Source organism: Phenylobacterium sp. (genome assembly GCF_030680185.1).
In the GTDB taxonomy this organism is placed as follows: domain Bacteria; phylum Pseudomonadota; class Alphaproteobacteria; order Caulobacterales; family Caulobacteraceae; genus Phenylobacterium.
Genome location: NZ_JAUXVZ010000029.1, coordinates 54,827 through 105,763 on the forward strand (window position 1 = coordinate 54,827; position 50,937 = coordinate 105,763).

Annotated in this window: 72 protein-coding genes and 2 tRNA genes (2 of these 74 only partly in view); 18 read left to right on the forward strand and 56 right to left on the reverse strand. The window is 68.3% G+C overall.

What is annotated here, in order from left to right:
• The 14 genes from Q8L83_RS05290 to murA form a co-directional block, all read right to left on the reverse strand.
• Nucleotides 1–302 carry the beginning of an energy transducer TonB gene (locus Q8L83_RS05290; protein WP_305285185.1) on the reverse strand. The gene continues 403 nt to the left of window position 1, outside the view, so 302 of the gene's 705 nt are visible here — the first part of the coding sequence; its start codon is at nt 300–302; its stop codon lies off the left edge, out of view.
• A 12-nt stretch (nt 303–314) separates the two neighbouring features.
• Nucleotides 315–746, reverse strand: a complete 432-nt coding sequence (locus tag Q8L83_RS05295) for a biopolymer transporter ExbD (protein ID WP_305285187.1) — start codon at nt 744–746, stop codon at nt 315–317.
• Nucleotides 747–751: 5 nt separating this feature from the next.
• Nucleotides 752–1,651: a MotA/TolQ/ExbB proton channel family protein gene (locus tag Q8L83_RS05300; RefSeq protein ID WP_305285188.1), complete on the reverse strand. Its 900-nt coding sequence runs from the start codon at nt 1,649–1,651 to the stop codon at nt 752–754.
• A gap of 802 nt (nt 1,652–2,453) precedes the next feature.
• Nucleotides 2,454–2,529 (reverse strand) — tRNA-Phe (locus Q8L83_RS05305).
• 81 nt (nt 2,530–2,610) lie between these two features.
• Nucleotides 2,611–2,790 carry a DNA gyrase inhibitor YacG gene (locus Q8L83_RS05310; RefSeq protein ID WP_305285189.1) on the reverse strand — a complete coding sequence of 60 codons (180 nt, stop codon included), beginning with the start codon at nt 2,788–2,790 and terminating at the stop codon, nt 2,611–2,613.
• Nucleotides 2,787–3,827, reverse strand: a complete 1,041-nt coding sequence (locus Q8L83_RS05315; protein ID WP_305285190.1) for a ribonuclease E/G — start codon at nt 3,825–3,827, stop codon at nt 2,787–2,789. The genes Q8L83_RS05310 and Q8L83_RS05315 overlap by 4 nt, the downstream gene beginning before the upstream one ends.
• Nucleotides 3,824–4,441, reverse strand: coding sequence for a nucleoside triphosphate pyrophosphatase (locus Q8L83_RS05320; RefSeq protein WP_370868357.1), 618 nt, complete (start codon nt 4,439–4,441; stop codon nt 3,824–3,826). The genes Q8L83_RS05315 and Q8L83_RS05320 overlap by 4 nt, the downstream gene beginning before the upstream one ends.
• A gap of 2 nt (nt 4,442–4,443) precedes the next feature.
• Nucleotides 4,444–4,662 (reverse strand): translation initiation factor IF-1, encoded by a 219-nt coding sequence (gene infA / locus Q8L83_RS05325; RefSeq protein ID WP_304711939.1) that lies wholly within the window; start codon nt 4,660–4,662, stop codon nt 4,444–4,446.
• Between the two features lie 114 nt (nt 4,663–4,776).
• Complete coding sequence (locus tag Q8L83_RS05330; protein WP_305285191.1) at nt 4,777–5,235, reverse strand: low molecular weight phosphatase family protein; 459 nt, start codon at nt 5,233–5,235, stop codon at nt 4,777–4,779.
• A gap of 7 nt (nt 5,236–5,242) precedes the next feature.
• Entirely contained in the window at nt 5,243–5,722 is a 480-nt protein-coding gene (locus Q8L83_RS05335; protein ID WP_305285192.1) for a UPF0262 family protein, read from the reverse strand.
• Between the two features lie 257 nt (nt 5,723–5,979).
• Nucleotides 5,980–6,609 (reverse strand): SH3 domain-containing protein, encoded by a 630-nt coding sequence (locus tag Q8L83_RS05340; protein ID WP_305285194.1) that lies wholly within the window; start codon nt 6,607–6,609, stop codon nt 5,980–5,982.
• Nucleotides 6,610–6,716: 107 nt separating this feature from the next.
• Nucleotides 6,717–8,015: a histidinol dehydrogenase gene (gene hisD / locus Q8L83_RS05345; RefSeq protein WP_305285195.1), complete on the reverse strand. Its 1,299-nt coding sequence runs from the start codon at nt 8,013–8,015 to the stop codon at nt 6,717–6,719.
• 72 nt (nt 8,016–8,087) lie between these two features.
• Complete coding sequence (locus Q8L83_RS05350; protein WP_305285196.1) at nt 8,088–8,522, reverse strand: DUF2948 family protein; 435 nt, start codon at nt 8,520–8,522, stop codon at nt 8,088–8,090.
• Nucleotides 8,515–9,819, reverse strand: coding sequence for a UDP-N-acetylglucosamine 1-carboxyvinyltransferase (murA, locus tag Q8L83_RS05355; protein ID WP_305285197.1), 1,305 nt, complete (start codon nt 9,817–9,819; stop codon nt 8,515–8,517). The genes Q8L83_RS05350 and murA overlap by 8 nt, the downstream gene beginning before the upstream one ends.
• Nucleotides 9,820–10,163: 344 nt before the next feature.
• Between murA and Q8L83_RS05360 the strand changes: the two genes are divergently transcribed.
• A tRNA-Thr gene (locus tag Q8L83_RS05360) sits at nt 10,164–10,238 on the forward strand.
• Between the two features lie 94 nt (nt 10,239–10,332).
• On the opposite strand, the gene Q8L83_RS05365 is transcribed toward Q8L83_RS05360, so the two are convergent.
• The 3 genes from Q8L83_RS05365 to Q8L83_RS05375 form a co-directional block, all read right to left on the reverse strand.
• On the reverse strand, nt 10,333–10,599 hold the full coding sequence (locus Q8L83_RS05365; protein WP_370868358.1) for a helix-turn-helix domain-containing protein: 267 nt from the start codon (nt 10,597–10,599) through the stop codon (nt 10,333–10,335).
• Between the two features lie 3 nt (nt 10,600–10,602).
• Nucleotides 10,603–10,986 (reverse strand): hypothetical protein, encoded by a 384-nt coding sequence (locus Q8L83_RS05370; RefSeq protein ID WP_305285198.1) that lies wholly within the window; start codon nt 10,984–10,986, stop codon nt 10,603–10,605.
• Nucleotides 10,987–11,207: 221 nt separating this feature from the next.
• On the reverse strand, nt 11,208–11,759 hold the full coding sequence (locus Q8L83_RS05375) for a response regulator (protein ID WP_305285199.1): 552 nt from the start codon (nt 11,757–11,759) through the stop codon (nt 11,208–11,210).
• 175 nt (nt 11,760–11,934) lie between these two features.
• On the opposite strand from Q8L83_RS05375, the gene Q8L83_RS05380 reads away from it, so the two are divergent.
• Genes Q8L83_RS05380 through Q8L83_RS05390 form a run of 3 tightly spaced genes read left to right on the forward strand, consistent with a single transcriptional unit; the run spans nt 11,935 to nt 16,273 of the window.
• A complete protein-coding gene (locus Q8L83_RS05380; RefSeq protein WP_305285200.1) occupies nt 11,935–12,648 on the forward strand; it encodes a response regulator transcription factor in 714 nt (237 codons plus the stop codon).
• The gene (locus tag Q8L83_RS05385; RefSeq protein WP_305285201.1) at nt 12,645–13,979 is read left to right on the forward strand and encodes a FecR domain-containing protein; all 1,335 of its coding nucleotides are present in this window, start codon (nt 12,645–12,647) and stop codon (nt 13,977–13,979) included. Before Q8L83_RS05380 ends, Q8L83_RS05385 begins: the two co-directional genes overlap by 4 nt.
• A complete protein-coding gene (locus Q8L83_RS05390; RefSeq protein ID WP_305285202.1) occupies nt 13,976–16,273 on the forward strand; it encodes a CHASE2 domain-containing protein in 2,298 nt (765 codons plus the stop codon). Before Q8L83_RS05385 ends, Q8L83_RS05390 begins: the two co-directional genes overlap by 4 nt.
• Here Q8L83_RS05390 and Q8L83_RS05395 read toward each other — a convergent pair.
• The gene (locus Q8L83_RS05395; RefSeq protein ID WP_305285203.1) at nt 16,260–16,754 is read right to left on the reverse strand and encodes a hypothetical protein; all 495 of its coding nucleotides are present in this window, start codon (nt 16,752–16,754) and stop codon (nt 16,260–16,262) included. The genes Q8L83_RS05390 and Q8L83_RS05395 overlap by 14 nt on opposite strands.
• 122 nt (nt 16,755–16,876) lie before the next feature.
• On the opposite strand from Q8L83_RS05395, the gene Q8L83_RS05400 reads away from it, so the two are divergent.
• Nucleotides 16,877–17,413, forward strand: coding sequence for a DUF2239 family protein (locus tag Q8L83_RS05400; protein ID WP_305285205.1), 537 nt, complete (start codon nt 16,877–16,879; stop codon nt 17,411–17,413).
• On the opposite strand, the gene Q8L83_RS05405 is transcribed toward Q8L83_RS05400, so the two are convergent.
• Genes Q8L83_RS05405 through Q8L83_RS05440 form a run of 8 tightly spaced genes read right to left on the reverse strand, consistent with a single transcriptional unit; the run spans nt 17,410 to nt 22,097 of the window.
• Nucleotides 17,410–17,535 (reverse strand): hypothetical protein, encoded by a 126-nt coding sequence (locus tag Q8L83_RS05405; protein WP_305285207.1) that lies wholly within the window; start codon nt 17,533–17,535, stop codon nt 17,410–17,412. The genes Q8L83_RS05400 and Q8L83_RS05405 overlap by 4 nt on opposite strands.
• Before the next feature lie 46 nt (nt 17,536–17,581).
• On the reverse strand, nt 17,582–17,959 hold the full coding sequence (locus Q8L83_RS05410) for a hypothetical protein (RefSeq protein WP_305285209.1): 378 nt from the start codon (nt 17,957–17,959) through the stop codon (nt 17,582–17,584).
• A complete protein-coding gene (locus tag Q8L83_RS05415; RefSeq protein WP_305285210.1) occupies nt 17,956–18,390 on the reverse strand; it encodes a D-Ala-D-Ala carboxypeptidase family metallohydrolase in 435 nt (144 codons plus the stop codon). Before Q8L83_RS05415 ends, Q8L83_RS05410 begins: the two co-directional genes overlap by 4 nt.
• 36 nt (nt 18,391–18,426) lie before the next feature.
• The gene (locus tag Q8L83_RS05420; RefSeq protein WP_305285212.1) at nt 18,427–18,675 is read right to left on the reverse strand and encodes a hypothetical protein; all 249 of its coding nucleotides are present in this window, start codon (nt 18,673–18,675) and stop codon (nt 18,427–18,429) included.
• On the reverse strand, nt 18,672–19,019 hold the full coding sequence (locus Q8L83_RS05425) for a hypothetical protein (protein ID WP_305285215.1): 348 nt from the start codon (nt 19,017–19,019) through the stop codon (nt 18,672–18,674). Before Q8L83_RS05425 ends, Q8L83_RS05420 begins: the two co-directional genes overlap by 4 nt.
• Nucleotides 19,019–19,966, reverse strand: coding sequence for a hypothetical protein (locus Q8L83_RS05430; protein ID WP_305285217.1), 948 nt, complete (start codon nt 19,964–19,966; stop codon nt 19,019–19,021). Before Q8L83_RS05430 ends, Q8L83_RS05425 begins: the two co-directional genes overlap by 1 nt.
• Complete coding sequence (locus tag Q8L83_RS05435) at nt 19,966–20,322, reverse strand: hypothetical protein (protein ID WP_305285219.1); 357 nt, start codon at nt 20,320–20,322, stop codon at nt 19,966–19,968. The genes Q8L83_RS05430 and Q8L83_RS05435 overlap by 1 nt, the downstream gene beginning before the upstream one ends.
• Nucleotides 20,319–22,097 (reverse strand): hypothetical protein, encoded by a 1,779-nt coding sequence (locus tag Q8L83_RS05440; RefSeq protein ID WP_305285221.1) that lies wholly within the window; start codon nt 22,095–22,097, stop codon nt 20,319–20,321. The genes Q8L83_RS05435 and Q8L83_RS05440 overlap by 4 nt, the downstream gene beginning before the upstream one ends.
• 28 nt (nt 22,098–22,125) lie before the next feature.
• On the opposite strand from Q8L83_RS05440, the gene Q8L83_RS05445 reads away from it, so the two are divergent.
• On the forward strand, nt 22,126–22,755 hold the full coding sequence (locus Q8L83_RS05445; RefSeq protein ID WP_305285224.1) for an alpha/beta fold hydrolase: 630 nt from the start codon (nt 22,126–22,128) through the stop codon (nt 22,753–22,755).
• A 672-nt stretch (nt 22,756–23,427) separates the two neighbouring features.
• Here the strand turns inward: Q8L83_RS05445 and Q8L83_RS05450 are convergent.
• The 6 genes from Q8L83_RS05450 to Q8L83_RS05475 form a co-directional block, all read right to left on the reverse strand.
• Complete coding sequence (locus Q8L83_RS05450; protein ID WP_305285226.1) at nt 23,428–23,856, reverse strand: hypothetical protein; 429 nt, start codon at nt 23,854–23,856, stop codon at nt 23,428–23,430.
• Between the two features lie 9 nt (nt 23,857–23,865).
• Nucleotides 23,866–24,471, reverse strand: coding sequence for a hypothetical protein (locus Q8L83_RS05455; protein ID WP_305285229.1), 606 nt, complete (start codon nt 24,469–24,471; stop codon nt 23,866–23,868).
• Nucleotides 24,471–24,710 (reverse strand): hypothetical protein, encoded by a 240-nt coding sequence (locus Q8L83_RS05460; protein ID WP_305285231.1) that lies wholly within the window; start codon nt 24,708–24,710, stop codon nt 24,471–24,473. The genes Q8L83_RS05455 and Q8L83_RS05460 overlap by 1 nt, the downstream gene beginning before the upstream one ends.
• Entirely contained in the window at nt 24,704–25,327 is a 624-nt protein-coding gene (locus tag Q8L83_RS05465; RefSeq protein WP_305285233.1) for a hypothetical protein, read from the reverse strand. The genes Q8L83_RS05460 and Q8L83_RS05465 overlap by 7 nt, the downstream gene beginning before the upstream one ends.
• A gap of 94 nt (nt 25,328–25,421) precedes the next feature.
• Nucleotides 25,422–26,618, reverse strand: a complete 1,197-nt coding sequence (locus Q8L83_RS05470) for a P22 phage major capsid protein family protein (RefSeq protein ID WP_305285235.1) — start codon at nt 26,616–26,618, stop codon at nt 25,422–25,424.
• Between the two features lie 158 nt (nt 26,619–26,776).
• Nucleotides 26,777–27,118, reverse strand: a complete 342-nt coding sequence (locus Q8L83_RS05475) for a hypothetical protein (RefSeq protein WP_305285237.1) — start codon at nt 27,116–27,118, stop codon at nt 26,777–26,779.
• A 90-nt stretch (nt 27,119–27,208) separates the two neighbouring features.
• Here Q8L83_RS05475 and Q8L83_RS05480 point away from each other — a divergent pair, with 90 nt between their 5' ends.
• A complete protein-coding gene (locus tag Q8L83_RS05480; protein WP_305285239.1) occupies nt 27,209–27,619 on the forward strand; it encodes a hypothetical protein in 411 nt (136 codons plus the stop codon).
• A gap of 70 nt (nt 27,620–27,689) precedes the next feature.
• On the opposite strand, the gene Q8L83_RS05485 is transcribed toward Q8L83_RS05480, so the two are convergent.
• From Q8L83_RS05485 to Q8L83_RS05540, 12 genes are all read right to left on the reverse strand, one after another.
• Nucleotides 27,690–28,508, reverse strand: coding sequence for a hypothetical protein (locus Q8L83_RS05485; protein ID WP_305285241.1), 819 nt, complete (start codon nt 28,506–28,508; stop codon nt 27,690–27,692).
• A gap of 63 nt (nt 28,509–28,571) precedes the next feature.
• Entirely contained in the window at nt 28,572–28,790 is a 219-nt protein-coding gene (locus Q8L83_RS05490; RefSeq protein ID WP_305285243.1) for a hypothetical protein, read from the reverse strand.
• Nucleotides 28,781–29,548, reverse strand: a complete 768-nt coding sequence (locus Q8L83_RS05495; RefSeq protein ID WP_305285244.1) for a hypothetical protein — start codon at nt 29,546–29,548, stop codon at nt 28,781–28,783. The genes Q8L83_RS05490 and Q8L83_RS05495 overlap by 10 nt, the downstream gene beginning before the upstream one ends.
• A gap of 26 nt (nt 29,549–29,574) precedes the next feature.
• Complete coding sequence (locus Q8L83_RS05500; RefSeq protein ID WP_305285247.1) at nt 29,575–29,889, reverse strand: hypothetical protein; 315 nt, start codon at nt 29,887–29,889, stop codon at nt 29,575–29,577.
• A 31-nt stretch (nt 29,890–29,920) separates the two neighbouring features.
• Nucleotides 29,921–31,822: a portal protein gene (locus Q8L83_RS05505; RefSeq protein ID WP_305285249.1), complete on the reverse strand. Its 1,902-nt coding sequence runs from the start codon at nt 31,820–31,822 to the stop codon at nt 29,921–29,923.
• A gap of 75 nt (nt 31,823–31,897) precedes the next feature.
• The gene (locus tag Q8L83_RS05510; protein ID WP_305285250.1) at nt 31,898–32,470 is read right to left on the reverse strand and encodes a hypothetical protein; all 573 of its coding nucleotides are present in this window, start codon (nt 32,468–32,470) and stop codon (nt 31,898–31,900) included.
• Complete coding sequence (locus Q8L83_RS05515) at nt 32,467–32,973, reverse strand: hypothetical protein (protein ID WP_305285252.1); 507 nt, start codon at nt 32,971–32,973, stop codon at nt 32,467–32,469. The genes Q8L83_RS05510 and Q8L83_RS05515 overlap by 4 nt, the downstream gene beginning before the upstream one ends.
• A gap of 73 nt (nt 32,974–33,046) precedes the next feature.
• The gene (locus tag Q8L83_RS05520; RefSeq protein WP_305285254.1) at nt 33,047–33,616 is read right to left on the reverse strand and encodes a hypothetical protein; all 570 of its coding nucleotides are present in this window, start codon (nt 33,614–33,616) and stop codon (nt 33,047–33,049) included.
• On the reverse strand, nt 33,613–34,122 hold the full coding sequence (locus tag Q8L83_RS05525) for a hypothetical protein (protein ID WP_305285257.1): 510 nt from the start codon (nt 34,120–34,122) through the stop codon (nt 33,613–33,615). Before Q8L83_RS05525 ends, Q8L83_RS05520 begins: the two co-directional genes overlap by 4 nt.
• A 100-nt stretch (nt 34,123–34,222) precedes the next feature.
• Entirely contained in the window at nt 34,223–35,017 is a 795-nt protein-coding gene (locus Q8L83_RS05530) for a hypothetical protein (RefSeq protein WP_305285259.1), read from the reverse strand.
• 40 nt (nt 35,018–35,057) lie between these two features.
• Nucleotides 35,058–36,395, reverse strand: a complete 1,338-nt coding sequence (locus Q8L83_RS05535; protein ID WP_305285261.1) for a hypothetical protein — start codon at nt 36,393–36,395, stop codon at nt 35,058–35,060.
• A complete protein-coding gene (locus tag Q8L83_RS05540; protein ID WP_305285264.1) occupies nt 36,392–36,628 on the reverse strand; it encodes a hypothetical protein in 237 nt (78 codons plus the stop codon). Before Q8L83_RS05540 ends, Q8L83_RS05535 begins: the two co-directional genes overlap by 4 nt.
• 455 nt (nt 36,629–37,083) lie before the next feature.
• On the opposite strand from Q8L83_RS05540, the gene Q8L83_RS05545 reads away from it, so the two are divergent.
• Nucleotides 37,084–37,482, forward strand: coding sequence for a host attachment protein (locus Q8L83_RS05545; RefSeq protein ID WP_305285267.1), 399 nt, complete (start codon nt 37,084–37,086; stop codon nt 37,480–37,482).
• A 66-nt stretch (nt 37,483–37,548) separates the two neighbouring features.
• Here Q8L83_RS05545 and Q8L83_RS05550 read toward each other — a convergent pair whose 3' ends face one another.
• Both Q8L83_RS05550 and Q8L83_RS05555 read right to left on the reverse strand, forming a co-directional pair.
• Nucleotides 37,549–38,001: a GFA family protein gene (locus tag Q8L83_RS05550; RefSeq protein ID WP_305285269.1), complete on the reverse strand. Its 453-nt coding sequence runs from the start codon at nt 37,999–38,001 to the stop codon at nt 37,549–37,551.
• Nucleotides 38,002–38,067: 66 nt separating this feature from the next.
• Nucleotides 38,068–38,829, reverse strand: coding sequence for a Stf0 family sulfotransferase (locus Q8L83_RS05555; protein ID WP_305285271.1), 762 nt, complete (start codon nt 38,827–38,829; stop codon nt 38,068–38,070).
• Nucleotides 38,830–38,885: 56 nt separating this feature from the next.
• Here Q8L83_RS05555 and Q8L83_RS05560 point away from each other — a divergent pair, with 56 nt between their 5' ends.
• The 3 genes from Q8L83_RS05560 to Q8L83_RS05570 all read left to right on the forward strand — a co-directional run bounded on the left by Q8L83_RS05560 (nt 38,886) and on the right by Q8L83_RS05570 (nt 40,682).
• Nucleotides 38,886–39,572, forward strand: coding sequence for an isochorismatase family cysteine hydrolase (locus Q8L83_RS05560; RefSeq protein WP_305285273.1), 687 nt, complete (start codon nt 38,886–38,888; stop codon nt 39,570–39,572).
• The gene (locus tag Q8L83_RS05565; RefSeq protein WP_305285275.1) at nt 39,565–40,041 is read left to right on the forward strand and encodes a lasso peptide biosynthesis protein; all 477 of its coding nucleotides are present in this window, start codon (nt 39,565–39,567) and stop codon (nt 40,039–40,041) included. Before Q8L83_RS05560 ends, Q8L83_RS05565 begins: the two co-directional genes overlap by 8 nt.
• Before the next feature lie 116 nt (nt 40,042–40,157).
• Entirely contained in the window at nt 40,158–40,682 is a 525-nt protein-coding gene (locus Q8L83_RS05570; protein WP_305285277.1) for a GNAT family N-acetyltransferase, read from the forward strand.
• A 44-nt stretch (nt 40,683–40,726) separates the two neighbouring features.
• Here Q8L83_RS05570 and Q8L83_RS05575 read toward each other — a convergent pair whose 3' ends face one another.
• The 5 genes from Q8L83_RS05575 to Q8L83_RS05595 are packed head-to-tail and all read right to left on the reverse strand — an operon-like array spanning nt 40,727 to nt 42,456.
• Nucleotides 40,727–40,969 carry a type II toxin-antitoxin system RelE/ParE family toxin gene (locus tag Q8L83_RS05575; RefSeq protein WP_305285279.1) on the reverse strand — a complete coding sequence of 81 codons (243 nt, stop codon included), beginning with the start codon at nt 40,967–40,969 and terminating at the stop codon, nt 40,727–40,729.
• A gap of 25 nt (nt 40,970–40,994) precedes the next feature.
• Nucleotides 40,995–41,300, reverse strand: coding sequence for a type II toxin-antitoxin system RelB/DinJ family antitoxin (locus Q8L83_RS05580; protein ID WP_305285280.1), 306 nt, complete (start codon nt 41,298–41,300; stop codon nt 40,995–40,997).
• A 51-nt stretch (nt 41,301–41,351) separates the two neighbouring features.
• Nucleotides 41,352–41,939, reverse strand: coding sequence for a hypothetical protein (locus Q8L83_RS05585; RefSeq protein WP_305285282.1), 588 nt, complete (start codon nt 41,937–41,939; stop codon nt 41,352–41,354).
• Nucleotides 41,936–42,133, reverse strand: a complete 198-nt coding sequence (locus Q8L83_RS05590; protein ID WP_300574762.1) for a hypothetical protein — start codon at nt 42,131–42,133, stop codon at nt 41,936–41,938. Before Q8L83_RS05590 ends, Q8L83_RS05585 begins: the two co-directional genes overlap by 4 nt.
• Nucleotides 42,130–42,456, reverse strand: coding sequence for a hypothetical protein (locus Q8L83_RS05595; RefSeq protein WP_305285284.1), 327 nt, complete (start codon nt 42,454–42,456; stop codon nt 42,130–42,132). Before Q8L83_RS05595 ends, Q8L83_RS05590 begins: the two co-directional genes overlap by 4 nt.
• A gap of 87 nt (nt 42,457–42,543) precedes the next feature.
• Between Q8L83_RS05595 and Q8L83_RS05600 the strand changes: the two genes are divergently transcribed.
• From Q8L83_RS05600 to Q8L83_RS05630, 7 genes are all read left to right on the forward strand, one after another.
• Entirely contained in the window at nt 42,544–43,188 is a 645-nt protein-coding gene (locus Q8L83_RS05600; RefSeq protein WP_305285285.1) for a S24 family peptidase, read from the forward strand.
• 48 nt (nt 43,189–43,236) lie between these two features.
• Entirely contained in the window at nt 43,237–43,656 is a 420-nt protein-coding gene (locus tag Q8L83_RS05605; RefSeq protein ID WP_305285286.1) for a hypothetical protein, read from the forward strand.
• Nucleotides 43,657–43,713: 57 nt separating this feature from the next.
• The gene (locus Q8L83_RS05610) at nt 43,714–44,547 is read left to right on the forward strand and encodes a phytanoyl-CoA dioxygenase family protein (RefSeq protein ID WP_305285287.1); all 834 of its coding nucleotides are present in this window, start codon (nt 43,714–43,716) and stop codon (nt 44,545–44,547) included.
• 78 nt (nt 44,548–44,625) lie between these two features.
• Entirely contained in the window at nt 44,626–45,261 is a 636-nt protein-coding gene (locus Q8L83_RS05615; protein WP_305285288.1) for a glutathione S-transferase family protein, read from the forward strand.
• A gap of 107 nt (nt 45,262–45,368) precedes the next feature.
• Entirely contained in the window at nt 45,369–45,812 is a 444-nt protein-coding gene (locus Q8L83_RS05620) for a MarR family winged helix-turn-helix transcriptional regulator (RefSeq protein ID WP_305285289.1), read from the forward strand.
• Nucleotides 45,809–47,266, forward strand: a complete 1,458-nt coding sequence (locus Q8L83_RS05625; RefSeq protein ID WP_305285290.1) for an MFS transporter — start codon at nt 45,809–45,811, stop codon at nt 47,264–47,266. Before Q8L83_RS05620 ends, Q8L83_RS05625 begins: the two co-directional genes overlap by 4 nt.
• Before the next feature lie 59 nt (nt 47,267–47,325).
• The gene (locus Q8L83_RS05630; RefSeq protein ID WP_305285292.1) at nt 47,326–47,847 is read left to right on the forward strand and encodes a hypothetical protein; all 522 of its coding nucleotides are present in this window, start codon (nt 47,326–47,328) and stop codon (nt 47,845–47,847) included.
• A gap of 12 nt (nt 47,848–47,859) precedes the next feature.
• On the opposite strand, the gene Q8L83_RS05635 is transcribed toward Q8L83_RS05630, so the two are convergent.
• The 5 genes in view from Q8L83_RS05635 to Q8L83_RS05655 are tightly spaced (at most 41 nt apart) and all read right to left on the reverse strand, a layout consistent with a single transcriptional unit that may run on beyond the window.
• Nucleotides 47,860–48,639: an acyl-CoA thioesterase domain-containing protein gene (locus Q8L83_RS05635; RefSeq protein ID WP_305285293.1), complete on the reverse strand. Its 780-nt coding sequence runs from the start codon at nt 48,637–48,639 to the stop codon at nt 47,860–47,862.
• Nucleotides 48,640–48,680: 41 nt separating this feature from the next.
• Nucleotides 48,681–49,094 carry a Na+/H+ antiporter subunit G gene (locus Q8L83_RS05640; protein WP_305285295.1) on the reverse strand — a complete coding sequence of 138 codons (414 nt, stop codon included), beginning with the start codon at nt 49,092–49,094 and terminating at the stop codon, nt 48,681–48,683.
• Between the two features lie 5 nt (nt 49,095–49,099).
• A complete protein-coding gene (locus Q8L83_RS05645; RefSeq protein ID WP_305285296.1) occupies nt 49,100–49,369 on the reverse strand; it encodes a K+/H+ antiporter subunit F in 270 nt (89 codons plus the stop codon).
• Nucleotides 49,366–49,857 carry a Na+/H+ antiporter subunit E gene (locus Q8L83_RS05650; RefSeq protein ID WP_305285297.1) on the reverse strand — a complete coding sequence of 164 codons (492 nt, stop codon included), beginning with the start codon at nt 49,855–49,857 and terminating at the stop codon, nt 49,366–49,368. Before Q8L83_RS05650 ends, Q8L83_RS05645 begins: the two co-directional genes overlap by 4 nt.
• Nucleotides 49,854–50,937 carry the 3' portion of a monovalent cation/H+ antiporter subunit D gene (locus Q8L83_RS05655; protein WP_305285299.1) on the reverse strand. It continues 443 nt past the right edge of the window, so the window shows 1,084 of its 1,527 coding nt (coding positions 444–1,527); the start codon falls outside the window, past its right edge; the stop codon is at nt 49,854–49,856. Before Q8L83_RS05655 ends, Q8L83_RS05650 begins: the two co-directional genes overlap by 4 nt.

Genomic DNA, 50,937 nt, shown 5'->3' on the forward strand with positions numbered 1-50,937 from the left:
GGCGGCGCGACCGGCGGACGCGGTTGCAGCTTCGGCGGCGGCGGCGGCGGCGTGTTCGTCGGCGGCGGCGGGGGCGGCGGAGGCGGCGGCGGCGGGGCGGGCTTGATGATCGCCACGTCCGTCACATCCTCTGAGTACTCCCGGTACTCCGGTTCGAACTTGGTCTTGTAGAGATAAAGACCCAAGGCCACGTGCACTACGATCGAAACGATGACCGCAATGATGATGCCCTTGTTCCGCTTAGGCGCCGGAGCGTCGAAGGGACTGTGATGAATGTGAGTCGTGTCACTGGTGTCAGACATGCCTCACCTCCCTCAATTGTCTTCTTCGCCGATGAGCGCCACGCTGTAGAACCCATTGTCCTGCAGCATGTTCATCACACCCATGAAGTCACCGTACATGGTGTCCCTATCGGCGCGGATGAAGATGCGCTCTCGTTCCGGGTTCCGCTGCCCAATGTTCGACCGAAGATCGTCGCCCAGGGCAGCCAGATCGGTGGCGAAGTCACCGATATAGATGGACCCGTTTGACTGGATCGAAATGTAGACCGGTTTGGGCGGGTTCGCGGATGGCTCGGCGACGGCTGGCGGAAGAGCGACCTGGACCGTCACACTGGCCAGCGGCGCCGCCACCATGAAGATGATCAGGAGAACCAGCATGACGTCCACAAAGGGCGTCACATTGATTTCGCTGTTCTGCTCCGTTTCGTACCTGCCACCCCCAGACCCTGAGAGTTTAGCGGCCATTGGGATTAGGCCCCCTTGTCGAGCTGCCGGGAAATCGCGTTCAGAAGTTCAGCGACATACCCTTCCGAACGGGCGCCGTAAGCGGAGATGCGCGTCTGGAAGTAGTTGTAGAAGATAACCGACGGGATAGCGGCGAAGAGGCCCATGCCGGTAGCGAGCAGGGCTTCGGCGATACCGGGCGCAACGACGGCCAGGTTGGTCGTGTTGGTGTTCGCGATACCGATGAACGAGTACATGATCCCGTAGACGGTGCCGAACAGACCGATGAACGGACCGTTGGAGCCGACCGAGGCCAGGAACTGCATGCCGCCCGAGAGGCGCTTGGCCAGAGAGGCTTGCACGCCGCTCACCGCGGCGATCGCGCGGCCGATGGTGGTTTCGCGGTGTTCGCCGGTGATGTTCAGGCCCGCTTGACGCGAAACCTCAACTTCTTGAACGGCGGCCGCAGCCATGTCGGCCAGCGGATTGCCTTCGAACTCGTCGGACATGGCGACGCGGCCGATGTCGTTGATGTTCTTGGCGCCCCGGAAGGCTTCCAGGAAGCGGTTGGATTGACGCTCCAGGCCGGCAAACTCGAAGAGCTTGGTGAGCAGCAGGGTCCAGGAGAAGATCGAAGCCAGGGCCAGGCCGATCAGAACGGCCTTACCGACCGGCTGAGCGTCCAGGAACATGGTCATGATGGTCAGTTCGCCGTGACCACCAACATCAGTCGAGACTTCTTCCGCCGGCGCTTCGGCTGCCGGAGCAGCATCGGCGGGAGCGGTTTCGGCGGCCGGATCGGCAGGAGCCTCGGCGGCGGCCGGATCTGCGGGAGCGGCGTCCTGAGCGAACGCCGGCGCACCCATCACCAGCGCAGCGGCGCCAATGAGAGCGATGAAGGGGATCTTCCGTTTATTATCGAGCATCTGTCGCCAGTTCCTAATGGTCTAGCACGTTTGGACCGAGGGTCGTCACGCGAGAGCGTCTCCACCCTAGTTGAATAAGCCTGGCCCCGAGACGACTTTCGCCGCACCGGAACCGAAACCGCTATCGCTGCACCCGACCCGTAGCGCCACTCTTCCACATTCGTGTGAAGACCGGCGCCGCGATTGGGCGAGGCGAGACCGCTAGACCTTTCGGACAGCGGACCCTCACCGCAAAGTTAGACGTGCGGCGAGGCTCCTTTGGCAACCCCCAAACGGAGCGTCAAGTGCGAGAGGCGTCAGCTAACCGTCGATAATCTAATCAGAAATTTGGGTATTGCTGCGACGCACAATATGAATTGACTGCAATAATTGGCTAATCTCCCCCGAACCGGGAAAGATATTGCTGCGTCGCAACAGACTGCAACGAACGCCGGTTGGTCAATATGGGTAAATTCTGGCGGGAATCGTCCCGCCGGCGCTTAGCAATTGCGCACCCTGGCGTTGCTGAAGCGGCAAATGAGCGCGGCGCCCCTTCAAGTCAAGGCGGTGGCCGGTTCTGCGTCGCAATGAAGACGCCTGCTGTCACCGGAATGCCGCACCCAGAGCCCCGACCCAGGGTCCTGGAACCGGCTGCGCTTAGCCGCAGGGTATGGACGGCCCAAGGAATAGTGGTCTGGCGCGGCGGCGCGGGCGCTCGAACCGCTTCGTCAGCGCGCATGCGAGCATCTGCGGCTGCGGCTGCGGCTGCGGGGGAATCCCAAGCCATGACGGCCAAAGTGCGATGTACGCGAAAATGGGGAAGTGGTGCCTGGGGGCGGATTCGAACCACCGACACGCGGATTTTCAATCCGCTGCTCTACCAACTGAGCTACCCAGGCCTAGGCCCGCCGCGCGGGAGCCGCGTCTATAAAAGAGCCGCTGACCGAAGTCCAGCGCCGCGGAGCGCGATCTTCACAGACCTAGTCCTCGTCCTCGGAAACCTCTTCCTGCTCAACGGCGGGCACCGCATAGGCGCCGCTGAACCAGCGCTGCAGATCCACATCGGCGCAACGTTTGGAGCAGAAGGGGCGAAACTCCGGCACAGCGGGCCGGCGGCAGATGGCGCACTTGGGGGCGGCGTTGGCCGCAGGACGGCTCATCGGGCGTGAACCTCGATCCGATCCCAGGGCAAGGTCGGATCGCCGCTGACCTCGAGTCGCGCGCCGATGCGGGCGGCGAGCAGGGCCAGGACCGGCTTGGCCGCCTCGGCCACCGCAGGGGCGCAGCGGCCGCTCAGTCGCCCGCCAGGCGCAGCCCGGCCCTCGGCCTCCAGCCGCCGGACGAGGCGCTGAGCCAGGGTGCGGGCCGAGACGCGGCCCGAGGCGTCGGTGAGGATTTCCGTCACCGGCCGGGTGCGCCGGGGCACGGTCAGCTCAATCGTGCCGAACCGGCTGATCGGCCCGATGGAGACGCCGGGATTGTCCGGGTTGAAGGCGGCGCGGGCAGCGGCCATCAGGGCGGCGCCGTCATGGCCACGCCCCGCCATGTCGAACACCACCAGCCCGCCCAGCCCCTTGAGGCGGAGAACCCGAGCCGCCACGCCCAGGGCCGCCATATTGGCCTGGCGCGTCACCCGTTTGGCCTCCGAGCCCTTACGCTCGCCCACATCCACATCGATGGCGGTCAGCGCCCGGGTCGGCTCAATGGCGATGCTTCCGCCGCCCGGGAGGGGATGGAGAATGTCGAGGGCCTCAGCCTCGGCCTCGTCGGCGATCTGGCGGGCGGCCCGGCCGGTGATCAACTCGCCGTCTCCGGCCATCTCGCGCAGCTGGTCGAGAAGGCTCGGGGCCGGCGACAGGAGGGTGGGATCGCCCTGGGCCGGCCCGATGAATCGCGCTGTCGCCAGCTTGCCTGTCCGCGCCTCGGTGCGAATCTCGATCTCGAGGGCTTCGCCCTGGCGCGGGCGGGAATCGGGCTTGAAGGAGAGGCTGGCCTCAGCCCCCTCCCCCAGGTCGAGGAAGGCCATGGAGAGCGCTGGCTCCACATGCCGCACCCGGGCGCGCAGCCGCGCGCCTAAGGCCAGACGCTGGGAATCGTCGTCCCGCTGGATCAGCAGCCGCTCGGGCCGATCGTCCAGAAGCACGCCGCCCCGGGTCTCCCCAAGGCCCTCATCGATAAAGTAGGTCCGTCGGCTCATGCCGCGGGATAGCCCAGACCCTGCAGCAGACAAAGGGTTTCATAGAGCGGCAGACCGACCACGGCGGGATAGGAGCCCTGCAGCCGCAGGAAAAATCCCCCGGCTCGCCCCTGGATTCCATAGCCTCCGGCCTTGCCGACGCCTTCCTGGCTCTGGAGATAAGCTGAGATCTCGGTCGGGCTCAGACGCTTGAAGGTCACCCGCGTCTCCACCAGCCGCTCGGCGCGCCGGCCATCGGGACCATGGACGGCCACGGCCGTATAGACCCGGTGGGTGCGACCCGAGAGCAGGTCCAGACAGGCGGCGACCTCGGCGTCATTCTGCGCCTTGGGCAGGACGCGGCGCCCGACGGCCACCACCGTGTCGGCCGCCATCACATAGGCCTCGGGATGGAAGGCCGCGACCGCCGCGGCCTTGGCGCCGGCCAGCCGCAAGGCCAGCAGCCGAGGGGTCTCACCGCGACGCGGCGTCTCGTCGATGTCTGAGGCGGCCACATGGTCCGGCGTCACGCCGATCTGGGCCAGCAGGTCCAGGCGACGGGGGCTGGCCGAAGCCAGGACGAGGCGAGGCGTAGGGGCGCCGGATGCGGCGGAGGGCGTCGTCAGGACGGTCACGCCTAGCGGACGCGGAAGGTGATGCGGCCCTTGGTCAGGTCGTAGGGAGTCATTTCCACCAGCACCTTGTCGCCAACGGCCACCCGGATGCGATTCTTGCGCATCTTTCCGGCGGTGTGGGCGACGATCTCATGCTCATTTTCGAGCCTTACGCGAAACATGGCGTTGGGCAGCACTTCGCTGACCACGCCGGGAAACTCCAACAACTCTTCCTTGGCCATGCCGGCTCCATGGGCGCTCACCTAAGCGAACGGTACGCGCCTGGAATCGGGCCGCGAGCCGTCAACGCGCCGAATATAACCCAGGTTGTGGACGCCCTGGTAGAGCCCGGCGCTTCACGCGCCGCCGCCGAATCGATCCCGAATCCGCTGGGCCAGGGCGTCGCGGACTTCACGATAGGCGGCCAGGCGATTCTCCCGTGAGCCATCGGCCAGGGTCGGGTCGTGAGTCGGCCAGTATTCGATCTCCGCCGCCCGATGCCGGGTGAGTTCGACGGCCCTGTGCTGCGCCTCCGGCGTCAGAGAAATCACCAGATCGAAGGAGTCGTCGGTCAGCTCGTCGAAGGTCTTCGGCCGGTGCCCCTCCAGGTCGAAGCCCTGCTCGGCCATCACCGCCTGGACAAAGGGATCGGCGCCCTCGGCCCCGACCTCGGGCTTCAGGCCGCAGGAATCCACATAAACCCTGTCGCCGAGTAGCTGCTTGGCGACCGCCTCGGCCATGGGCGAGCGGACGCGATTGAAGTTGCAGGCGAACAGAACGGCGCCGGGCAGCGGCGGACCAGACCCCGAACCCATGGCCCCCTCAGTTCCGGTGATGCAGGGCGCAGATCAGGGTGAACAGCCGCCGGGCGGTGTCGAGATCGGTCTCGATCTTGCCCGCCAGCCGCGTCCGCAGAAGCTCAGAGGCCTCGTTGTGCAGCCCGCGGCGCCCCATGTCCAAGGCCTCGATCTGGGCTGGCGTGGCGTTGCGGATGGCCTGGTAATAGCTCTCGCAGATCATGAAATAGTCTTTGATCAGCATCCGGAACGGCGACAGCGACAGGATGTGGCGCTTCTCATAGGCCGGGCCGCGCACGTCGAGGACGAGGCGGTTCTCCATCAGCCCCATGTGCAGGTCGTAAGGCCCCGCCTCCGCGCCGTCCGGGACGAAGCGGTTGGACTCCAGCAGGTCGAAGATGGCGATCTGCCGCTCCTGCTCCTGATCACGCGAAATCGCGCCCAGGGAATCCTGGTCGATCTCGACGCTCTGCAGGCGATGGTTCTTCTGGTCGTCGTCAGCCATGACGCTCTGGCGAAGCGCTGAAGCGCATTCCGGAAAGGGCGGAACCCGGTCTTACGGTCGAAACGCGCTCAAACTCTAGAATCTAGAGCCTGATTCAACGATCGGACGGTCCGTCTGATCGCATCAGGCCCTAAGCGCCAGCTTTAGTGCAATCCGCCCCCCAACGTCATCCCGCCATGCAGACGCAGAGCGCTTCCAGACAAGAAAAATCCCCCGTCGCCGGGGCGACGGGGGATTTGAGTGGCCGTGCGGCGCGCCTAGTAGCGATAGCTGGCCTGGCGATAGCCTTCGGGCTGGACATAGGCGCCGTGGACATAGCCGACGCCGACGCCGTTCTGCCCCACCAGCACCCAGTCGCTGCCCCGCACCTGCGCCAGGGCCTCGAAGCGCTGGCCGGCATGGAGCTGACCGACCCGGGCGCTGTTGGTGGTCGGTGCGGCCCGCAGGTTCACGGTCGAGCGTGCGACCATCGCGCCGCCGCCGCGGTTGAAGCTGGCCGGCGCCAGGTTCCGGTCGAGGCGGTAGCCGCCATGGGTATAAGTGGCGGGCTGGTTATAGGCGTAGCCCTGCCCCTGAGCGTACCTGCGGTCCTGGTCGTCGTGCTGCAGCTTGCAGCCGATCGCCGAACCGGCCGCAGCCCCGACGACGGCGCCGAGCGCCGTACCCGTACCTCGGTCGTTCTTGGCCAGATTGGAGCCGGCCGCGGCCCCCAGCAGGGCGCCGATCAGGGCGCCGCCCTCCTGCTTGCCGCCGCTGGCGTTGCAGCCCAGCACGCCTCCGAAGTTCTGGGCTTGGGCGGCAGGCGCCGCAGCGGCCAGGAAGAGGGCGCTCATCATGGCGGTGGCCGCAGCGCCCGAGGCCAGTTTGGAAACACTCTTGTTCGGCATGACTTGCCTCCATCAGATCGAGTTCGCCGGGCCGCGAATGGCCCTACGAGACTGACCCTAGAAGGCCCCGGCTGAACGCCTGCCCGACGTCGATTGACAGGTTTCGTTCAGCCTTTCGGCGCCCCGCCCTGCCCCAGGCGCAAGGCCGCCGAACGAGCATGGGCCGGCAGGCCCTCGGCCTCGGCCAGGGCGACGGTGGCCGGCCCCAGAGCCTGGAAGGCGACCTCATCGCACTTCACGAAGGAGGTGCGCTTGATGAAGTCGTAGATCGACAGCCCCGACGAGAACCGCGCCGCCCGGCTGGTGGGCAAAACGTGGTTGGAGCCGGCCACATAGTCGCCGATGGCTTCGGGCGCATGCCGGCCGAGGAACATGGCCCCGGCATGACGAACCTGGCTGGCCAGGGCGTCAGGATCGGCCACGGCGAACTCCACGTGCTCAGGCGCCAGGCGGTCCACCAGAGCCGGGGTCTGGTCCAGGGGCGCGATGATCACCGCCCCATGGTCGCGCCAGGACGCCTCGGCCACCGCGCCGGTGCTCAAGGTGGCGATCTGGGCCTCGACCTGGGCCTCGACCTGGGCGGCGAAAGCGGTGTCGTCGGTGATCAGGATCGATTGGGCGGCCGGATCATGCTCGGCCTGGGATAACAGATCGGCGGCGATCCAGTCGGGGCGGTTCTGAGCATCAGCGACCACCACGATCTCCGATGGACCAGCCAGGGCGTCGATGCCCACCACGCCATAGACCCGGCGTTTGGCCGCCGTGACGAAGGCGTTGCCGGGTCCGACGATCTTGTCCACCGGCGCGATGGGACCGGCGCCATAGGCCAATGCCGCCACCGCCTGGGCGCCGCCAACCCGCCAGATCTCCGTGACCCCCGCCGCCTTGGCCGCCGCCAGCACCGCCGGCTGCAGGCGCCCGGGCGGGGTGACCATGGCGATCCGCGACACGCCGGCCACCGCCGCCGGCACCGCGTTCATCAGAACGGTGGAGGGATAGGCCGCTCGCCCGCCGGGCACATAGATCCCGACGGCCTCAATGGGGGTCCAACGCCAGCCCATCTCGACGCCGGCCTCGTCGGTGAAACGGGCGTCGGCCGGACGTTGACGCTCATGATAGCTGCGGATGCGGGCGGCGGCGAAGTCGATCGCCTCCCGGACCTCCCGCGGGCAGGCCGCAGCCCCAGCCTCGATCTCGTCGGCCGTGACCCGCAGGTCGGGCTCGGTGATCTCCACCCCGTCGAACTGCGCCCCATAGCGCAACACCGCGGCCAGACCCTCGCTTCGCACCGCCGCCAGGACGTCGCGCACGATGGCCTCGACATCCTCGGGCGTATCGCGGCGCTCGTTCACCAGGGCGGCGAAGCGGGGTTCGAAATCAGGATCGGAGAAAAGAAAACGGCGCATGGCGTGGCTATGTAGCGATCCCTGCGGGGCAGCGCCATGGCGCCTGGGTCACACAGGCGGGCGCGAACGGCCTTAGGCCTCGTGTCGCGGCGTCCGCGGCGTCGGCCAGGGCTCGGAAACGTCGGCCAGGATCGCGTCAATGCACTCCACGCGCACCTTGAGGTCGCCACCACCCGCGAAGTTCAGGACCACGGCCCCTCCGGGGGGCTCGGCGTCCGGCTCAAAGGTGATCGCCAGAAGCTCGACCACAGCATCGGGCGCGTCCCGCCGCAACCGCCGCGCCTCGACCTGCTCCACCGAGCTCAGTTGCAGGGCGCTACGCACCCGCGAACGCCCGCCCGCCTCCCAGCGATAACGGTTGAACGCGATGGTCAGCAATCGGGTCTGCGCCTCGAAACGGATGTCGCCGATCTTGGCGACGGCGTCCTGCAGCGCCGCAGAGATCACCGCAAGGTCGTCGGCGTCCTCGGCCCGCAGCTTCAAGCGCCCTCGGGAAACCTCAGGCATCGGCGGTCATGTCCTCGATCATCTCCGCGCCCTTCAGACGCCGGATCTTGGCCCCGCAGGCGCCGAGCTTGGCCTCAAGGCGCTCAAAGCCGCGGTCGAGGTGATAGACACGACCGACCTCGGTTTCGCCCTTGGCCGCCAGACCCGCGATCACCAGACTGACCGAAGCCCGCAGATCGGTGGCCATCACCTGGGCGCCGTTCAGGCTCGACACGCCGCGCACCCGCGCCTCGCCGCCCTGGATCGCGATGTCGGCGCCCAGCCGCGCCAGCTCGGGCGCGTGCATGAAGCGGTTCTCGAAGATGGTTTCCCGGATCACCGATTCGCCGTCGGCCAGGGTCATCAGGGCCATGAACTGGGCCTGCAGGTCCGTGGCGAAGCCAGGATAGGGATCGGTCTCGACCGTGACGGCCGCCAGCCGCCGGCCGTTGCGCTTGATGGTGACGCCGTCATTGTGATGCGTCACATCGACCCCGGCCTCCTCCATCTTGTCCAACAGGTTGGCGATGAAGTCGCTGCGGGTCCGCGTCAGCCGCACCTCTCCGCCGGCCATGGCCGCGGCCAGGGCGAAGGTGCCGGTCTCGATCCGGTCGGGAATGACCGAGTGCGTGGCGCCGCCCAGCCGGCTGACGCCCTGGATGCGGATCAGGTCCATCCCGGCGCCGGTGATCCGCGCGCCCATCTTGTTCAGGCAATCGGCCAGATCGACGATCTCTGGCTCACAGGCGGCGTTACGCAGCACGGTCTCGCCCTCGGCCAGCACCGCCGCCAGCATGGCGTGCTCGGTGGCGCCGACCGACACGAACGGGAAGACGATCTCCGCCCCGATCAGACCGCGCGGCGCCTGGGCGTAGACATAGCCCTCATGCAGGTCGATGTGCGCGCCTAGCGCTCTCAGGGCCGACAGGTGGAGGTCGACGGGCCGCGCGCCGATGGTGCAGCCGCCCGGAAGCGAGACCTTGGCCTGGCCCGAGCGGGCCAGCAGCGGCCCCAACACGTTGAACGAGGCCCGCATCTGGCGGACCAGGTCATAGGGCGCGATGGCGCTGACGATTTCGGACGTCTGGAGAATGGTTTCGGCGCCGTCCGGCCCGTCCCGCTCCTCGACGTCTGCGCCCAGGCGCGTGAGCAGCTTGCCCAGAAAACGGGTGTCGGCCAGACGCGGCATATTGGTCAGCCGCAGGGGTTCGTTCGTCAGAAGACTGGCGGCCATCAGCTTGATGGCGGAGTTCTTGGCGCCGCTGATGGCGATCTCGCCCTCCAGACGCGCGCCGCCTTCGATGACGATTCGGTCCAAGCCCAGCCCCTTCAAGCGCCGCAGCCCGCGGCGTGAACAATCCAAGTCGCGCTTCTAGCCTGCGGCCACCGTGGCGCAAAGCCGCACGACTCTCACGAACGCTTGTCATCCTTGGGGACCGGAGCGTCGGAGGCCTTCGACGGGGCCTTGCGGCGCCGCAGATTGGCGCGAAGGGCCTGGGCGAGCTTGGCCTCCCGATCATGGGGAGGTGAAGATCTGGGCTTTTCGGGCGAGCTCATGACGATGGCTTGCGGCCGGGGTCTTTCAAGGTCAAGTCCGAGAAATCCGGATTTGGGGGCTTCACGCGGGGCGTCGGGTTGGCTATAGCCCCCGCCTCGCCTTTCGCCGCCGTAGCTCAGTGGTAGAGCGCATCCTTGGTAAGGCTGAGGTCGGCAGTTCAATCCTGCCCGGCGGCACCATTATCCGGAGGCTGGTCATTCAGCCTCAAGGCGTCTCCGGAGCGGCCTCGCGCCGCTCCGGAGCTCCCTCCAAGCCTCACGAGCCTTCCCCGCTTCAGGCGGCCGTCTGGCTCTTCTTGGCTGGCGCCTCTTCGAGTCCTTCGAAAAAGTATTCCACGCCGACCTTCAGCACGCAGGCGATCTCATAGAGTCGCGAGGCGCTGAGCCGGTTCATGCCGCGCTCGTACTTCTGAACCTGTTGAAAGCTGATCCCGAGGCGCCCGGCGAGATCGCCCTGGGTGACCTTCAGTTCGCGTCGTCTGAGGCGCAGGCGCTGGCCCACATGGAGATCGACCGGGTGAATGCTGAGGCTGGCGACCATGGCTCAGGACCCGAACTGCATGATCGGCGAGGACTCGAGGCTGAGCCTCACCCACACTGGACCAGCGGCCGAGAGCGGCACGGCCATATGTAGCCGCCTGTGCTGGGAGGCTGCGTCGAGGACGATGGCTTCATACTGTCGGGGATTGCGCCACTGGGCGTTCAGGGGCAGCCAGAGACGGCGGATATGGATCGGCCGGACCCGATGGCGCGCCGCCACCTCGGCGAGAAGCGCATAGTCGCTGGCGCGGGACCCAAGCAGCTTCCACGCCAGACTGGCCGCGATCGCCAGGATCGCCGCGCCGGCGCCTAGCGCCAGCGGCGAGGGTCGGGTCGCAGCCAGGCCGACAAAGCCCAGAACCGCCGGCGCGCACCAGCCCAGGCCCATGAGCGCTGTAGAGGGCGGTTCAAGTCGGCTGGGCTCGCACCCATCCAGGCCTGATGAAAATGTTGTCGGCCGGCAATCCATGCTTCGGTCCCCCCCACGCACGCCCATCAATGGGCGTGATGAAGGCCCCCAAAACAAGGTTTCGGCCTTTGAATTTACAACTGTTTACATAGTTAAGCTTGGATGCGCCCGGCTTCGGGGCTCAGGAGCGCGTCCGGGCCTCAGTGGATCACGCCCAGGGACTGGCGGCTCGGAACCGCGAGGGCCCCGCAATAGCGCTCGATCACCTCGAACAGTGTCTTGGCCGCAAAGGGCTTGCTGACGACCGCGTCCATCCCCGCCGCCAGGCAGGCCTCCTGATCAGCCTTTGCGGCCCCCGCCGTGATCGCCACGATCGGCACGCGGTCCAGCCCCTCGCTCACCTCGGTGCGCCGGATGATTCCGGTCAGGGCGCAACCGTCGATCAGCGGCATTCTCACATCCATCAGGATGAGATCCCACCTCGCGCTACGCCAGGCCTCCAGGGCTTCTGAACCATCCCGGGCGATAACCGCGGTCAGGCCGACGAAATCCAGCAGAGCCACGAGCAGACGCTGGGTTCGCGGATCGTCTTCAGCCACCAGGATCTGGAGTTGGCCGGGCGGCCCTTGCAGTCGTCCTTCCCGGGTCAATTCAGATGACATCACGCGCGGCGCTCCTAGATTGAGGCCGGCCTCGACTCGTTCTGACCTGACCTCATTCACGCCTAGTAACGTCAACTGCAACGGCTGCATGGGTTCGGGCTCAAGTTTTACAACTTCTTACAATCTGTTCTCCCGCCATTGCCCAAAATGGGCCGACTTCACATTATAGGCCAAGCCGCCGTGCGGGTACGGAGGCGAGCCGTACAACTGCCTCACGCATGGCCTTGTGCACACCGAGCGCGTCTTCGGGGGAAGGACCAGTCTCATGAGGGTGGCGATACTGGAGGATGATCCCGCCCACGGGGATCTGGTGGAAGCCGCCCTCCGCTCTGAAAACCATACCTGCCTGCGCTTCACCTCCGGCGCCCCCCTGCTGGTGCGCCTACGTCAGGAGACCTTCGATCTCCTGGTGCTCGACTGGAATGTGCCGGGTCCGTCCGGCCTGGACGTGCTGGCCTGGGCAAGGGCCAATCTGCAGGCGCCGCCGCCCGTCCTGATGATCACGGCCCGGGCCTCGGCCGAGGATATCGTCACCGCCCTCGACGCCGGCGCCGACGACTTCATCGTCAAGCCCATCGAACGGTCGATCCTGCTGGCGCGTGTGAACGCTGTCCTCCGGCGGGCCTATCCCAGCGGCGCAGCCTTGCGCCAGGAGACCTTCGGCGAACACCAGTTCGACCCGATGACCGAGACCGTGTCGTGCGCCGGCGAGCCCAAGAAGCTGACGACCAAGGAATTCGCCCTGGCGCTGGCCTTCTTCCGCAATCTGAATCGCCCGCTGGGCCGCGCCTATCTTCTGGAAACCGTGTGGGGCCGGAACCCTGATCTTCCGACCCGGACCCTTGATGCGCACGTGTCGCGCATTCGCGCCAAACTCAACCTCCGCCCAGCGCTTGGCTACCGGCTGGCGCCTGTCTACAGCTACGGCTACCGCCTTGAGGCGATCTCAAAGGCCGTCGAGGAGTCTTCCCCGCCATGAAGGCCGCCCATCTCGCCGCCATCATCGCCTGCGCCATCGGCATCACCCTCGCCGCCCCCGCCGCCAGGGCCCAGACAAGCCAGGCCCCGGCGGATATCGCCACCTATGTGGTCCGGCCCGGCGACACACTTTATGACCTCGCGACGCGCTACATGATCCGGCCGGGCGACGCGCTGCAGGTGGCCCGCCTCAACCGTATCGCCGAGCCGCGTCGCCTGCGCCCGGGGACGACTCTGCGGATTCCCATGCGCCTCCTGCGCACCGAGCCCGTCGTCGCGCGTCTCGCCGCCTTCCGGGGGAACGTGACGATCGCCGGTCCCGCGGGGCCCCTGGCGCCAACGATCGGGCTGATCGTCCCGGAGGGCTCGCGCCTCGCCACCGCGGCCGGCGCCTTCCTGACCCTGGAAATGCCCGACGGCTCGCGCATCACCCTGCCCTCCCAGAGCCAGGTCGTGCTGAACCGCGCGCGCCGGGTCCTGCTCACCGGCGACATTCAGCGTCACCTGACGCTGGAGGCCGGCCGCAGCTCCTCGGTCGTCAATCCGGCGCCCACGCCCGGCAGCAGCTTCATCATCACCACCCCTCTGACCGTCTCGGCTGTCCGCGGCACGGAGTTCCGGGTCGGCCACGACCCTGAGGCCAACCACTCGACCCTTGAGGTGGTCGAAGGTTCGGTCGGCGCTCAGGCTAGCTATGAGCCGGGCGAAATCCTCGTAACCCAGGCGTTCGGCCGTCGGGCCGACGCCACCCGCGCGACCGCCCCCCAGCCCCTTCTGCCGGGCCCCAAACTCCGCAATCCTGGCGCGCGGCAGGACGAGCCCGAGCTCCGGTTCGACGTCGTCCCCGCCGAGGGCGCGCAAAGCTATCGGGGCCAACTGGCGACCGACGCCGGCTTCGTCGACATCCTGGCCGAAACCGAGAGCGAAACTCCGACTCTGACCTTCGCCTCGGTCCCCAACGCCGTCTATTTCCTGCGCCTGACCGCAATTGACTCCGCCGGCCTCGAAGGCTTGCCCGAGGTCTACGCGATCGAGCGGCGGCTGAACGCCATTGACCTTGCGCCGCCAGCCGGCCTGGAAGGGGTGGATCGCAGCTTCCTGTTCCGCTGGAGCGACTCCGGAGAAGGAGTCGCCAGCTTCCGCTTCCAGCTTGCGGCCAACGCCGAGATGGATAGCCCGATCATTGATGAGCCGGGCCTGACCGAGCGCCAGATCTCGGTCGCCGAACTCCCCGATGGCGTCTACTTCTGGCGGGTGCTGGTCACGCGCTTCGAGGACGGCGAGGCCATTGAAAAATGGGCGCCGGTCCAGCGCTTCCAGCTCGGCGGGTGACCCTGTCCGCGTCGGCTCGACCTCGTCAGGACAAGATCCAGCGGTCGTGGCTGATGGGCGAATGGCTGCTGACCGCAGCCCTGGCCCTGGCCCTGACCGGACTGTTGGCCTGGAGCGGCGGCGCTAGCCGGCTCGACAACCTGCTCTACGACGCCCTGCTGCGCCAGGCGCCACAGCCGATCAGCGACGAGATCATCATGGTGGTCATCGATGATCGAAGCCTGCAGGAGATCGGAGTGTGGCCCTGGTCCCGGCAGACCCATGCCGCCCTCGTCGAGCGCATCGCCGCCGCCGGCCCCAAGGCTTTGGCCTACGACGTCCTCTTCCTTGAGACAGGCTCCGATCCGGCGGCCGACAGCGCCCTGGGAGATGCCTTCGCCGCCACCGGCGTCGCGGCGCTCCCCCTGCTCGTCGAATCCCCAGGACCGAACGGCGCCGCCTACGCCCTGCGCCCGCCCGTCCGCGAGATCGCCCGAGGCGCCAGGGGTCTGGGACAGGTGAACCTCCAGTTCGACCGCGATGGAGTCGTCCGGCGCGCCGCGCTTCTCGAAAGCATCGGCAACCAGGACCTGCCACACCTCATGGAAGTCACGCGCCGTATCGGCCAGGGCCTTGCGCCGCCAGACCGTCCAGGCCCGACCGACGGCGGCCCCCTCGTCCGGAACGCGCCAGCCCTCATTCCCTACGCCGGACCGCCGGGTCACTACCCCGCCATTTCCGCCAGCAGCATCCTGGCTGGCGAAACGCCGCCGGAGTTCCTGCGCCACCGCTATATCCTCGTCGGCGCCACGGCGGCCGGCCTGCACGACAGCTATGCGACGCCCACCAGCACCGCGGCGCAGTTGATGCCCGGGGTCGAGATCCAGGCCAATCTCCTGGCCGCCCTGCTTGATGACCGTACGATTCACCCCCTGAACCGTGGGGTCCACACGGGCCTTTCCATAGGTCTCGTTCTCGCCCTGCTGCTGGGACTGCTGAAGCTTGGGCCGCGAGAAAACCTTCTCCTGGGGGCTGCCCTGATCCTCCTTGCCCCTGCCGGCAGCGCGGTGGCCCTGCTGACCCTCGGCCTCTGGGCGCCGCCTGCGGCCGCCCTGATCGGAATACTGCTCGTCCTGCCCCTATGGGCCTGGCGTCGGCTCGAAGCCTCCAGCCGTTACATGGTGCAGGAGTTGGCGCGGTTTTCCGCTGAGCCAGACTTGCTTAGCCGTCCCTCCAAACCGGCCAGAGGACAGGACACGGTCGCCCGACAGATCGCCCTGATGGAAGACACCATCGCCCGGGCGCGAGACGCTCGCGGCTTTGCGCTCGACACGCTCCAAGGCCTGCCCGATCCCACACTGGTCCTCTCGTCCGGCGGCGAAGTCAGCTTCGCCAACGCCACGGCGCGCCAACTCTTTCCTCAGGTTCAGGCCTTGACGGCTCAGGCCCTGCTTGAGGGCTGGTCGGCGGATGGCGCACGTCTCGACGACCTCCTGCTGAGTGAAACGGAGATCGCCACCGAGATCGTCAGCCCGACCGGCGCCGTCTTTCACGTCACCCGCGTGCGCCATCAGCCCCATTCGGAAGGGGCCGATGCCTGGATTCTACGACTGACCGACATCACGCCCATCCGAACCGCCGCCGCCCAGCGCGAACGCCTGCTCCAGTTGCTCACTCACGATATGCGCTCGCCGCAGGCCTCGATCCTGGCGGTTCTGGATTCGCCCGCCGAAGAAAAGCCGCCGCCCGCCATCGCCGAGCGGATCGCCGGCTACGCCCGTCGCACCCTCGCCCTGGCGGACAACTTCATCCATCTCGCCCGCGCCGAATCTGGCGCCTTGGCGCCGGAGATCCTGAACCTTTCAGATCTGGCCACTGAGGTCGTCGATGACCTCTGGCCCCGGGCGCAGCAGGCCGGTGTGGTCATCAGCCTCAAGACGCCGCCCGAGGACCTGCTGGTCCACGGCGACCGGGCGCTGCTATCGCGCGCCCTCGCAAACCTGCTGGACAACGCCTTGAAGTATGGAAGCCAGCCCGGCGAGATCAGCTGCGTCCTGTGGGCCGACGCCGATATGGCTGTCTGCGAGATCGCCGATCAGGGCCCTGGCATCGACGCCGACGCTCTGCCGCGCCTGCTTCAGCCCTTTCAGCGCCTCAACCGACCCGAAGCGGCGCGCCTTGATGGCGTTGGTCTGGGTCTCAGCCTCGTGAGTGAAGTCGCCCAGCGCCACGGCGGGGAAATCGGCTGTCGCAATGCAGGTCCCGCCGGCGGGGCGATCTTCACCCTGCGCCTGCCGCGGGTCACTGAGGCCTGAGGCGCGCCGCAAGGGCGGCGGTCAGGACCGGCGCCATGGCCTCGACCTCGCCGGCCGGCCCCTGTTGATGCGCGCTCGCCCGGAACGCCGGCGTCCCGGTCTGGGTGTCCAGCAGCACGACAGTCAGGCTGTAGTCGCTCCGCCGCAGCTGCCAGAACCGCGCCTTGCGGCTTTCCGCCAGCCACTGCGCCGCCGCGCCTTCCGCCCCAGGCACAAAGGCCCCGACCCCGGCCGGACGTTCGGCCAGACTGGCCTGAACCAGGTAGTCCGCCTTTGCCCCCGCCCCGTTCACCGTGCGGAAACCCGCGGCGCCAAGCGCCTCTTCGAGGCCCCCCGTCCAGGTCAACGCCTCGGTCCCCAGGCGCACCGTCGCGCCAGAGGCTGGCGGCGTCTCCGGTCGCAGGGTCAGGTCGACCGGCGGCGTGGCGCAACCCGCCAGCCCCGTGCATATCAAGCCTGCAAGAACCGTCCCGCGCCGCATGTCGCCCTCGTCCGCCATAGGCCTACGATTAAACACCCGGAATCACCCAGGGTCCAAACCCTGAGCCGCACTTATACCCGGGCAATATTGACGAGAGCCCCGCCTTGCCCCAGGAATGGGGGATGCTTCCGACTCTGACCGCCTTTGTCGACGGCGTCCGTATCGCCAGCGGCGACGCCGTTCAGATCGCCGCCGCCCTGCGCGACCGCCTCAGTACGCCCGAGGCGCCGCCCATCCTGCTGTCCGACGCCGATGGCCGCCCGGTGGACATCGATCTGCGCGCGCCGGGAGAAGCCCCGACTGCAGCGCCAGCGCCGCCGGCCCGACCCACGCGTGGCCGACCGCGGCTCGGCGTCGTCCCGCGGGAGGTCACCCTGCTGCCCCGCCACTGGGACTGGCTCGCCGCCCAGCCCGGCGGCGCGTCGGCCGCCCTTCGCCGACTGGTGGACGACGCACGCAAGACCAACGGGGACGCCGATCGCCTTCGCGCCCAGCGGGAGACCGCCTACCGCGCGATGTCCGCTCTGGCCGGCGACGCCGTCGGCTTCGAGGCCGCCGCCCGCGCCCTGTTCGCCGGCGACCGGGATGGGCTCGACGCCATTCTGGCCACCTGGCCTCCGGACGTCGCGGCCTATATCCGGGCCCGCCTGGACGCCTAGCGAGCCTTCCCCGCGCCCAGCGCCGCCTGCGCCTGGTGTGTCTCGATAGCCAGCCGTCTGGCCGCGTCGCAGGCCACCAGCTGGGCGCCCCGCGTCACATAGCCGATCTCCAGATCCGCCAAGGTCGGCGCCGGCGGCAGGACATGCAGCGCGCAAGGCCGCAGCGTCTCAGCCGCCAGGCTCAATCTCGGGGCAACCGGCAAGTTCGGGGGCGGCTTGGCACAGCTGGCGATCAGCATCGTGCAGACGAGCGGCCCGAGCCGCATCAAGAGGCGCATGGCCATCCTCCGTATTGAGAGCCTGGGGAATGAAGGCGGCGGTCACCTGCTCGGCGCGGCCGCTCCGGGCCAGGGCCGCGCTCAGGCGCGTCTGCGCCGCCCGCTCCCCCTCGGCCTCCAGCCGAGCCGCGTCCCGCGCCTGGGTCAGGGCGGCCACGGCGTCCCGATGAAGCTCGGCCCCATCCCGGCGTCCGGCCACATAGAGCGACAGGGCCGAGGCGGCCAGACCGCCGGCGGCGACGGCGACGATGATCAGACGCAGGTTCATGCCGAGAGCCCCCGCACATAGCCGCCGCCGGGCCGCCAGGTCAGCACCTCGCGCCGCCAGCGGCCGCCGAGACCCAGGTGAACCCAGGCGCCGGCTTCTTCGATCAACTGGTCGAAGGCGAGGTCTGAGTCCGCGATCGCCCGGCACACCGCCAGCGGCGAGCCGAACCGGGGGCAGATGAAGTCCGCCGCCTCGCCGCGCATGTGGGCGCTGGTGGCCGAGCCCCCCACCGCCCGGTTCACCGCCGGCGAGCGATAGCCGCTGGTGATCAGGATCGGCGAGCCCCCGAGCAGGACTCGAACTGTCTCCAGCACCCGCGCCGTGGCCTTGAGTTGCTTGAGCACAGCCGGCGGGGGCCGATTGTCCAGCCCCCGCTGCTGGGTGGCGGTCATCTCCTCCAGGGAGAAGTGCGCCGAGAGCCATGTCCTCATGGCCGGCCTCCAGGTTTTCAGACTGATGGAAGGACGTCAGGTCCGGTCGCGACGGCCGGCGGCCACGAGCTTGGCCCAGTCGGTCACCGTGGCTCCGGCTAGATAGAGGGTGCCCAGCACCACATTGGCCCCGATCAGGGCCAGCCCCAGCCACTTCAGCGCGACCGGATCGTCCAGGCGCAGGATGATGGCCGAAAGCCCGACGAAATTGGCTCCGCAGGCGCCATAGGTGAAGATCCGCCGATAGAGCCACCGCACCTCAATGGGCGGTCGCGGCTCGCTCATGGGCTGCTCGCCGGCTTCAGCCCCAGCCCGGCCAGGAAGGCGATCAGCCCGGTCGCCAGCCACGGCATGCTGCGGGCCAACCAGGTCCAGAAGTCGGCGGCGCCCGCCACCCGGTCGCGCTGGCTCTCCAGCTGGTCGATACGGCCCAGCGCGCCCTTCAGCTCACCGCGCAGGCCTTCCACCAGCTTGCCAGCCTCCTGCGCTTCCAGCCGCGCCAGCCGCTCACGCACATCATCCATCTTCGCCGCCAGGCCTTCCAGCCGCGCCGTCTGGGCCGCTACGTTCTCGCCGATTTGGCGCAGGGCGACGATCTGGGCATTCGCAATTTCTATAGACCCGGTCATCAGGTCACCCCCTTTGGGGGAAACATCGCAGTTCCCAGGCTAAAGATGTCGCCCGCGATCTTGGTGGCTTGACCCAGGTTATCGAGGAAGCTCGGCGTGTCTGTCCGAGTTCCCGTCGTGTTGGACGTCCCCTCGGTCGTCGAGCCGCGGAACAACTCCAGGGGCAGCTTGGCCATGATGTCGGCCTGGCTGTTCAGCGCCGTATAGGGCGCCAGCCGATAGGCTTGATCGACCCCACGCGCCTGGGCGCCGAGCGCGGCCTGTGTCGCCAGGTCCTCGCGATCGCTGGCCGCCCGGCTTCCGGCGAATCCGGCCAGGCTGTTGGCCGCCTGCAAACGCAGAGCCGCGGTCTGGGCCGCCAGCTGCGCATTCTGGATCGAGGCCTGCTGCCGGCGCTCGGCGTCCTGGCTGGCCAGATCGGCGCTGGTGCTGAACATGCCCGCCAACAGGTTCGACACCTGGGTATTGCGCGCCCGCGCCAGCTCGCCCTCCGTGAGCGAGCGGGTCAGCGCCGCGCCGGACCCCCCGAAGGCGCCTTGCCCGGCCAGACTGAGGGTCTGGCTCGCCCGAGTCCGTCCAGCGTCGGCGTCAAAGTCGGCGGTGGCCGCGTCCACAACCTGGCTCCGATAGGGATTGTAATAGGCCTCGATCCCATCCAGCAGGCTGGCCGACTGGACGCTCGGCGCCTCCTGCGCCATCAGCCCCCGCGTCCAGTCGGCGGCCTCGTCATAGGCTGAGCCATATCCGTCCAGGTTCGCCGCCCCGCGCATCGCCTGCTGTTCAAGCCCATGCAGCGGCGCGACCAGACTATAGGGATCGACCTGGCCAAGCTGGCCGACCCGCGCGCTCAGGCCCTGGACGCTGTCGGTCACCCATTGCGGATTGGTCGGCGTCACGGTCGCCCGCTCGGTCGAGCTCGAGGTGGTTTTCGTCTTCTTCTTGCCCATCACAGGCTCCTTCGCAAAATCTCGCCATGCCGTCGGTAGCCATGGGCGCCGAGCACCCGCGCCCACCCGTTACGGCCCTCGATGGTGACCTCCGCGCAGCCCAGGCCCCTCGCCCAGGCCTCGACGCCCGGCCGCAGGGCCAGGATGGTGTCCAGCCGCCCCCCGGCCAGCCAGACATGCAGGCTGCGCCCCTCGGCGCTCTCCACGCATTGGGTGACCAGCGCGCCGGCTTCCCCGGCCCAGAGCTGCGCCCGCCCGGACAGAATCTCGGCCCGCAGGCTCGCCTCGTCGCCATCCTCCGGCCGCAGGGCCGACGACAGCCAAGCTCGGCAAGCCGCCCAGGTTTCGGGGGTCATCGCATCCCGGCGGGCACGACATCGAACACCGGCCGGCCAATCCTGCCCCCTGTCGGCGCCCCCTGCCCGCTCAGCCGGACGCGAAACAGCCGGCCGCTCGCCCGCACATCGACCCGCCCGGCGCCAGGCGCCACAGGATAGGGACCATAGGTCCGGCTCTCGCCCTGCGGCTTCAGCCGGGTGCTCAGTCGCAGGGCCGCCGCGCCGGCCTGCCCGGCCATGTCCGGCCAAAGCCCGCGCACCATCAGGGTCTGGTCCTCGTTGAGCAGCTGGTCGGCGCTCTCGATGAACCAGCCAAACGCCGCCCCATCGGCTGAGCGCCCCCGTTCGTGCCAGAACACCCGCCCCTCTGGCGTCACCCCGATGGGATCCTGCTGCGGCCCGGCGTCGACGAAGGCCGACCGGGCCATGATCCCCTTGGACCACGACCCATCCCCCAGGCAGACGGCCAGATATCGGCTGTTCTCATTGCCATCCCGGGCGTCGGGATAGTCGAAGCGGATCTCGTCAAAGATGCTGACGGTGGACGCCGTGACCTTGTCGGCCTGGGCGCTGGCGAGATTGCGGGCCATCTCGTCACGGATGGGGCAGGCGATGATCTGCACCGCCCCGCCCAGGCTGTAGCTGCGAAACTGCAGGTCCGGCGCCAGCCAGACCGCCTGAGACCCGGCTACGGCGAAGGCGTTCGGGCCGACCAGGCCGCAATGCTCGCCCACCGGATCAAACCGCCAGGGTTGGCTCAGGGCCCCGACAAAGGTCCCCACGAACAGCCTGTCGGACGTCCAGACCAGGATGAACTGCCCCGCCACGCAGCCCCCGACAATGCGCCCTCCGCCAGCCAGCACATATTCCCGCGCCGTGGTGTCGGGCGCCGTCGTCCATTCGTCTGGCGCTCGAACGCCGCTGTGGCGGATGCAAAGGGGGTTGAAGACCCCCGAAACCTCCTCGTTGCAGCCCAGGGCGAAGATCTGGTCGGTGTGCGAGACCAGCGAAACCGTGACCTGGGCCGGCCCGCCCCTCAACGGCTCGGCCGCAACCTCCGTGTCGTTGGCCCAGGCATAGAGGGTTCCGCCCCGAGGACTGGCGACCAGACGCTCCCCGAACGCCGAAAGGCTCCAGGTCCTGGGAAAGAACTCCGCCGTCGAAGGCGAGGAAAAGGCGCCGGTGGAAAAGGCGCCGGTGCCATATCCCTGGCCCCCCGTGCCATCGATCGCGCCGGCGGCGAAGGCCGCCTGGGGCGCCACGACCACCGCCGAGCCGCCGCCGGTGGCGCTTGAGGCCGCGGGCGCCATGAACTCATAGGTGAAGTGGTCGGCGTCGATGACCGCAACCGGTGCGCCCTCGATGTTTGGCGTAATCCCGCCCAGCGCCACAGCGCCGGAGACGTCGACCAAGTCACCCCCGGCCAGGCCATGCCCCACCATGGCCACGCTCACCGTGGCGTCGCCCGCCGTAACCGACAGTGGATCGGCGCCCAGGCGGCGCGCGGGCCGCGCCAGCGTCGGCGTGATGTCGTAGAGGCCGCCGCCGATCCACACCTGCAGGGCGTTGTGCGAACCGAAGGCCACGTTCAGCACCGCAGCATTGTCGGTCCAGGCGAAGACCTGACGGCAGACCCCCGCAAGCCCGTCGGTGGTCAGGCTCTCCCAACCCCCGATCACCTGCGGCCGCCCGCGCCAGAAGCGGACATTGGACCCATCGGCCCAACGCCCCGCCGCCGCAAAACTCGTATCGTCCCCCACCAGACCCGGCGGAATATCGAGAGGTATTCTCATCACATTTTCCCCTGGCTAGAATTGAGCCATGGAAGCCAAGCGCTATCTCATCCCGACACCCCACGGCGAGGTGTCGCTGGTCTTCGCGAACAAGCCGCGAGATGAGGTGGTCGTGATTATTCACGGCGCTGGCCGTCGCGCGTTCCAGTTAAGATCGTGGCTTGCCCACGATGTGGTTCTGGCCGAGTTGCCCGGCCACGATGTCGCACCGATGATTGAGGGCGATCTGGCGACCTACGCTGCAGCCTACGAAGCGGCTCTCGCCCATGTCTGGCCCGGCCTTCCCGTGACTGTTGTCGGCGAAAGCCTTGGTGGGCTCGTTGCTCTTCAGATGTCGGGACGGGTTATAGCGGTAGATCCTCCACTTGAGCCAACACCCGAAGTTGAGCACGAGCTCCGAGTAGGTTTTGTCGCGACATGGCTAAAGCCAATTCTTCGAACCGAACATTGGCATTTACTTGATAATCTAGGTCAGGACGTAGAAATTATTTGTCCGACCAGATCTATTTTGCCCGAGAAATCTATAGATAGAATTCAAGGATATCCAAGGGTTCATCTCTCTCGGGCGGAAGGAGGTCATGTGCTCTTGGACGAAAATCCAGATGCAGTGCTGAATGTATTGAGAAAGGAGAAGCTCACCCTCTCGAAAGCAAGATAACGATCAGGCGCCCAGCGCCTCCAGGGCCGCTCATGCCCGTACCAGTTCCTCCTGATCCCCCGCCTGGCGCGTAGCCGCCTAGCGAGTTGGTGAAAACAGCGGCGGCCGAACCGGCCCCTCCAGCAAGTGCTGTGCCGAGATCCGCCAGGCCAGCAGAACCGCCGCCACCTCCACGCCCCTGGTCACTGCTTCCGCCAATTCCGCCATACTCCCCAACATCGCCCGAAGCGTTCGTACCACCTCGCCCGCCCTTGCGATTGATCTCGCCGCCCGTCGCTTCACCTCCATTCCCCCCATGAGTATCCATGGCACCGCCAGCGCCCCCGCCAGCGGTTACGGAATGGCCACGGAAAACAACGGACGTGGTGCCGCCTGCATTCCCATTGGTTGCAGCCGCAGGGCCCCCAGCACCGACCGAGTAAGCCAACAAATCACCTCGATTCATCGAAAATCGCCGGTAGGCAGCGCCTCCGCCTCCTCCGCCGCCTGCGGTGTACCCGCCCGAGCCGCCACCCCCTCCAGAGCCGCCGCCGCCGATCGCGTAAATCAGCGCGTCGCAGTTGGAAGGCGCCGCGATCGTGCCGGAGCCGGAGTCGAACTGATACAGACCCACAATGCTGGAGCGGGTCTTTCGCCGCTGGGGCCTGTCGCCCCTTGGTCCATAGGCCGCCATTACGGCAACGGCGAGTAGGAGCCGCCCGAGGCGCGGCAGACAATGCCATCGGCGACGGCGACGCCGATGGCGAATGACAGCCCCTCCCCCGGATGCAGGAACAGCGGGTCGTCCTCGGTGGGATTGAACGGGACCCTGGCGTTCGCCACGGTTCCGCTCGCCGCCAGGTCCGGCAGCAGCGCGCTGTCGATCAGCACGTGAACCGCGCCGATGGTCCGATAGAGCTGGCAGTTCACCGCCGAGGGCGGATCGGTCCGGGCGATGGCATAGGCCTTGGTCAGCCGCATCCCCTGCGTGTTGTCGCCGGGCGGGATCAGTTCGACCACGTGCGTGGGCGTGTCGAAGTCCGTATTGGCCGCCGTGGCGACCGCCGTGTAGGCCACAGGACTCTGGACGGCGATATAGGCGTTGGTGGCGATGGCGCTCATGGCTTCTCCTCAGCCGAAATAGGCCAGGCCGGCCGCGCGCCAGTCGGCGGCGGCGGCGCTTTGGGCCTGATGGTGGATGTAGTCAGGAAGGCTGGTGACAAGGCGCCATCCGGCGGCCTCACCGTCGGTGAAGACCACCTTGCCGGCATTGCCAGCCTGGCCCGGCAGAGCGCCGGCGTTGTAACTCCAGGCCACGGCCTCGACATAGGCCTTCAGGGTCAGCCCGCCGACGCCCAGCGGAAAGACATTGGCGCCGTCGCAGGCCACCAGCGTCACATCCTGGCTGTCGATCGTCGCGACGGCCCCGGCCCCGGTGGTCAGGGTTACAGGTCCGCTGGCGGCGTTGCGCACCAGATAGATCTTGCTGGTCGCCGGCAGGGTCACCACGGCGGGGCCCGTGCCGGAAAAGTCCAGCATGGCCCGCCGCGCCTCGTCGTCGCCGGCATTGGCGCTGGTCAACACATGGTCGCCATTCAGCGCGATGGCGCTGCGCCCGGCGACCGCCTGGTCCAGCCGGTCAATGACCGCGTTCAGTCGCGGCGCGCCCCAGGTGTTCAGATTTTCGCCGGCCGCCTGCATCTCCAGGCGCAGGGAGGGGGTGTAGGTCGAAGGCATCAGATGACAGCTCCCGTATCTTGCCGCACCCAGGCGCTCCCGTCCGAGACCGCCAGGGTCGAAAGGTCAGCCACCAGGACCAGGGTCTGCGGCCAGGCCGCCGCCGGCGGCAGGTCCGCGGCGGCGCAGGCGAAGACCGGCGTCGGCGCCCCGGGCGTCTGCAGCGCGCGCACCGCTTCCACCAGCGCGCCCAGCAGGGGGCGCAAGGCCGGAGGCGCGTCCGGACCCACGCTCAGCATGAGACGGCCTCCCGACGCGGCAGGTCGGTGACCAGGCTGGCCATCCCGTGTCGCCGGGCGTCGGCGGCGCGCGCCTGGGCCAGCGCCATCTCGAACCGGGCGTTGAAATGCCCGGCCATTTCGCCATCCCTCAGATAGGGGCAGGCCTCGGCCAGGGTGGCGAACAGATAGAGGTCGGGGTGCTCGGCCAGCACCGCATTGGTCGGCGCCTCGGCGCTCAGGGCCAGACGCCCCACCTGCCGCAGGACGAAGCTGGTCTCCCCATCACAGGGGCGCTCCAGCAGAATCTTTCCGCCCTCCAGGCTCCAATAGTCCGGCCGCCCGCCCTGGTCGCTGCGTGGCATCAGGCCCGCAGGCCGGTAGCGCATCGGCGTGCGCGCCGGACCGTCGGCCCGCCAGAGTCCGAGCGCCTCGCGGCAGTCGGCCGGCAGGTCCAGGGTCCGCGCCCCGGGCGGCGCCGCCAGATCGACTTCGGACTCCATCACCGCCAACCGCAGCTCGCGGTTCAACCGCGCCTCGGCCAGGGTGATGAAATCCGACGCCCGCCCAGCCAGATCGCTCCGCTCCAGCCAGTCGGCCGTCGCGGCCTTCAGGTCGTCATAGGTCGTGAGCGCCATGCGCCCTCCTCCCCTCGGCAGGGGGCGGCGACGGGGCGAGCCCGCGCCGCCCCGATTGTCGTGTGAGCCGCGCCCCAGGGCGCGTTGCGCGCGCCTAGTTGTTGGCCAGTCGACAGGCCAGTTGCGGGCGCAGGGTCTGGTAGCCGTAGAGGACGTCCAGGCGGCAGGGGAACTTGTCGTTGTTGATGTCGTACTGGCGCACGATCCGCATGGAGACCCCGTCGAAGACCTCGCGCGCGGCGAAGTCCACGCCCCGCGGCATCACCATGTCGGCCGTGGCGAAGGCGAAGGCGCCCTTGTGATAGGCCATCGAAATCCCGTGGGCCGCCCCGCCCGTCCCGGCCACCTGGATCTGCGCATTATCGGCCGGCGCGTTCGATACGTTCTGCGCGGCGCCCGTGGTGACGATGGCCGGCGAAATCTGCACGCTCGCCACGCCCGAGCCGTTGGAGCTGGCGTCGGCCTTCACCACGAACTGCTGCTGCACGCCCGTCGACTGCTTGGTCTCCGGATGCACCCGGAAGACGCCGGTGATGGTGAAGACATCGCCAGCCTTCAGCACCGCCGAACTGTTGGACCAGCCGTCGGTGGCCAGGGTCGCGCCGGTCTGGCCCGCCCCGTTCACCAGCGGCGAACCGGCCTTGGTCCCCACCGTGTGCGAGGGCCACAGGGTGTTCTCCATGAAGTCGAAGCCGGCGCTTCGGCCCATGAAGCCTTCGCGGTACTGCTTGGAAATGCTGGCCTTGTCGTTGAACAGGCCCTTGAGCGCATCTACCAGGTCGACATTGTCCTGGGTGTTCAGATTGCAGGTCCGCCCGGCCAGGGGCGCCAGATTGTCCACCAGGATCTTCCGGCCCTGCAAGATCTTGGCGAAGCTGGCGGCGGCCCCCTGGTTGTTCACCTGGTTATGGACGGTCTTGTACATGCCCATGGCGTCGGCCTCGATATTGGCCGCCAGCACGCTCATGGCCGGTTCGATGATCCGCTCGGAGAAGTCGTCCAGCGACAGGGTCAGGTCCACCGAGGTGAAGTTCAGGTCCACGCCCTTCTGGGTCTGGACCTTCAGCTCGACGCTGGTCTCGGTGGTGTCCTGGGCGTCCAGGGTCGCGCCGGTGCGCACCACATACTGGTTGGGCAGCCGCACCTTCAGGGTGTCGCCCACCTTGGCGCCCTGGCGCGCAAAGCTGTCGTCATACTCCCGCGTGATGGAGCCCACGAAGTTCAGCTTCTGGTGCAGCACACGCAGGGCCTCGCGGGTGACCGCGGTCGGGGAAAGCAGCGAATTGGCCATAGGCTCTCGTCTTCCTTGAGGATGGAATGTGGGTCGGCGCAGCTGCGCCGGTCGGGTGTTGGATAGGGATCAGGCGCGCTCGTGCGCCCGGAGGGTCACTCCGGCGGCTGCAGCGTCTGCGATTTCAGAATGCGGCCTGGCGCGAAGCGCCAAAGCCCTTAGTCGACGAAGGTCACGCCACGCTCCGGCGCCAGGCGAACACTGACAATGTCCTTGAGCGCCAGCTCGCCGTCGAAGTCCTGACCAGGCGCCGGGATGAACATATTGACCACATCCGGCCAGGTGCGCGGATCTATGCCCAGGGCGTCGCCCACGTAGCGCGGGCCGACCGCCACCATTTTCAGATCCTCCGGCGGCAGGCCATCATAAAGGATCGGCGGATCCATCTCCATCAGCCACCGTCCGCCCTGCAGGGGCCGCACCACCTCGCCGGGCCAGTCCTGCTCGTCGCGATTGTCCACCTCGCGCAAGGTCAGGCAGACCCGCCCCCAGACAGACATGGGGATGGGCGCGTGTGACGCTGGCTCGCTCGGCTTCGAACGCCCGAACAGGCGACGGAACAGTTCCAAACGCACCTCCTTTGGAAACGGGTGGCGAAGCTCAGCCTTGCCCTGGATAGAGACACAGCTAAACTGGAACAAATGACGAACTACGGCAAACTTTCGGTTCAAGACGAGGGCTTCGTCTTCCAGGCGCCGAAGCGAGGCTGGTTCTGGCAGAAGTCGCCACCGCCCTTCTCCGCCGCCTTCGCCGCGGTCGGAGAGATTGTCGCCCTCAAGCTCGACCTCATCACCACCGACGAGGTGGTGTTCGACATCTGGCTCGACGACGGCCGCAGCCTCCGTCTGTGGGAAAGCGTTGAAGGCTTCGTCGAGCTGGACACCGCATTCGCCAACCATCTGCCCCATTACTTTCGCGACTGGCGGGGAGTCGTGATTTTTCCGGCCTTCGAAGAAAACCGGACCGTTATCTTTCATCGGTCGCTGGAGCAGGTTTACTGACGCGCGGCGCAACGAGGTCGAAGAGCTTCGCCCGCCCAGGACGACGGGACATAGTGCTGACGCCCCGCCATCACCGCCCCGCCATGGCCTGAGCGTTCCTGCGGCGCATCCACTCGGCCGCGCCCATGTCGTCGCGCACGGCGCTGGCCGGGGCCGAGCCGCCGCCCACCTGCACGGCCGGCCGCACCTGGATTGCGGGCTGAGGCGACGACTGAAGCGAAGCCTGCGTCCCAGCCTGCGCCTTCATCGCAGCTTCCCCCTGCTGGGCCCGGTGCAGGATCATCCACAGCCGCGGATCGGCCACCTCGCGCAGCTCGTCCAGGGTGACGCCGAAGGCCTGGGCGTATTCCACCAGTTGAGCCGCCACCTCCGGCGACCAGCCCTCGATCTGGCCGGCCAGCACCCGGCCGGTCTCTTCCAGCTCGATCCGCGCCCGTTCGCCGGCCGCGGCCCGGGCCATCTCGTCCTGCTGGGCCAGGGCCTGGCCATAGGCCTCGCGGGCCTGGGCCACGTCGTTCGCCTGGGTCCAGAGCGCCTGGGCCAGCTGGGGGTCCTGCTGGCTCAGCGCCTGCCAGTCGACGCCCTCGAACTGCGCCAGTTGCTGCTCCAGCGCGATCAGCACCGCCCGGTCCTGCGCGCTGGCGCCGGCGAGTTCGGCCTCCAGCTCCATCATCTTCGCCCGCTCGGCCAGGGCCCGGCGTTCGGCCGCCACAGTCTGGGCGGCGCTTTCATGGTCGATATTGGCCATCAGCTTCGCCTTCAACGCCCGCGGCAGGCGATAGAACTGGCCGCCGTGCTCGATCTCCTCGATCGCGTCAGCCTCGGCGCCAGGGCCTGCGGCGAGCAGGCGCGGATCGGCGCCGCCCAGGATGGTCGGGTCTTGCATCATGGTCATGTCCTTGGAATTCGGGCGGCGGGGCCGCTCCGGCTCAAAGTTGAGAAGCCAAGCGCCTCAGTCGGTCTCCGGCCAGGCCTCGTCCGGTGAAAGGGTCACCCGCGGCAGGTTCGTGAGAAGGCCATGCACCGCCGCATGCCGCTCATCGGCCAGCACCGCCGGCGAGAGCGCAAAGGCCCCGGCATGCGCGCCGGCCAGGATCAGTCTCGGCTTCAACTGCGGGCCTACGATCTGCGCGGCCAGGGCCTCGTCCATCAACACCAGGCTCACGCCCATGATCCAACCTCCGCCAGGTATCGACCCAGGGCCGAATGAAGCGCCGCACCCTGCTCGGCGGTCAGGCCAGCGCCGAAGTGCGCCGCCGCCAGCCGCCAGCTGCTCAGCGAGCCCTCCGTTCCGCTCGCCGCATAGCCGTGCAGGATCAGCCGCTGCGCGGCCACCGTGGTGATCGCCTCGACGGGTTCGCTGATCACCACCCCGTCCTTGAGCACCTGGTAAACATCGGCCGCCCGCCGGCTCATCAAGGTGTGGCCAAAACCGCTGGCGATCCCCACCTGCCGGTTGGTGGTGCAGTTGGACCGGGTGGTCAGCTGGCCTGCGCTGCTGCGCAGGTGGATACGATTGCGAGAATTGCCAAAGGCGCAGCCGCTGCTATCTCCAGCCACGGCCCAGACCCCGGCGTGGTGATCGGCGGCCTGATAGAGGCCGCCCCCTTGCAGGAAACCGGTCTCCAGGAAGCTCGTCGCTCCGTCGCCCTCGTAACCGGACCAGGGGACGAAGACCGGGCTGTTGACGGGCGACAATCCGCCCACCAGGGGCTGCGCCCAGTTCACCCCGGCGGCCTGTTCATCGCCCGCCGCCATGACAAACAGGGCGTCCAGCCGCGACCAGATCTCGGCGGCCACCAGGGCCGAAATCAGCTGGTCCATGGCGCCCGCCTGGGCGTTCCCCGGGGTCTGGGCCATCTGCCCGATCACCGCGTCGGTCTGGGGCCGCAGGGCCTGGGCGCCGCGCACGGCGACGCCGCTCGCCACCCCTCGAGCCAACTTGCAGCCCCCGCTCACTGGCTCAGGCGGTAATTCACCGTCCCCGAGCTCAGCGCCGTGCAGTTCAGCCGGTAGAGCACGCCGGCCTCCGGCTCCTCCATCACCACGGAGATCGGCGCGGCATAGGCCGCCGGCGTTCCCGCCCCGTCACGGGAACATTCCAGCCAAGTCGCGCCGCTATCAAACGACCGCTCCACCCGCACGCTGCCGGAAAACACGCCCCACAGCGACAGGTTGAACCTGCGCGGCGCGCCGGGCCGGGAGTCGGGCGCAAATCGTTCGCTCGGGCCTGTCGCTGTGAACGCGCCCGTCACCTTGCCGGTGGCCATGTGCTTGATCCTTGAGGTCGAAAAAGAAAGGTCAGTCGGCGGCGCGCCCAGCGCCCATCACCTTCAGCCGCTGGGTCTCGGCTTCGAAGGCGGCGATCTCCAGCTTGCGGGTCTCCAGGGCCTGGTCCTTGGCCATCGCCTCCAGCTTCTGGTTTGCGCCAGCCAGGGCCTGGGACAGCTTTTCGATGGCGGCGCGGGCCTCGCCCAGTTCCGGCGCTTCGCCGCGCACCTGGGCCGGCAGCAGGCTGGAAAGCCGCTGGGCGATCTCGTCGGCGCCGGGCCAGTCCAGATTGCGCGCCAGCAGGTCGCCGATCACTGGGGCTGCGGCCGGATAGGCCTGGATCAGCTGGATCATCTGCGTCGCGGCCTCTTCCCGGCGGCTGGTGAAGCTCGGCCCCGCCCGCACCGTCAGGTCGTACTTGCCGACGCTCAGATCATAGATCCGCCGCACCTCGCGCACCTGACCCGTCTCATCGGTCTCGCGCACCGCCACCGGCTGGTTCACCTGCGCCAGCCTCGCCTCCCCGCTCGGCCCCAGCACCCGCACGACGCGGGGCGCGGCATAGACCTTGGGGATCAGGTCGATCAGAATCCGCCCGGCGTGCCGGATCGCCCGGCTCAGATTGTCGATATAGTGGAAGGTGGAGACGTCCCCCTCCCGCTGGCGGGCCATGATCGCCCGCCCGCTGGTCTCGTTGGACCGCGCCCCCAGGCTGGCGTCATGCAGGCCCATGATCGCCTTCATGTCGTCGCTGGCGTTCAGCGCCTCCTGCAGCGCCCCGGCCGGCACGCCCGCAAAGGGTTGCCGCATGGGCGGCTCAGGCCCGTCATATTCCAGATAGGCGTGGGTCTGAACGTTCGCGCTCGCCCACTTCTCCGCATCGGTCTCGAACGCCCCCTTGCGCCCGATGAAGGGGGCCTTGGGCGCCAGCGCCACCAGCTCGGTGGTCGTGGTCCGCCAGTAGTTGAACATCCGCTGCGGGTCCTTGGCGTCCCGCACCAGGCTACGCAGCCGCCGGCGGCCATCGATCCGCAGCTCCTCGCCAAACACCGGCACGATGGGAATGAACCGCCCGGCCCATTCGACGGTCTCCAGCACCTGCGCGCCGGTGACCACATGCTGCACCACCCGGTGGCTGGCCACCTCCCGCGGCGCGCCCTGGATGCTGACGCCCAGCGCATCGAACAGGCCCTTCTGGGCCTCATAGGCGGAAAGCTCGATCACCTGCCCGTCGCTCAAGGCGACAATCTTGCGGCGCACCGCCTCGCGCCGCCAGAACTCGGCCACGGTCACCCGCTCGCCGTCGCCCCAGGCGCCGGCCGCGCCCTCATGGCCAGACCCCGACCAGTCCACAGCATCGGCGCCCTTCCAGCGGGCCTGGAACGCCGCCCGCGGCAGGCTGTCGACCACAAAGGCCGTGTTCCAGTCCGAGGAGTCCGCGGCCGTGGAGTCCGGATCGCCATAGATGCTGAACGGATCGGCCACCCGCTCGATGACGATGTCCTGCTCGAAACTGTCATCCCGGGCATAGCGGGTGTTGATCCGGAAATAGCCGAAGCCGCAGGTCACCGCGAAATCCAGCGCCGTGTCATAGGCGACCTCGGCGTCGCTCGACTGCTCGATGTGGCGGATCAGGCCGTTGAAGATCTCCGCCGTCTGCGGATCGGCGCCGTCGTCCACCGGATGGCAGACGATGGCCGGCTTGTTCAGCCGCGCATCATTGACCACCTGGCGCACGAAGGCCGGCAGCCGGTTGATGGTCAGGCAGGGCCGCCCGTCCAGCTCCCGGTCCCGGCGCACCTTCTCCGGCCACTGCTCGCCCAGCCTGGCGAACCGAAGGTCGTCGCGCGCCTCCTCGCGGATCTCGGCCTCGTGGGCCGACGCACGCTCGAACGCCTCGCGGGCGTCGCGCAGGATGTCGTCATCAGTCATGCAAACGCCCTTTGGCGTCCCAAGTCGGGGACGCTGTGTCAGAGAAATCCGATTTTCCTTAGGTCCGGCGGGGGCTTAGTCCGCCGTCTTCACGAACGCCCCGCCATCCCAGGCGAAGGCCTCGCCCTCGCCGTCTCCAACCTTCACCACCAGGGTCGGTGGCGCGCCACCCCGGCCTTCGCGCACGGCCAAGGTGCGTTTCGGCAACGCCGTGATCGGCTGCGCCGGCGCCAGCCTGACCGGCTCGCGGCCCGCCGGGAAGACGTAGAGCGCAAACCGCTCATAGGGCTCATCCAGCAGGATCGCGGCCTGATCCTCTCGCCCGTCGCCATCGAAATCGGCCGACACCGCCAGCCGCTGATAGTGGTCGAGCGCCTTTCGCCATGTGGGGTCATCGCCATAAACGGGCATCAGGTCCGCCGTGGTCCGGAACACCCAGCCTTCCGGCGGGATCACCGTCAGGCGGGGCATGTGACAGTCCAGTCGGCTGCGAACGCCACCATGGTCGCGACAGCGCTCCCCATACTCGAAAGCGCGGCCCTTGCAGCCGACAACACAGGAGCCCATCAGCAGCATGACCATCACGACGGACACCAGCAGGCCTCTCAGCAGCCGCCAGGTGGGAAAGGGAGGTGGTTCGATCGTCATGACGCCACCTCGACCAGGCGGCCATCCGCCCACGTGTAGGTGATGTCGTTGGTCGTCCAGCCGACCCTCTGCCGCAAGGTGAAGCTCGCCGCCGCAGTGGAGGACGGCGCCGGTTTGTTAAACTCCACGGACACCGCATCCATCTCAGCGATGGGCCGCGCCTCGGTCAGCGCACGGGCCGCAGCCCCGGAGAAATGGTCCCTGGAGAAGAAGGCGAAGACGCGGAACTGGGTCAGCGTCGGGTCCACAAGGACCGCGATGGAATCGCCTTCGCCGTCGCCATCAAGGTCGGCCCCGGAAGCTGTGAGCCGCCCCCAGTCATGAGCCACGTCCTTGACCGCCGCCAATTCCGGGGCCTGCACGCTCTGCCAGCCGCGCGGCGTGCTCTGGCGAGCGCCAATGATGTAGCAGAGGCCATCGCCCCAATAGCCGCTCTGGTCACCGCAGCCGTCACCGATCCAGAAGTCACCGGTCGCGTAGCCGCAGCTGGCGGCGCTCAGCATCGCCGCCCCGGCCGCCGCCCACCGCATTTCGCGTCGCATCCAAGGCATCAGGCCTCCCACTGAAATGCCAGGCTCATTGACCGGCCCTCACAAACGCCGCGCCGTCCCAGGCGAAGGCTTCGTCCTCGCCATCCGCGGCCTTCACCACCAGCACCGGCCTTCCGCCGCGCCAGGGTTTGCGCACGGCCAGGGCGCGTCCAGGCAAGGCCGCGACCGGCAGCGGCGGCGTCAACCGCGCCGCCTCGCCGCCGCCCGGAAAGGCGAAGACCGCAAACGTCTCAAAGGTCTCGTCCAACAGGATCGCCGCCTGGTCTTCCCGCCCGTCGCCGTCGAAATCGGCCGAAACGGCAAGGCGCTGATAGTGGTCGAGCGCCTCCCGCCACGCCTGATCGCCATCGTCGCCCGGCCGCATGTCGGCCGCCGTGCGGAACACCCAACCCTCCGGCGGGGCCGCGGTCAGTCGCGGCATATGGCAGGCCATATAGCCCGGCGCCCCGCCATTATTCCGGCAGCGTTGCGGATACTCGGCCCCGCGGCCCAGGCAGCCCACCGTGCAGGAGCCCATCAGCAACAGCACCAGGACCACCGACAGCAGACCGCCTCGCACGATCCGTCCGACCGGAATAGTGGGCGGCTCGATCACGGCGCCACCTCCGCCAGGCGATCCCCGCGCCAGGCGAAGACCATGTCCCGCCTCTCGCCCTCAATCGTCCGACGCAAGGTGATCTTCGGCGCCCTGTCGGGCTCGCCAGGCGGCCCCTCCACACTGACGGAAACGCCCGCCACATCTGCGACCCTCTGGGCTTCGGTCAGCGCCACGGCCCGATCCCCGGCAAGGTCGTCCTTGCCGTAGAAGACGAACAGCCGAAACTGCGTCATCGACGGGTCAACGAGGATGCGGGCAAGATCCGGGGCTCCGTCCCCGTCGAGATCGACGGCGCCAGGTTCAAGAACACCCCAATCCTTGGCGTGGCCCGTGACCGCCGAGATTTCGTGTGGGTTTATGGCCTGCCAACCATGCGGCAGGGAAGACAGCGATCCCCCGCTGTCGTAGCAGACCCCCTTCTCCCAATGGCCGTTGTGATCGATGCAGGCGTTAATGCCGACGAAGTCGCCTACGGCATAGCCGCAGCTGGTGGCGCTCAACACCGCCACCCCGGCCGCCGCCCACCGCCATTGCCTCGACGCCATCCTGCCACTCATGAGCCACCCACAACGCGGAACATATTGCGAACTTATGGGCGTGAGTCTACCAGTAACGGCCTGAATCATAGTCGTTCACCAGCCCAGGCCTGATGGCGAAGACACTGTCGCCAAGCGGAACAAGGCGAGATGTATCCGACACCTCTTGCCTCGTCTCAGGAGTGGTGATCTCGTCGCTAGAATAGACGGCATCAGCCTGGTTGCCCGCCAGCGACGCCTTGCCGGCCGTGAGGCCAGAAGCGCGACCGGCCTCTACCTTTAGCCATGTCGGAGTGCCGTAGTAGAGCCGCTCACCCATATTGAACCGCGGCAGGCCATTTTTCAGATCTCGAAAGTGTATCCGCTTGTGTACATCGGCAGGCAGCTTGACGATGTTTATCGGGTGATTTGTAATCCAAAGCGGCGCCCCGGATGCCTGATGTATAAACCAGTGGTGCCCCTGCTCACCCTTTCCAAAATAACCCTGTTTCGCCATGCGCTTACGCGTAGCGTTCCAAGTCTGGCTGGTTCCGGCCTTCATCGCAGCGCGAATACCGGCCTTACTTAGAGCCGTCGCACCCCAGGCAAGGGGATTTAACTCACTCAACAGCATGGCGCCATTGATCGCCGCCCCTCGTCGATCGCCTTGCTTCAAGTCGGCGATCAGCCCGCGGGTGGAGCCCCAAACGGGGATCAAGCTCTCCACGAAGCCGGGGTCGCGCGACCAGAAGCCAGTCGTCTGCACCGATCCAGGTCGTCGACCTATGACCTGGATTTCACTGACAGTTGCCTCATCCACCGCCCCGCCGTTTCGTGCGGCTCCAGGCGCGCTCGCACGCCAATTCAGGTAGGGGTCGCTCATATCAAGCTGTCTCTCTGTTGTTGTCTTGCGAAGACGGGCATCACCCCATCCAGCTCCCGCTCGCCCCGCCGGCCCCACGCCGCGCCGCCCGCCGAACCGCCGCCCCGCGACGGTTCAGGGCGAACTCGCCAAAGGCGTCGGCGCCGTGGCTGGCGGCGTCGTGCAGCGGCCCGCCATAGGCTCGCGTCGCCGCATTCCAGCGCTTGCGATAGGCCCGCAGCCGGTCGAGCCCGAGCGCGCAGGCCTGGGCGTCGAACCAGGTCATGGGTATCATCAGCCGCCCGGCGTTGATCCGGTCCTCCGGGTGGGTCGCCTGCCCCACCTCGATGGGTGAGACGCCAAGCCCGCCCAGGGTCTCGAACCGCGAGCGGCCGCCCGCGCCCAGCTCGCGCACCATCACATCGTGCGGCAGGTGGTGGGTCCCATAGACGTAGGGCTTCGCCGCAATGGCCTCGCGGACGATGGCCTGCAGCCCTTCGCCGCTGGTCTCGAAATAGTCGATGGCGCGCACCTCTGGCCCCACCTGCTGGAAGAACCAGATCGCCGTATAGTCATCGATGCCCAGGTCCCAGGCCGTATGCACGGCCAGCCCCGGATCATGCGGCACATGACCCACCCGGCCCGCGCCCTGCGCGTCGCCCAACAGGCCGGCATAATAGGCGCCCGGCGCGGCCGCATCGAAGTCCACCAGGTATTCCGAGGCGAACCTGGCCTCGCCCTCCTCCTTCGACCCGGTCTCGGCCACCAGCTCGGCCCGTTCCCGGGCCAACTGGGCGGGTGTGAACACTCCGGTCTCCGTCGCCGGCGAGCGAAGGGTGAACCAGGCGCCGTCCCGCGCCCTCGCCTCAAAGGCCCGCACCGCGTGGTTGCGCCCCCGCGGCGTCCACAGAAACAGCGCCCAGCCGCCATTCTCCGCCAGGATCGGCCGGATGTAGGTCCAGGCGTCAGGCCTGGCGAGCGCCCATTCGGAGAACACCACGCCGACCGGCGGCGCCCCCACCAGGCTGTCATAATTGTCCGAGCCCAGCACCTGCCAGACCGATCCGTTGGCCAGGCGGATGCTCATGTCGCCGTCCCGCGTCGCGCTGCGGATCTGCGGCGGAAAAGCCTCGTCGATCCGCCGCAGGCCGGTATGCGGGTTCACCGCCTCCCAGACCGCCTTGCGCCCCTGCGCGCCCTCCGGCAGCAGATGCCAGTAGACGCCGGGCTTCTGCACCGCGCTCACCGCGGTCCAGTTCAGCGCCACATCATCCTTGCCCCAGCGCCGGTGGGCGGCCACGTCGGCCCGCAAGCCGCCCGCCTCCAGATAACGCCACAGGCTCGCCTGATAGTCCCGCGGGCTCCAGCCATGGGGCAGCTCGATCTCGGCTCCCTTCATTCGGCGGGGCCAGGCCCGGCCGCCTCGGGATCGGAAAACCGCCGCACCACGATGGTCAGCCCGCCCTCAGCCTCGCCGCCCTTGCCCTTGGCGTGGGCGCGATCCAGCACCTCGCGCGCCGCCGCGATCCGGGCGGTGTCGCTGCCGGCGCCGCGCATGATCTCCGCGAGCGTCTCCACCGCCAGCGGCGCCAGGGCCAGCACCGCCTCGCGCGGATCCTTCCGCCGCCGCACCGCCCGCGCCATAACGCCACCTCAACTCTGAAAGAACCATTGGGCCGTCCGCCCCGCGCCCGCTCCGCGCCCCACGAGAGGCGCGCGCTTGGCTCCTGGAGCCGGGCGCGGGGCTCCTGCCGCGCAAAGGACGCCGCCTCGCAAACGCCACCTCGAGGCGCGCCGCCGCCCCGGGGGAGGGACAGGGGGCGGGCGACCATCCAGCCTCGCGCAAAGCCGACCGCCCAACGGCCGCCCGCTCAACGCTTCGCCAGGAGAGATGTCATGCAAGTGCGGGCCTCGCCCGCCGCGGCGTCCTCGGCGCCTCAGACGCAAGAACGACCCATACACAGAACCTACCAAATTCCCGCGGGATGGCAAGAACAAAATAGGAACAACTAGGGGTTCGCCCTCAATTGGCAACCGCGGCGCCCCGCGGCACGTTCAAGCGATCCCGAAACAACCGGAGCTTCCAGATGATACTTCCCAATGGCGCCCACGTGGCCGTCGTCGATGGCGAAAAGCTGGCGCTCTTCCAGAACGCCGGCCATGCCGATATCGAGCTGAAGGCCCTGCCGACGCCCGAGATCGAGGATCGCGTCTCCGGCGCGCCGGGCCGCATATCCAGCGACGCCAATCCCGACAACGGCACCCAGGCCGAAGACGGCTTCGCCATGGGCGTCGCCGACGTCCTGAACCACATGATCCTGACCCACCGGGTCGAGAAGCTGCTGGTCATCGCCGCGCCCAAGACGCTCGGTCAGCTCCGCAAAGGCTGGCACAAGGAGACCGAGTCCCGCCTGGTCGGCGAAATCGCCAAGGACCTCACCGGCCACACCACCGACGAGATCGCCGCGGCCATTCAGAAGGCCTGAACCCATAAACGACCAGAGGCGGGGCGATCCCTCGCTCCGCCTCCTGATCCTTACGGCGACGCGGCTTCAGCCCGCCGACCGCGCCGCATAGGCGCCCATCAGCCGCCCGAAATCCGCCGGCTGCGGAAAGCCCTCGAACCCCTCCACCGCCGGCGTGCTGACCCAAGGCAGCTTCTCCGCCGTCATGGTCTCCATGAACGGCTCCAGCCCCGAGGGATCATCGAACAGGGTCGAGCGCACATTGACGAAGCCGTCGACGCCCTCCGGCCGCGTGAACATCCAGCTCATGCAGTGCGGGCAGAAGAAGTGCCGCGTCGCCCCATGCAAGCCGCCGATCACCGGCTCGCCCGCCGTCACCGCGAAGGCCTCGGCCGCAAACAGCGCGCTCAACGAGAACGCGCTCGCCGTCATCTGCTGACAACCCCAACAGTGGCACGCCATCGTCACCTTCGGCGCTTCGCTCACCCGAAACCGCACCTGGCCACACCGGCAACCGCCCTCTCTGGTCATCGCGCTCATCGCATCTTCTCTCGTTTTGGAAGCAGCCTCGGCGTCCGGCATTCGGCGCCCGAATGAGGCGACACCTTACCCCAGCCCCGCCTCGGCCCGATACCGCGCGGCCCAATCGCGGTTGGTGTCGTCCGCCATCTTCCGCAGGCTTGGCGAAGCGCGATCGGCCGCCGCCGGGTCCAGCCCCAGCGGGGTCAGGACACGCCGCAGGGCGCCCCGGGGATCGCTGGAAACCTCGTCGTACGAGAGCCGAACCGGCGTGATCGCCTCGCGCCCAAACCAGGCGTCCCAGCCCCTGTCATAGTCGACCATGGCCTCGACCCAGGCTTGAAGCGCCTGGCCGTCATATTCAGGCTCGCGCCCCGGGCCGATCCGCTCCACATCCGAGCCGTCGGGCGCCACGTGCCACAGGCCGGTCTGCTCGGCCTTCAGGCAGGACACGGCCTGCTCCACCTTGTCGGCCCGGGAGAGGTGGATGAACAGGGTGCGGCCGAAGACGCGCTCAAACCGGCCCCGGTCGGTCGTCTCATCCGGATGGAGCGACGCCAGGTGCGAAAAGAAGAAGTCGAAGCTGGGCCGCTGCAGGCGCAGGCCAAACACCCCATTGTCGCTGCGCCCTCGCGAGAGGGCCGCCTGGATACAGGCCGCGACGATCTCGCCTTCCGAGGCGTCGGTCGCCGGCTCGACCTCCAGCCGCCGCGCCCATGCGACCAGGGAAGGCTCGTGGAAATGCGAGGCGGGCCGCCCCGCCACCCCCGTCTCGGCCAGCAGTCGGCACAACAGGGTGCTCCCGCTGCGCGGCGCCGTGCAGATCATATACGAGGCGTAATCTGTCACGATCGATCTGCTAGGTGGCCGGGTACATTTCATGAACACTCTAGCGAGACAAGGCCATGGCGCACAACTGGATGATCGCTGAGCGGGAGTATCTTCGCCAGGAGTCCCGCCGCGGACGACGCCACGCCTACGAACATCTGAACCCCACGACCACGGCCCTCGTCGTCATCGACATGGTCCCATTCTTCGCCGAGGCCAATATCCACTGCCGCGACGCCATCACGCCGATCAACCGTCTGGCCGCCGCCCTGCGCGAGGGGGACGGCGTAGTCGCCTGGGTCCTGCCCGCCGATGCGGGTGCCCCCTCCCCCCACGCCATCGAATTCTATGGGGCGCAGATCGCCCAGACCTATGGCGCCTCGGGCGGCCAGGGCGCCCCGCGTGATCGCCTCTGCCCCGAGCTCGCCGTGATGGAGGGCGATGTCTTCGCCGAGAAGTCCGCCGCCAGCGCCTTCTTCCCCGGCCGTTGCGACCTGCATGACCGCCTCGCCGCCCGTGGGATCGAGACGGTGATCATCGCTGGCACGGTGACCAATGTGTGCTGCGAAAGCTCGGCCCGCGACGCCTCGACCCTGGGCTACCGGGTGATCTTCGCCGCCGACGCCACCGCCACGGTCACCGACGCCGCCCACAACGCCGCCCTCTACACCATCTACCGCTCGTTCGGCGACGTCCGGCCCACCGCAGAGATCCTCGACCTGATCGCGGGCAGCCCAGCCCGCGCGGCCCCCGCACATGGCTGACCTGCCGGGCCAACTCGCCGCCACAGCCACAAGCCTCCGCCGGTTCATGGAGCCCGTCTGGGACGACTGGCAGGCCGCCGATCCCTCGCACCGCGGCGCCACGCCGTCAGCCGGGACCTGCGGCCGCACCAGCCTGTTCGTCCGCGATGTCCTTCGCCGGCAGGGTCACGACGCCCACTGGTCGAACGGAATCCCGCGCCGCTCTGAGACCTCGCCCATCGGCGACTTCGGCTTCCTCGTCCACGGCCGCTGGGAAGCCCACGCCTGGGTCACCTGCCAAGGCTGGATCATCGACATCACCGCCGACCAGTTCGGCGCCCCGCCGGTGATCGTGGCGCGGACGACAGACCCCCGCTACGCCGCCAACGACCTCGACACCGCCGATCCAGAGTCCATCGCTCGCCGCGAAGCGACGGCGGCACGCCTGATGGCGGCCTGGCTCGACAGCTCGATGGCCCAGCAACTGTGATCGAGGGGCGCCCGCTGTGTCCTGGGCCGGGCTCGATTGCGCCTTGCGTCCTCCATCATGCCACCGTCGCGCCGCCTTGGTACTCTGAGCCTCCGCTTGGGCAGCCGGGACGCGTGATGACGATCCAACACCCCATAAGGCTGCCAACTTGCCTGACAGACGCCGTCATCCAGCTAGATCAGCATCGGCTGGCCGACGCGGCGGGCGATCTGGGCGGCGAAGACGACGAAATTCGCCGACGCTTCGACGGCGGGCGCCCTCATAGCCTTGACGAAGCTGAGGACGCCATACGCCGCTACATGCGGCGCTGGGCCGCCGGCGGACCGGAAATCACCTATGCGCTCAGGTTGCCTGATAAAACGCTCATCGGCGGCGCCGAAATCCGCCGACCAGAGCCCGCATTGGCGAATGTCGGCTATTGGGTTTTCCCCGACCACAGGAACAGGGGATATGCCAGCCGCGCCCTCATCCTTCTCTGCCAGGCAGCCCGAGACAACATTTCAGAACTCCGCCAGGTCTCTGCGCACGTGGAGGCTGACAACCTAGCCTCGTTGCGCACGGCGGAGCAGGCGGGCTTCAAACCGATCGGCAAGGTCATGGAAAACGGCGTCGAACGCTTGAGGTTGGTCCGAGACCTCTAACGGGCTCAGGCGTTCGCCAGCACATCCGGCTTGGCCGCCCCTTCTCAGCCGGACGGCCATTGCTGGGTGGCGTGAAGCACCCGCAGAATGACCACGGCGCGCTCATCTTCGGCATAGACCACGATGTAGTTTGGCCGGACGACCATTTCGCGGGTGCCGGCGACCCGCCCCGGCCGATACAGCCTCGGACGGTCGGGCAGCTTCGATACTTTGTGCTCAAGCTCGTCCTTCAACCGCTGAGCGGCGTCGGGATTGGCGTCGGATATGTAATCGACGATAGCGAGCAAGTCGGCGCGCGCCGCTTCGCGCCACTCAACCGCCCGCGCGGTCACGGCGCTTACGGTCGATCCGTGCTTGGGCTTCGTCCATAACTTCCTGGTGAGGCAGCGCAGGGCTTGGGTCAGCCAGAGCCTCCTGCACCTTGGTGCGGAACCAGGCGTCATAGACTTCGGGATCGGACGTGAGCCCGGCCGGCAATCCACCTTCCTTGGCGACGCGGGTCAGCAGGATGCGAACGGCATCGGAGACCGTGAGACCGACGCGCGCGAGCTTCTCCGACGCTTCCGCCTTGAGCTCGTCATCGACGCGCACATGGAGCATTGAGGTTCGCGCGACCATGGTTGGCCCTCCTGACTATGGCTCCATAGTTGTATCTCAATCGAGATACGGTCAAGACCGGTCGCGCCCCTCCCCCGCCAGCACGTCCAGCGCCACGCCCAGAAGCGCCTCGATCCGGCCCACCTCCCGCTCGCTAGCCACGGCCTCGCGGGGCGTCAGTTCGCGGCCGCAGACCAGGTCGCAGGCGCTCACTAGGTCGGCCTGGTCCCACAGCCTAGCCCGCATCGCCGCCAGCCGCGCCGTCGCCTGGGCCGAGCCTTCGGCGGCCATCAGCAGCACCTCTTCCCGGGCGCCCGGACCCGCCGGGCCGCCGCCGCCCGGCCGCACGTCCAGGGTCGAGCGGATCGCGCCTTCCCGTGCGGCCCGGCGATAGAGGGCGCCATAGCGCTCGCCGGCACGCTTCTGGGCGTCGGTGATCCGGCCCTTGCGCGCCAGCCAGTCGAGCCCCGCCTGCCGGCGATAGGGCCGGCCGGGCGAAGCCGGCCCCTCGAACGCCGCACCCCTTGCCCCGGCGAGGCCGACCGTCTCGGCCACCCCGACGGCCACCGCCTCGGCCTCGGCGCGGTCCTTCGCCCGGCTCTCCAGGGTCCGCAGCCGCGCCCGGGTCCGCGCCGCCGGATCGAAGATCTGCCCCCTCAAGGCCGCCCCCGCGACACCACCGCATCGGCCAGCCGGTAAACCGCCTCGCTGGCGGCCCGCTCCCCCTCCAGGATCACCAGGCCAGCCGCCGTATGGGCCAGCAGCTCCTTCAGGAACTGCGCCCGGTCGCCCGGCGTCCGATGCCCCAAGGCTTGAGCCACCAGGCTGCCGGCGTCCCCCGGCGCGCCGCTCATCGCCCCGCCTCCGGCCACACCAGCGGCAGGCCCACATGGACGCCGTTGCGCCCGATCCGCGTCTCGGTCAGGGCCGGAAAGCCCCCCTGCTCCATCACCTTGGCCACATGGCGCTCATGATGGGCGAAGCGGGGCTGGGCCTCGCCTGCCCCGCGGGCCACCTGGCCGCGGAAGGCCCGCTCCAGCCGGGCCAGTTCCCGGTCCTCCAGCCGCAGCAGCGCGCGGGCCCTGCCCGGCGATGTCCCGCCGCGGCGGAGATTGGCGTAGTCCCCCAGGCTGATGGGGCTTCGGGTCGCGGCCCGGACCGGTTCTGTCTGTTGCATGGGCAGACTGTATTTTTCATACATACAATCGGCAAGCGGAAACTGTAGGCTATGTACAGTTATCCAGAGTTGCGTTAGACCATGGCCATGAACGACCGCGCCGCCCGCCTTCGCCAGGCCCGCCTCGACGCCGGCCATGAAACCGCCGCCGCCGCAGCCGAGGCGTTCGGCTGGAACCGCAACACCTACGCCTCCAACGAGAACGGCAATGCGCCGTTTTCCTATCGCAAGGCCAAGGAGTATGCAGCCGCCTTCGGGGTCAGCGCCGAATGGCTCTATGACGCAGCCGGCCCGATCCGCGCCTCGGCGCTGGCCGGCTACGTCCCGATCCTCGGCCGGGTCGGCGCCAATCCCGACGGGGTGGTTCTGTTCGCAACCGGCCAGGATGCTGGCGATCTGGCCCCCATCCCCCCTGGCGGCACGGACAAGGCCGCGGCTCTGCGGGTGGTCGGCCATTCCATGCGCGGCCTCGCCGACGATGGCGCGCTCATCTATTTCGAGGACCAGCGCACCCCGCCGACGCCCGACATGCTGGGCCATGTGGTGGTGGTCGAGATCGACACCGATGAGGTGCTGGTCAAGCGCCTGCTGCGCGGCTCCCGCTCGGGCCTGTTCGATCTGGAAAGCGTGGCGGGTCCCACCCGCCAGGACGCGCGCCTGCGCTGGGCGGCCCATATCACCGCCATCATCCCGCCTTTCCAGGCCCGGCGGATCATCCAGAGCGCCATCTAGGCTTGCGCTTCTGATTGCAGAATTCTGTATCTATTATACAGTTTTTGCATGCAGCCCATCGTCACCGACGCCGAGCTTTCCGCCGCCTACGCCGGTCTCGATCACGCCGACGAGCAGGCCTGGCGCCACGGTCAGGCGACCCGCGCCTGGGGCGCAGGCTGGTCAGCGCTCGCGCCCGAACCGCGCCGCCGGCGCAGCCCAGACCAGTTGCGCGACCTCGCCCAGAGCCGGCTGGCCGCCGCCCAGGCCTGGGCGCAATCTCCCGAGGGCCGTCTGAAATCGGCGCTCACCGATCTGCAGCACGCCGCCCGCGCCCTCGACCAGCAGGCCGAAGCCCTGCGCGAAGCCGCCTCCCGCGGGCTCGCCGATACGACCACTCCAAACGCCCGCCGGCGCCTGTGGGCCATGTCGCAGGAGGCCCGCGCCGCACTCGCCGCCCTGCGCGCCATCCGTAGCGTCCGGCCTTAAGCCGGGTCTATGCTGCCGGCACGCGCCCGTCAGAGGCGCAATTGCCGGGAGCACGCCATGGACCTGCCGACCGCAAGCTTCGACGTGGACGCCCACGCCGCGCGCATGGCCAGCGACGGCTATACCCAACTGGACAACCTGCTGGACGACGCCGCCCTTGCCCGGGTTCGCGAGGCGCTGGCGCCGCACCTGGGGGGCCACCGGGGCCGGAACGCCTTCGAGGGCTTCGCCACCGAGCGGGTTTACACCCTCGTCGCCCGCGGAAAGGTGTTCGAGGAGCTGACGGAGGATGCCCGCATCCTCGCCCTCCTCGACCGCTTCCTGCTGCCGGGCTACCTGCTGACCGCCAGCCAGGCCATCGCCATCCAGCCCGGCGAGGCGGCGCAGGGCCTGCACTATGACGACAGCTTCTACCGCCTGCCCCGCCCCCGCCCGGCCGTCAGCCTCAGCGTCATCGTCGCCATCGATCCCTTCACCGACCAGAACGGCGCCACCGACATCCTGCCGGGCAGCCACCTGTGGAGCGACGCCGAGGTGGCGGCCTTCGCGCGCGATCCGAACGCCGCCAGCCGGCTGGAGCCCGTCGTCATGCCGGCCGGCTCGGCCATCGTCTTCCAGGGGCACATGCTGCACCGGGGCGGCGCCAACCGCTCATCGGCGCCGCGCCTGGCGCTGACCAATCAGTATTGCCAGCCCTGGGCCCGCACGCAGGAGAACTTCTATCTCGGCGTCCCCAGGGAGCAGGTGCGCGCCATGACCCCGCGCCTGCAGAGCCTGCTGGGGTACGACATCTGGCCCTCGTTCATGGGCCACGTCACCGCCTCGCATCCGGCCAAGGCTCTGGAGGATGGCTGGATCCCGCCGGTCGCGCGCGCCAGCCAGCCCCGGTGAGCCGCGGCAGGCGTCGATTGCTGTCACTGCCCTGTCAGCAGACCTGGATTAGGTGATCACAAAGCCCTGGAGCCCGTCATGTCCGAACTCACCTTCTACACCAACCCCATGTCGCGCGGCCGCATCATCCGCTGGATGCTGGAAGAGGTTGGTCAGCCCTACGAGACCCGGATTCTGACCTGGGAGAAGGGGGACGCGAAGTCGCCCGACTATCTCGCCATCAATCCCATGGGCAAGGTCCCGGCCATCGTCCACGACGGCGTGGTCGTCACCGAATGCGCCGCCATCTGCGCCTATCTGGCCGACGCCTTCCCCGAAGCCGGCCTCGCGCCGCCGCCGCACAGCCCGCTGCGCGGTCCCTATTATCGCTGGCTTTTCTTCGGGGCCGGCCCCATCGAGCAGGCCGTCGGCGCCAAGGCGGTGAACTTCGAGCCCTCGGCCGAGCAACGCAGCATGCTGGGCTTTGGCAGCATGAACGATGTCCTCAACGCCATCGAGGGCGCGATCAAGGATCGCCCCTATCTCGTGGGCGACAGCTTCACCGCCGCCGACCTCTACCTCGCCTCCCACCTGTCCTGGGGGATGAACTTCGACACCATCGAAAAGCGCCCGGCCTTCGAGACCTATGTGGCGCGCCACCTCCAGCGCCCCGCCGCCCAGCGCGCGGACGAGATCGACAACGCGCTGATCGCCGAAGCCCAGTCGCCCTCCTGATCCCGGACGGCGACGCCGCCAGCCCCCGCCGGTAGCCCCCTTGACCTGAGGCGTCAGGGGTCTATCTACCCAGGTAGATAGTTCACCTACTTAACTAGATTGCCTCAATGCCCGCCGAGTCCGCCCTCGATCCCGACCAGCTCGCCGAGCTGCTGCGCCCGGCCTTGCTGCGGGTCGCACGGCGCCTGAGGCAGGAGGCTTCGAAGGCCGGTCTCTCGGCCCTCGACGTCCTGCTGCTGGTGGAGATCAAGCGCCAGCCCGGCGTCGGCGTCTCCGATCTGGCCGACGCCGAGCAGATGTCCCGCCCGGCCATGAGCACCCACATCAAGCGCCTGGAGGCGGCCGGCTGGATCAGCCGACTCAGCCACGCCTCCGATGGCCGCCGTTCGGGCCTGACCATCACGCCGTCCGGCATGGCCGCCCTGGCCGAGACCCGTCGGTTGCGCAACGACTGGCTGGCCGCCCGCCTCGGCGCCCTTGGTCCCGACGCCCGCCAGGCCCTGCACGCCGCCGCCGGCCCGCTCCTGGCCCTGGTGGAGGTCCAGCCATGACCGAAATCTCCGCCACCCCGGCCGATCCCGACAAGCCCGTCGTCGCCACGGCTGAGGAGCGCGCCGCGCAGCTCAGCCGCGGCTGGATCGTGCCCGCCGTCATCGGCTCGGCCCTGATGATGCAGACGTTGAACGCCACGGTGCTGTCCAACGCCCTGCCGGCCATGGCTCGCGACATGGGCGAAGACCCGCTGCGCCTGAACCTGGCCATCACCATGTACCTCCTGGCCGCGGCGGTCTTCCTGCCGATCAGCGGCTGGGCGGCCGACACCTTCGGGGCCAAGCGGATCTTCGTCCTGGCCATGGGGCTCTATGCGGTCTCCTCGGCCCTGTGCGGCTTCGCCGACACCCTCATGGAGCTGGTCGGCGCACGGCTGCTCCAGGGCGCCGCAGGAGCCATGATGGCGCCCGTGGGTCGCCTGGTCCTCTTGCGCACCACGCCCAAGAACGAGTTGGTCGGCGCCATGTCGGTCCTGACTATGCCCGCCCTGCTGGGGCCGGTGATCGGCCCGCCGGTGGGCGGCTTCATCGTCACCTTTTGGGACTGGCCGTGGATCTTCTTCATGAACCTGCCCATCGCCGCGGCGGGCCTCCTGCTGGTCCTCCGCTTCGTGCCCAATGTCGCCCTTCAGGACGCCCAGCGCCTGGACTGGAAGGGCATGCTGATGACCGGCATAGGCCTGGCTTGCGTGATCTTCGGCTTCGAGAATCTGGGCCGCGACGTGCTGCCTGCGACCGCCGTGGCGGGGCTGTTCTTCGGCGGGCTGGCCCTGCTCTGGCTCTATGCCTGGCACGCCCGACGGACCCCGCACGCCATTCTCGACCTCTCCCTGTTCCGGCTGTCCACCTTCCAGGCCTCGGTGATCGGCGGCGCCTTCATGCGGATCGCGATGGGCGCCACGCCTTTCATGCTGGCCATGCTGCTGCAAGTGGCGTTCGGCATGACGGCGCTGGCGGCGGGCCTGCTGACCTTCATCGGCGCGGCCGGCGCCCTGATCATGAAGACCACGGCGCCGCCGATCCTGCGCCGCTTCGGATTCCGGCGGGTGCTGATCGTCAACGCCGTCATCACCGGCGTCTTCTTCATGGCCTATGCCGGCTTCCGCATCGACACCCCCCACTGGGTGATCATGCTGGTGCTGCTGGCCGGCGGCTTCTTCCGCTCGCTGCAGTTCACGAGCCTCAACGGCCTGGCCTATGCCGAGATCGAGCAGGACCGCATGAGCCGCGCCTCGACCATGTCGGCCATGGCCCAACAGTTGATCCAGTCGGTGGGCATTGGTCTCGCCGCCACCCTGATCCACGTCTTCACCCAGATGGCGGGCGAGGCCCAAATGACCGCCGCCACCATCTCGCCGGCCTTCCTGGTGATCGGCGCCATCACCTTCATCTCGCTGATCTTCTATGTCCGGCTGCCGCGCGATGCGGGCGACGAGATGAATAGTCGAAGCTGAAAACCCAGTCTTGACGCCGTCCTTCCCCTGCCCCCTATGGCGGGGGAAGGAGCCTCCCCATGAACTTCATGCCTGCAACCGCCGCCGCCGCGGTCCTGGCGCTATGCGCCTGCTCATCGGCCGAAGAGCCCGCCGCCCCGCCGCCGCCCGCGCCGGCCGCTGAGGCGCCGCCGACGGCCGTCAGCCAACCTGGCCTCTCCTGGGGCACGGCGTCCAGCGGCGAAGGCATCGCCCTCATCCTCAGCGACGCCGCCGGCGCGCCGCTGCTGCGCCTGGGCTGCATCCGCAATCCGGCGGTCATGACCCTGGCGATCGAAGGCTTCACCGCCATCGGCAGCGAAGAGCGCCTCACCGTCGGTCTCGATGATCACCTGTTCGTCTTTGTCGCCGATGCCACGGCCAGGGGCCCCGGGGTGAAGGCCCAGGCCGACATCTCGACGGACTTCCTTGACCGCCTGGAGGACGCCACGGCGATCCGCGCGGTCTATGGCGACCAGGAACTCGGCCCGCACGTGCCGCCGCCGGCCGGCATCGCCGCAGGCTTCGCCGCCGAATGTCGCCGGGCCGTCAGCGTCTCTTAGAGGGCCCGCGCCTCAGCGCTTCATCACCTGGGCGAGCGCCGTGCAGGCGGCCGAGCCGATCGGCCCCTGCTCGTCATAGAGGAAGCATTCGCCCACGGCGACGCCGTCGCTGGCGCCGTGGTTGACCACCTCGAAGCCGACCCATTCCGTCGCCGGCAGCCGGTGCAGATAGACCGTCACGTCGCTGTTGATATAGGCTAGCCCCTTGTCGCCGGCATTGGCGAAGGGGCTGGTGAAGTCCGCCGCCACGGCCACCCGCGTGAAGGGTGTCAGCGCCTCGCCGCCCACCAGTTCGCGCACCTCGCTCATCCAGGTGCGCTTGACGCCCACCTGGCCGAAATCGCCGGTGATCCTGCGCATGGCCCACATGCCGCCCATGCCCATGCGCGGGTCCTCGGGCGGCGGAATGTCGTCCGGCTTGGGGACGTCCCAGTTCCCCGGCGTCCACACCACGCCCTCAGGATTCTGCGTCCGGCGCAGGAACTGGCAGCTGGCCCGTCCCATGCTGACCCCGCCGCTGATGAACTCGGCGTCCACCACCTTGATGCGCTTGCCCTCGCGCACCACCCGCGTCGTCACCTCCACGGGCGAGAAGTCCGGCAGGCGATACATGTCCACGGTCAGGCGGGCGGGGATGAAGTCGGGGTCCCCATGCTCGGCCTCCAGGACGTGGCCCAGCAGGCCGACGATCACCCGACCGTGCAGGGACTGTGGATTCCACGGGCCGCGGGCGGCGGGGGTGGGAAGGAAGCGGCCATCGTCCTGCCGCTGGAAAAACGGGTCATTTGTCATCGCGGCGATCCATCCCGGATTCCCCGCGTTGGGGCAAGAACTCAGCGCGGGATGTTGAGCTGATCGGTGTCCAGACCTTCGAAGGTCGCCCACCCGGTGCCGAGGCCGGTCTCGGGCAGGCCTTCGGCGATGTGGTCCATGGGATTGGGGTCGATCTGCCGCCCTTGCCGGTGCAGATGCGCCTTAGCGATCATGTTGGCCGAGATTGGCGCGGTCAGAAACAGGAACAGGGTGATCAGCAGCTCATGGGCCGAATAGGTGCCCTGGATCGCCGGAAAGAAGATCATCGAGGCCACCAGAAGGGAGCCGACCCCCAGGGTCGTCACCTTGGTCGGCCCATGCAGGCGGGTCATCAGGGACGGCATCCGCGTCAGGCCCCAGGAGCCCACCAGGGCGAACACGCCGCCGATGACCAGCAGGGCCGAGATCAGGATTTCGAAGGGTCCGACATCCATCATCGTCACTCCACGATATCGCCGCGCAGCAGGAACTTGCAGTAGGCCACCGTGCCGACGAAGCCGACCATGGCCAGCAGCAGCGCCGCCTCGAAATACACAGCCGAGCCCTGCTGGATCTGCATCAGCACGATGAGCGCGATGGCGTTGATGGTCAGGGTGTCCAGCGCCAGGATCCGGTCGGCCGTCGTCGGCCCCCGGGCCAGCCGCCAGAGATTCATCGACATGGCCAGCCCCACACAGGAGATGGCGAACAGAACAGCGATCCCGATCATGCGAAGATCCTCATCAGCCGCGCCTCATAGCGGCTCTTGATCCGCGCGACCTCGGCCGCGGGATCGGGGGTGTCCAGGGCGTGGACCAGCAGGGCGCGGCCGCAGGACGAGACATCACAGGACACCGTGCCCGGCGTCATGCTGATCGTGCCGGCCAGCATGGTGATGGCCTCGGGGCTGCGCAGGTCCAGCGGCACCACCAGCCAGGCCGAGCGCAGATCCTTCGAGCGCTTGAAGATCACGATCATGGCGATCTGGAAACTGGCCGTGACGATGTCCCACAGCACCAGGCCCAGATAGCCCCAGGTCGCCGGCCCAAAGCGCACCTTCGGCCTATCGGGCCAGAACGGACTGGTCAGGATCGGCACGATCACCCCGACCATGACCCCCAGCACCAGCCCGCCCACCGTCAGGCGGTTGGCCAGCAGCATCCAGACGATGATCAGGGTCACCGTCAGCGCCGGGTGCGGCAGTAGCTTCTTGATCATGGCGCGGCCCTCGACTGTTCCAGGACGGCGTCGGGATAGGGGCCCACATCATAGATCTGAGCCGCCGTAGCGTTGAGATAGGCCGTCGCCGGACCGCCGGCGAGGGTCAGGGCGGCCAGGGCGGCCAGCAGGGTTGCGACGATGGCCGCCGAGGCCTGAGGCGAGACCGGCGGCCCCGCCTTCACCTGGCCCTCGGTGGCCGCGCTCTTCCAGAAGATGGCGCTGCCGGCCCGGGCGAAGGCCAGCAGGCTGATGACCGTGGTGCCCAGGATCAGGCCCCAGGCCCACCAGCCGCCGGTGGTTCCCCTCACGGCGTCGAGGATCAGCAGCTTGCCGGGGAAGCCCGACAGGGGCGGCAGGCCGACGACGGCGATGGCGGTGAGGAAGAACAGCCCCCCCAGCACCCCAGCCTGCAGGAAGGGCGGGCTCGGCGCCAGGCTGTCCCCATAGTCCCCGCGCCGCGCCGCGATCATGTCGACCAGCAGGAACAGGGCCGCCGCCGACAGGGTCGAGTGCGGCAGGTAATAGAGCGCCGCAGCCGTGGACTCCGGCGTGAACATGGCCAGCGCGCAGAGCAGCGTCCCCATGGAGCCGACCACCGCATAGGCGGCCATCTTGCGCAGATGCCGCGCGCCCAGGACCCCGATGAAACCCAGCAGCAAGGTGGCCAGAGCGGCGGGCAGCAGCCAGGGGCCCGGCGCCCAGGCGAGGTCGCCGGCGCCCTCGCCGAACACCGTGCTGGTGAAGCGCAGGATGCAGTAGGCGCCGACCTTGGTCATGATCGCAAAGAGGGCCGCCACCGGGGCCGAGGTCGACGCATAGGTCCGCGGCAGCCAGAAGTGCAGCGGCACGAGCGAGGCCTTCAGGCCGAACACCGCCACCATCAGCAGCCCGCCCGCCAGGATCAGGGCGTGGTCCCCTGCCGGCGCCTGGGCGACACGCTCGCCCATGTGCGCCAGGTTCAGGGTGCCCGTCGCCCCATACAGCAGCCCGACGGCCACCAGGAACAGGGTCGAACCCACCAGGTTCACCACCACATACTGCACGCCGGCCTTCAGCCGCGCCGCCCCGCCCCCATGC

Coding starts and splice junctions, on each gene's coding strand:
- Q8L83_RS05295 (WP_305285187.1), bottom strand. CDS start 746: ATGGCCGCTAAACTCTCAGGGTCTGGGGGTGGCAGGTACGAAACGGAG.
- Q8L83_RS05300 (WP_305285188.1), bottom strand. CDS start 1,651: ATGCTCGATAATAAACGGAAGATCCCCTTCATCGCTCTCATTGGCGCC.
- Q8L83_RS05310 (WP_305285189.1), bottom strand. CDS start 2,790: ATGAGCCGTCCTGCGGCCAACGCCGCCCCCAAGTGCGCCATCTGCCGC.
- Q8L83_RS05315 (WP_305285190.1), bottom strand. CDS start 3,827: ATGAGCCGACGGACCTACTTTATCGATGAGGGCCTTGGGGAGACCCGG.
- infA (WP_304711939.1), bottom strand. CDS start 4,662: ATGGCCAAGGAAGAGTTGTTGGAGTTTCCCGGCGTGGTCAGCGAAGTG.
- Q8L83_RS05330 (WP_305285191.1), bottom strand. CDS start 5,235: ATGGGTTCGGGGTCTGGTCCGCCGCTGCCCGGCGCCGTTCTGTTCGCC.
- Q8L83_RS05335 (WP_305285192.1), bottom strand. CDS start 5,722: ATGGCTGACGACGACCAGAAGAACCATCGCCTGCAGAGCGTCGAGATC.
- Q8L83_RS05340 (WP_305285194.1), bottom strand. CDS start 6,609: ATGCCGAACAAGAGTGTTTCCAAACTGGCCTCGGGCGCTGCGGCCACC.
- hisD (WP_305285195.1), bottom strand. CDS start 8,015: ATGCGCCGTTTTCTTTTCTCCGATCCTGATTTCGAACCCCGCTTCGCC.
- Q8L83_RS05350 (WP_305285196.1), bottom strand. CDS start 8,522: ATGCCTGAGGTTTCCCGAGGGCGCTTGAAGCTGCGGGCCGAGGACGCC.
- Q8L83_RS05365 (WP_370868358.1), bottom strand. CDS start 10,599: ATGGTCGCCAGCCTCAGCATTCACCCGGTCGATCTCCATGTGGGCCAG.
- Q8L83_RS05370 (WP_305285198.1), bottom strand. CDS start 10,986: ATGGGCCTGGGCTGGTGCGCGCCGGCGGTTCTGGGCTTTGTCGGCCTG.
- Q8L83_RS05375 (WP_305285199.1), bottom strand. CDS start 11,759: ATGCAGCCGTTGCAGTTGACGTTACTAGGCGTGAATGAGGTCAGGTCA.
- Q8L83_RS05380 (WP_305285200.1), top strand. CDS start 11,935: ATGAGGGTGGCGATACTGGAGGATGATCCCGCCCACGGGGATCTGGTG.
- Q8L83_RS05385 (WP_305285201.1), top strand. CDS start 12,645: ATGAAGGCCGCCCATCTCGCCGCCATCATCGCCTGCGCCATCGGCATC.
- Q8L83_RS05395 (WP_305285203.1), bottom strand. CDS start 16,754: ATGCGGCGCGGGACGGTTCTTGCAGGCTTGATATGCACGGGGCTGGCG.
- Q8L83_RS05400 (WP_305285205.1), top strand. CDS start 16,877: ATGCTTCCGACTCTGACCGCCTTTGTCGACGGCGTCCGTATCGCCAGC.
- Q8L83_RS05410 (WP_305285209.1), bottom strand. CDS start 17,959: ATGAACCTGCGTCTGATCATCGTCGCCGTCGCCGCCGGCGGTCTGGCC.
- Q8L83_RS05415 (WP_305285210.1), bottom strand. CDS start 18,390: ATGAGGACATGGCTCTCGGCGCACTTCTCCCTGGAGGAGATGACCGCC.
- Q8L83_RS05420 (WP_305285212.1), bottom strand. CDS start 18,675: ATGAGCGAGCCGCGACCGCCCATTGAGGTGCGGTGGCTCTATCGGCGG.
- Q8L83_RS05425 (WP_305285215.1), bottom strand. CDS start 19,019: ATGACCGGGTCTATAGAAATTGCGAATGCCCAGATCGTCGCCCTGCGC.
- Q8L83_RS05430 (WP_305285217.1), bottom strand. CDS start 19,966: ATGGGCAAGAAGAAGACGAAAACCACCTCGAGCTCGACCGAGCGGGCG.
- Q8L83_RS05435 (WP_305285219.1), bottom strand. CDS start 20,322: ATGACCCCCGAAACCTGGGCGGCTTGCCGAGCTTGGCTGTCGTCGGCC.
- Q8L83_RS05440 (WP_305285221.1), bottom strand. CDS start 22,097: ATGAGAATACCTCTCGATATTCCGCCGGGTCTGGTGGGGGACGATACG.
- Q8L83_RS05445 (WP_305285224.1), top strand. CDS start 22,126: ATGGAAGCCAAGCGCTATCTCATCCCGACACCCCACGGCGAGGTGTCG.
- Q8L83_RS05450 (WP_305285226.1), bottom strand. CDS start 23,856: ATGAGCGCCATCGCCACCAACGCCTATATCGCCGTCCAGAGTCCTGTG.
- Q8L83_RS05455 (WP_305285229.1), bottom strand. CDS start 24,471: ATGCCTTCGACCTACACCCCCTCCCTGCGCCTGGAGATGCAGGCGGCC.
- Q8L83_RS05460 (WP_305285231.1), bottom strand. CDS start 24,710: ATGCTGAGCGTGGGTCCGGACGCGCCTCCGGCCTTGCGCCCCCTGCTG.
- Q8L83_RS05465 (WP_305285233.1), bottom strand. CDS start 25,327: ATGGCGCTCACGACCTATGACGACCTGAAGGCCGCGACGGCCGACTGG.
- Q8L83_RS05470 (WP_305285235.1), bottom strand. CDS start 26,618: ATGGCCAATTCGCTGCTTTCCCCGACCGCGGTCACCCGCGAGGCCCTG.
- Q8L83_RS05475 (WP_305285237.1), bottom strand. CDS start 27,118: ATGTCTGTCTGGGGGCGGGTCTGCCTGACCTTGCGCGAGGTGGACAAT.
- Q8L83_RS05485 (WP_305285241.1), bottom strand. CDS start 28,508: ATGATGCAAGACCCGACCATCCTGGGCGGCGCCGATCCGCGCCTGCTC.
- Q8L83_RS05490 (WP_305285243.1), bottom strand. CDS start 28,790: ATGGGCGTGAGCCTGGTGTTGATGGACGAGGCCCTGGCCGCGCAGATC.
- Q8L83_RS05500 (WP_305285247.1), bottom strand. CDS start 29,889: ATGGCCACCGGCAAGGTGACGGGCGCGTTCACAGCGACAGGCCCGAGC.
- Q8L83_RS05505 (WP_305285249.1), bottom strand. CDS start 31,822: ATGACTGATGACGACATCCTGCGCGACGCCCGCGAGGCGTTCGAGCGT.
- Q8L83_RS05510 (WP_305285250.1), bottom strand. CDS start 32,470: ATGACGATCGAACCACCTCCCTTTCCCACCTGGCGGCTGCTGAGAGGC.
- Q8L83_RS05515 (WP_305285252.1), bottom strand. CDS start 32,973: ATGCTGAGCGCCGCCAGCTGCGGCTACGCGACCGGTGACTTCTGGATC.
- Q8L83_RS05530 (WP_305285259.1), bottom strand. CDS start 35,017: ATGAGCGACCCCTACCTGAATTGGCGTGCGAGCGCGCCTGGAGCCGCA.
- Q8L83_RS05535 (WP_305285261.1), bottom strand. CDS start 36,395: ATGAAGGGAGCCGAGATCGAGCTGCCCCATGGCTGGAGCCCGCGGGAC.
- Q8L83_RS05545 (WP_305285267.1), top strand. CDS start 37,084: ATGATACTTCCCAATGGCGCCCACGTGGCCGTCGTCGATGGCGAAAAG.
- Q8L83_RS05550 (WP_305285269.1), bottom strand. CDS start 38,001: ATGAGCGCGATGACCAGAGAGGGCGGTTGCCGGTGTGGCCAGGTGCGG.
- Q8L83_RS05560 (WP_305285273.1), top strand. CDS start 38,886: ATGGCGCACAACTGGATGATCGCTGAGCGGGAGTATCTTCGCCAGGAG.
- Q8L83_RS05565 (WP_305285275.1), top strand. CDS start 39,565: ATGGCTGACCTGCCGGGCCAACTCGCCGCCACAGCCACAAGCCTCCGC.
- Q8L83_RS05570 (WP_305285277.1), top strand. CDS start 40,158: ATGACGATCCAACACCCCATAAGGCTGCCAACTTGCCTGACAGACGCC.
- Q8L83_RS05580 (WP_305285280.1), bottom strand. CDS start 41,300: ATGGTCGCGCGAACCTCAATGCTCCATGTGCGCGTCGATGACGAGCTC.
- Q8L83_RS05590 (WP_300574762.1), bottom strand. CDS start 42,133: ATGAGCGGCGCGCCGGGGGACGCCGGCAGCCTGGTGGCTCAAGCCTTG.
- Q8L83_RS05595 (WP_305285284.1), bottom strand. CDS start 42,456: ATGCAACAGACAGAACCGGTCCGGGCCGCGACCCGAAGCCCCATCAGC.
- Q8L83_RS05600 (WP_305285285.1), top strand. CDS start 42,544: ATGAACGACCGCGCCGCCCGCCTTCGCCAGGCCCGCCTCGACGCCGGC.
- Q8L83_RS05605 (WP_305285286.1), top strand. CDS start 43,237: ATGCAGCCCATCGTCACCGACGCCGAGCTTTCCGCCGCCTACGCCGGT.
- Q8L83_RS05610 (WP_305285287.1), top strand. CDS start 43,714: ATGGACCTGCCGACCGCAAGCTTCGACGTGGACGCCCACGCCGCGCGC.
- Q8L83_RS05615 (WP_305285288.1), top strand. CDS start 44,626: ATGTCCGAACTCACCTTCTACACCAACCCCATGTCGCGCGGCCGCATC.
- Q8L83_RS05620 (WP_305285289.1), top strand. CDS start 45,369: ATGCCCGCCGAGTCCGCCCTCGATCCCGACCAGCTCGCCGAGCTGCTG.
- Q8L83_RS05625 (WP_305285290.1), top strand. CDS start 45,809: ATGACCGAAATCTCCGCCACCCCGGCCGATCCCGACAAGCCCGTCGTC.
- Q8L83_RS05630 (WP_305285292.1), top strand. CDS start 47,326: ATGAACTTCATGCCTGCAACCGCCGCCGCCGCGGTCCTGGCGCTATGC.
- Q8L83_RS05635 (WP_305285293.1), bottom strand. CDS start 48,639: ATGACAAATGACCCGTTTTTCCAGCGGCAGGACGATGGCCGCTTCCTT.
- Q8L83_RS05640 (WP_305285295.1), bottom strand. CDS start 49,094: ATGGATGTCGGACCCTTCGAAATCCTGATCTCGGCCCTGCTGGTCATC.
- Q8L83_RS05645 (WP_305285296.1), bottom strand. CDS start 49,369: ATGATCGGGATCGCTGTTCTGTTCGCCATCTCCTGTGTGGGGCTGGCC.
- Q8L83_RS05650 (WP_305285297.1), bottom strand. CDS start 49,857: ATGATCAAGAAGCTACTGCCGCACCCGGCGCTGACGGTGACCCTGATC.